This window comes from Euzebya sp. (assembly GCF_964222135.1).
In the GTDB taxonomy this organism is placed as follows: Bacteria; Actinomycetota; Nitriliruptoria; order Euzebyales; family Euzebyaceae; genus Euzebya.
In genome coordinates this window covers 1-54,714 of record NZ_CAXQBR010000107.1, presented here as the reverse complement: position 1 = coordinate 54,714, position 54,714 = coordinate 1, and the positions used below count along the sequence as shown (strand labels likewise).

The 54,714-nt window shown below is 74.0% G+C and carries 60 protein-coding genes and 3 tRNA genes (1 of these 63 only partly in view); 18 read left to right on the top strand and 45 right to left on the bottom strand.

Annotated features, from left to right (window positions below):
- The 9 genes from proC to ACEQ2X_RS23555 all read right to left on the bottom strand — a co-directional run.
- On the bottom strand, positions 1-185 hold the start of the coding sequence (proC, locus tag ACEQ2X_RS23595; protein WP_370328338.1) for a pyrroline-5-carboxylate reductase. 643 nt of this gene lie to the left of the window's left edge; 185 of the gene's 828 nt are visible here — the first part of the coding sequence; its start codon is at positions 183-185; its stop codon lies off the left edge, out of view.
- A gap of 10 nt (positions 186-195) precedes the next feature.
- Positions 196-669, bottom strand: coding sequence for a YbjN domain-containing protein (locus ACEQ2X_RS23590; protein WP_370328337.1), 474 nt, complete (start codon positions 667-669; stop codon positions 196-198).
- Between the two features lie 3 nt (positions 670-672).
- Positions 673-1,986, bottom strand: a complete 1,314-nt coding sequence (locus ACEQ2X_RS23585; protein ID WP_370328336.1) for a glycosyltransferase — start codon at positions 1,984-1,986, stop codon at positions 673-675.
- 274 nt (positions 1,987-2,260) lie between these two features.
- Positions 2,261-2,845 (bottom strand): hypothetical protein, encoded by a 585-nt coding sequence (locus tag ACEQ2X_RS23580; protein ID WP_370328335.1) that lies wholly within the window; start codon positions 2,843-2,845, stop codon positions 2,261-2,263.
- Positions 2,846-2,981: 136 nt separating this feature from the next.
- The gene (locus ACEQ2X_RS23575) at positions 2,982-3,464 is read right to left on the bottom strand and encodes a helix-turn-helix domain-containing protein (protein WP_370328334.1); all 483 of its coding nucleotides are present in this window, start codon (positions 3,462-3,464) and stop codon (positions 2,982-2,984) included.
- Positions 3,465-3,564: 100 nt separating this feature from the next.
- Positions 3,565-4,557, bottom strand: coding sequence for an asparaginase (locus ACEQ2X_RS23570; protein WP_370328333.1), 993 nt, complete (start codon positions 4,555-4,557; stop codon positions 3,565-3,567).
- Positions 4,558-4,560: 3 nt separating this feature from the next.
- A complete protein-coding gene (locus ACEQ2X_RS23565) occupies positions 4,561-5,112 on the bottom strand; it encodes an aerial mycelium formation protein (RefSeq protein WP_370328332.1) in 552 nt (183 codons plus the stop codon).
- A gap of 13 nt (positions 5,113-5,125) precedes the next feature.
- Positions 5,126-6,376, bottom strand: a complete 1,251-nt coding sequence (locus ACEQ2X_RS23560) for a M23 family metallopeptidase (RefSeq protein WP_370328331.1) — start codon at positions 6,374-6,376, stop codon at positions 5,126-5,128.
- A gap of 51 nt (positions 6,377-6,427) precedes the next feature.
- Positions 6,428-6,928, bottom strand: a complete 501-nt coding sequence (locus ACEQ2X_RS23555; protein WP_370328330.1) for an inorganic diphosphatase — start codon at positions 6,926-6,928, stop codon at positions 6,428-6,430.
- A 94-nt stretch (positions 6,929-7,022) separates the two neighbouring features.
- Between ACEQ2X_RS23555 and bcp the strand changes: the two genes are divergently transcribed.
- From bcp to ACEQ2X_RS23540, 3 genes are read left to right on the top strand one after another with little or no spacing between them, the layout of a single operon-like run.
- Positions 7,023-7,496, top strand: coding sequence for a thioredoxin-dependent thiol peroxidase (bcp, locus tag ACEQ2X_RS23550; protein ID WP_370328329.1), 474 nt, complete (start codon positions 7,023-7,025; stop codon positions 7,494-7,496).
- 17 nt (positions 7,497-7,513) lie between these two features.
- Positions 7,514-8,863: a putative bifunctional diguanylate cyclase/phosphodiesterase gene (locus tag ACEQ2X_RS23545; protein ID WP_370328328.1), complete on the top strand. Its 1,350-nt coding sequence runs from the start codon at positions 7,514-7,516 to the stop codon at positions 8,861-8,863.
- A 12-nt stretch (positions 8,864-8,875) separates the two neighbouring features.
- A complete protein-coding gene (locus ACEQ2X_RS23540; RefSeq protein ID WP_370328327.1) occupies positions 8,876-9,766 on the top strand; it encodes a diguanylate cyclase domain-containing protein in 891 nt (296 codons plus the stop codon).
- Positions 9,767-9,779: 13 nt separating this feature from the next.
- On the opposite strand, the gene ACEQ2X_RS23535 is transcribed toward ACEQ2X_RS23540, so the two are convergent.
- Entirely contained in the window at positions 9,780-10,706 is a 927-nt protein-coding gene (locus ACEQ2X_RS23535; RefSeq protein WP_370328326.1) for a folate-binding protein YgfZ, read from the bottom strand.
- A 392-nt stretch (positions 10,707-11,098) separates the two neighbouring features.
- Between ACEQ2X_RS23535 and zwf the strand changes: the two genes are divergently transcribed.
- The 4 genes from zwf to ACEQ2X_RS23515 all read left to right on the top strand — a co-directional run bounded on the left by zwf (position 11,099) and on the right by ACEQ2X_RS23515 (position 14,474).
- Positions 11,099-12,547, top strand: coding sequence for a glucose-6-phosphate dehydrogenase (gene zwf, locus ACEQ2X_RS23530; protein ID WP_370328325.1), 1,449 nt, complete (start codon positions 11,099-11,101; stop codon positions 12,545-12,547).
- Complete coding sequence (pgl, locus tag ACEQ2X_RS23525; RefSeq protein WP_370328324.1) at positions 12,537-13,223, top strand: 6-phosphogluconolactonase; 687 nt, start codon at positions 12,537-12,539, stop codon at positions 13,221-13,223. Before zwf ends, pgl begins: the two co-directional genes overlap by 11 nt.
- Positions 13,220-13,597: a DsrE family protein gene (locus ACEQ2X_RS23520; RefSeq protein ID WP_370328323.1), complete on the top strand. Its 378-nt coding sequence runs from the start codon at positions 13,220-13,222 to the stop codon at positions 13,595-13,597. Before pgl ends, ACEQ2X_RS23520 begins: the two co-directional genes overlap by 4 nt.
- Before the next feature lie 133 nt (positions 13,598-13,730).
- Positions 13,731-14,474, top strand: a complete 744-nt coding sequence (locus tag ACEQ2X_RS23515) for a GAF and ANTAR domain-containing protein (RefSeq protein ID WP_370328322.1) — start codon at positions 13,731-13,733, stop codon at positions 14,472-14,474.
- A 9-nt stretch (positions 14,475-14,483) separates the two neighbouring features.
- Here the strand turns inward: ACEQ2X_RS23515 and ACEQ2X_RS23510 are convergent, their stop codons facing one another.
- From ACEQ2X_RS23510 to ACEQ2X_RS23465, 10 genes are all read right to left on the bottom strand, one after another.
- Positions 14,484-15,170 (bottom strand): hypothetical protein, encoded by a 687-nt coding sequence (locus tag ACEQ2X_RS23510; RefSeq protein WP_370328321.1) that lies wholly within the window; start codon positions 15,168-15,170, stop codon positions 14,484-14,486.
- A gap of 161 nt (positions 15,171-15,331) precedes the next feature.
- A complete protein-coding gene (locus tag ACEQ2X_RS23505) occupies positions 15,332-16,168 on the bottom strand; it encodes an SDR family oxidoreductase (RefSeq protein ID WP_370328320.1) in 837 nt (278 codons plus the stop codon).
- A gap of 66 nt (positions 16,169-16,234) precedes the next feature.
- The gene (locus tag ACEQ2X_RS23500; RefSeq protein ID WP_370328319.1) at positions 16,235-16,696 is read right to left on the bottom strand and encodes a thioredoxin family protein; all 462 of its coding nucleotides are present in this window, start codon (positions 16,694-16,696) and stop codon (positions 16,235-16,237) included.
- A gap of 3 nt (positions 16,697-16,699) precedes the next feature.
- Complete coding sequence (locus tag ACEQ2X_RS23495; RefSeq protein WP_370328318.1) at positions 16,700-17,155, bottom strand: DUF4395 domain-containing protein; 456 nt, start codon at positions 17,153-17,155, stop codon at positions 16,700-16,702.
- Positions 17,152-17,877, bottom strand: a complete 726-nt coding sequence (locus ACEQ2X_RS23490) for a phosphoadenylyl-sulfate reductase (protein ID WP_370328317.1) — start codon at positions 17,875-17,877, stop codon at positions 17,152-17,154. The genes ACEQ2X_RS23495 and ACEQ2X_RS23490 overlap by 4 nt, the downstream gene beginning before the upstream one ends.
- Positions 17,874-18,251: a DsrE family protein gene (locus ACEQ2X_RS23485; RefSeq protein ID WP_370328316.1), complete on the bottom strand. Its 378-nt coding sequence runs from the start codon at positions 18,249-18,251 to the stop codon at positions 17,874-17,876. Before ACEQ2X_RS23485 ends, ACEQ2X_RS23490 begins: the two co-directional genes overlap by 4 nt.
- On the bottom strand, positions 18,251-18,604 hold the full coding sequence (locus ACEQ2X_RS23480) for a hypothetical protein (protein ID WP_370328315.1): 354 nt from the start codon (positions 18,602-18,604) through the stop codon (positions 18,251-18,253). The genes ACEQ2X_RS23485 and ACEQ2X_RS23480 overlap by 1 nt, the downstream gene beginning before the upstream one ends.
- A 2-nt stretch (positions 18,605-18,606) precedes the next feature.
- Positions 18,607-18,915 (bottom strand): hypothetical protein, encoded by a 309-nt coding sequence (locus tag ACEQ2X_RS23475; protein ID WP_370328314.1) that lies wholly within the window; start codon positions 18,913-18,915, stop codon positions 18,607-18,609.
- Positions 18,916-18,917: 2 nt separating this feature from the next.
- The gene (locus ACEQ2X_RS23470; RefSeq protein ID WP_370328313.1) at positions 18,918-19,892 is read right to left on the bottom strand and encodes a helix-turn-helix domain-containing protein; all 975 of its coding nucleotides are present in this window, start codon (positions 19,890-19,892) and stop codon (positions 18,918-18,920) included.
- Positions 19,893-19,973: 81 nt separating this feature from the next.
- Positions 19,974-20,243 (bottom strand): MoaD/ThiS family protein, encoded by a 270-nt coding sequence (locus ACEQ2X_RS23465; protein ID WP_370328312.1) that lies wholly within the window; start codon positions 20,241-20,243, stop codon positions 19,974-19,976.
- 125 nt (positions 20,244-20,368) lie between these two features.
- Between ACEQ2X_RS23465 and ACEQ2X_RS23460 the strand changes: the two genes are divergently transcribed.
- Positions 20,369-21,052 (top strand): winged-helix domain-containing protein, encoded by a 684-nt coding sequence (locus ACEQ2X_RS23460; RefSeq protein WP_370328311.1) that lies wholly within the window; start codon positions 20,369-20,371, stop codon positions 21,050-21,052.
- Positions 21,053-21,123: 71 nt separating this feature from the next.
- The gene (locus ACEQ2X_RS23455; RefSeq protein ID WP_370328310.1) at positions 21,124-21,753 is read left to right on the top strand and encodes a hypothetical protein; all 630 of its coding nucleotides are present in this window, start codon (positions 21,124-21,126) and stop codon (positions 21,751-21,753) included.
- A 16-nt stretch (positions 21,754-21,769) separates the two neighbouring features.
- Here ACEQ2X_RS23455 and mshD read toward each other — a convergent pair whose 3' ends face one another.
- Positions 21,770-22,762, bottom strand: a complete 993-nt coding sequence (mshD, locus tag ACEQ2X_RS23450) for a mycothiol synthase (protein WP_370328309.1) — start codon at positions 22,760-22,762, stop codon at positions 21,770-21,772.
- Between the two features lie 139 nt (positions 22,763-22,901).
- On the opposite strand from mshD, the gene ACEQ2X_RS23445 reads away from it, so the two are divergent.
- The 3 genes from ACEQ2X_RS23445 to ACEQ2X_RS23435 all read left to right on the top strand — a co-directional run bounded on the left by ACEQ2X_RS23445 (position 22,902) and on the right by ACEQ2X_RS23435 (position 23,248).
- A tRNA-Lys gene (locus tag ACEQ2X_RS23445) sits at positions 22,902-22,973 on the top strand.
- Between the two features lie 68 nt (positions 22,974-23,041).
- Positions 23,042-23,116 (top strand) — tRNA-Asp (locus tag ACEQ2X_RS23440).
- Between the two features lie 56 nt (positions 23,117-23,172).
- A tRNA-Phe gene (locus ACEQ2X_RS23435) sits at positions 23,173-23,248 on the top strand.
- Positions 23,249-23,328: 80 nt separating this feature from the next.
- On the opposite strand, the gene ACEQ2X_RS23430 is transcribed toward ACEQ2X_RS23435, so the two are convergent.
- The 4 genes from ACEQ2X_RS23430 to ACEQ2X_RS23415 form a co-directional block, all read right to left on the bottom strand.
- Complete coding sequence (locus ACEQ2X_RS23430) at positions 23,329-24,516, bottom strand: Fic family protein (protein WP_370328308.1); 1,188 nt, start codon at positions 24,514-24,516, stop codon at positions 23,329-23,331.
- Between the two features lie 284 nt (positions 24,517-24,800).
- Positions 24,801-24,998, bottom strand: coding sequence for a hypothetical protein (locus tag ACEQ2X_RS23425; protein WP_370328307.1), 198 nt, complete (start codon positions 24,996-24,998; stop codon positions 24,801-24,803).
- 63 nt (positions 24,999-25,061) lie between these two features.
- On the bottom strand, positions 25,062-27,272 hold the full coding sequence (locus ACEQ2X_RS23420) for a SpoIIE family protein phosphatase (RefSeq protein WP_370328306.1): 2,211 nt from the start codon (positions 27,270-27,272) through the stop codon (positions 25,062-25,064).
- A 51-nt stretch (positions 27,273-27,323) separates the two neighbouring features.
- Entirely contained in the window at positions 27,324-30,671 is a 3,348-nt protein-coding gene (locus ACEQ2X_RS23415; protein WP_370328305.1) for an EAL domain-containing protein, read from the bottom strand.
- A 196-nt stretch (positions 30,672-30,867) separates the two neighbouring features.
- On the opposite strand from ACEQ2X_RS23415, the gene ACEQ2X_RS23410 reads away from it, so the two are divergent.
- On the top strand, positions 30,868-31,467 hold the full coding sequence (locus tag ACEQ2X_RS23410; RefSeq protein ID WP_370328304.1) for an FAD-binding oxidoreductase: 600 nt from the start codon (positions 30,868-30,870) through the stop codon (positions 31,465-31,467).
- Between the two features lie 64 nt (positions 31,468-31,531).
- A complete protein-coding gene (locus tag ACEQ2X_RS23405; RefSeq protein ID WP_370328303.1) occupies positions 31,532-31,840 on the top strand; it encodes a BBE domain-containing protein in 309 nt (102 codons plus the stop codon).
- 138 nt (positions 31,841-31,978) lie between these two features.
- On the opposite strand, the gene ACEQ2X_RS23400 is transcribed toward ACEQ2X_RS23405, so the two are convergent.
- Positions 31,979-32,386 (bottom strand): four-helix bundle copper-binding protein, encoded by a 408-nt coding sequence (locus tag ACEQ2X_RS23400; RefSeq protein ID WP_370328302.1) that lies wholly within the window; start codon positions 32,384-32,386, stop codon positions 31,979-31,981.
- A 135-nt stretch (positions 32,387-32,521) separates the two neighbouring features.
- Here ACEQ2X_RS23400 and ACEQ2X_RS23395 point away from each other — a divergent pair, with 135 nt between their 5' ends.
- Complete coding sequence (locus ACEQ2X_RS23395) at positions 32,522-33,622, top strand: putative manganese transporter (RefSeq protein ID WP_370328301.1); 1,101 nt, start codon at positions 32,522-32,524, stop codon at positions 33,620-33,622.
- 4 nt (positions 33,623-33,626) lie between these two features.
- On the opposite strand, the gene ACEQ2X_RS23390 is transcribed toward ACEQ2X_RS23395, so the two are convergent.
- Genes ACEQ2X_RS23390 through ACEQ2X_RS23355 form a run of 8 tightly spaced genes read right to left on the bottom strand, consistent with a single transcriptional unit; the run spans position 33,627 to position 39,742 of the window.
- Positions 33,627-34,814: an HD-GYP domain-containing protein gene (locus ACEQ2X_RS23390; protein WP_370328300.1), complete on the bottom strand. Its 1,188-nt coding sequence runs from the start codon at positions 34,812-34,814 to the stop codon at positions 33,627-33,629.
- Complete coding sequence (gene mscL, locus ACEQ2X_RS23385) at positions 34,807-35,232, bottom strand: large conductance mechanosensitive channel protein MscL (protein WP_370328299.1); 426 nt, start codon at positions 35,230-35,232, stop codon at positions 34,807-34,809. The genes ACEQ2X_RS23390 and mscL overlap by 8 nt, the downstream gene beginning before the upstream one ends.
- A gap of 23 nt (positions 35,233-35,255) precedes the next feature.
- Positions 35,256-36,125 (bottom strand): amidohydrolase family protein, encoded by an 870-nt coding sequence (locus tag ACEQ2X_RS23380; protein WP_370328362.1) that lies wholly within the window; start codon positions 36,123-36,125, stop codon positions 35,256-35,258.
- Positions 36,126-36,147: 22 nt separating this feature from the next.
- The gene (locus tag ACEQ2X_RS23375; protein WP_370328298.1) at positions 36,148-36,450 is read right to left on the bottom strand and encodes a dihydrodiol dehydrogenase; all 303 of its coding nucleotides are present in this window, start codon (positions 36,448-36,450) and stop codon (positions 36,148-36,150) included.
- Positions 36,451-37,017: a 3-phenylpropionate/cinnamic acid dioxygenase subunit beta gene (locus ACEQ2X_RS23370; RefSeq protein WP_370328297.1), complete on the bottom strand. Its 567-nt coding sequence runs from the start codon at positions 37,015-37,017 to the stop codon at positions 36,451-36,453. It abuts the gene before it with no gap.
- Entirely contained in the window at positions 37,014-38,327 is a 1,314-nt protein-coding gene (locus ACEQ2X_RS23365) for a Rieske 2Fe-2S domain-containing protein (protein ID WP_370328296.1), read from the bottom strand. The genes ACEQ2X_RS23370 and ACEQ2X_RS23365 overlap by 4 nt, the downstream gene beginning before the upstream one ends.
- A 32-nt stretch (positions 38,328-38,359) precedes the next feature.
- Positions 38,360-38,812 (bottom strand): MaoC family dehydratase, encoded by a 453-nt coding sequence (locus ACEQ2X_RS23360; RefSeq protein ID WP_370328295.1) that lies wholly within the window; start codon positions 38,810-38,812, stop codon positions 38,360-38,362.
- Positions 38,813-38,836: 24 nt separating this feature from the next.
- Complete coding sequence (locus ACEQ2X_RS23355; protein WP_370328294.1) at positions 38,837-39,742, bottom strand: SDR family oxidoreductase; 906 nt, start codon at positions 39,740-39,742, stop codon at positions 38,837-38,839.
- Between the two features lie 200 nt (positions 39,743-39,942).
- On the opposite strand from ACEQ2X_RS23355, the gene ACEQ2X_RS23350 reads away from it, so the two are divergent.
- Together ACEQ2X_RS23350 and ACEQ2X_RS23345 are read left to right on the top strand one after the other, a co-directional pair.
- Positions 39,943-40,776: a PaaX family transcriptional regulator C-terminal domain-containing protein gene (locus tag ACEQ2X_RS23350; RefSeq protein WP_370328293.1), complete on the top strand. Its 834-nt coding sequence runs from the start codon at positions 39,943-39,945 to the stop codon at positions 40,774-40,776.
- Positions 40,777-40,856: 80 nt separating this feature from the next.
- Entirely contained in the window at positions 40,857-42,038 is a 1,182-nt protein-coding gene (locus tag ACEQ2X_RS23345) for a cytochrome P450 (protein ID WP_370328292.1), read from the top strand.
- Positions 42,039-42,054: 16 nt separating this feature from the next.
- On the opposite strand, the gene ACEQ2X_RS23340 is transcribed toward ACEQ2X_RS23345, so the two are convergent.
- Genes ACEQ2X_RS23340 through ACEQ2X_RS23315 form a run of 6 tightly spaced genes read right to left on the bottom strand, consistent with a single transcriptional unit; the run spans position 42,055 to position 46,522 of the window.
- Positions 42,055-42,534 carry a MarR family winged helix-turn-helix transcriptional regulator gene (locus tag ACEQ2X_RS23340; RefSeq protein WP_370328291.1) on the bottom strand — a complete coding sequence of 160 codons (480 nt, stop codon included), beginning with the start codon at positions 42,532-42,534 and terminating at the stop codon, positions 42,055-42,057.
- A gap of 36 nt (positions 42,535-42,570) precedes the next feature.
- Complete coding sequence (locus ACEQ2X_RS23335) at positions 42,571-43,434, bottom strand: TIGR03560 family F420-dependent LLM class oxidoreductase (protein ID WP_370328290.1); 864 nt, start codon at positions 43,432-43,434, stop codon at positions 42,571-42,573.
- Between the two features lie 7 nt (positions 43,435-43,441).
- A complete protein-coding gene (locus tag ACEQ2X_RS23330) occupies positions 43,442-43,918 on the bottom strand; it encodes a nuclear transport factor 2 family protein (RefSeq protein ID WP_370328289.1) in 477 nt (158 codons plus the stop codon).
- Positions 43,919-43,935: 17 nt separating this feature from the next.
- Positions 43,936-44,805: a TIGR03560 family F420-dependent LLM class oxidoreductase gene (locus tag ACEQ2X_RS23325; RefSeq protein ID WP_370328288.1), complete on the bottom strand. Its 870-nt coding sequence runs from the start codon at positions 44,803-44,805 to the stop codon at positions 43,936-43,938.
- Positions 44,802-45,308, bottom strand: coding sequence for a nuclear transport factor 2 family protein (locus ACEQ2X_RS23320; RefSeq protein WP_370328287.1), 507 nt, complete (start codon positions 45,306-45,308; stop codon positions 44,802-44,804). Before ACEQ2X_RS23320 ends, ACEQ2X_RS23325 begins: the two co-directional genes overlap by 4 nt.
- Positions 45,309-45,364: 56 nt before the next feature.
- Positions 45,365-46,522 carry an ABC transporter substrate-binding protein gene (locus ACEQ2X_RS23315; protein WP_370328286.1) on the bottom strand — a complete coding sequence of 386 codons (1,158 nt, stop codon included), beginning with the start codon at positions 46,520-46,522 and terminating at the stop codon, positions 45,365-45,367.
- Positions 46,523-46,537: 15 nt separating this feature from the next.
- Here ACEQ2X_RS23315 and ACEQ2X_RS23310 point away from each other — a divergent pair, with 15 nt between their 5' ends.
- Positions 46,538-46,681, top strand: a complete 144-nt coding sequence (locus ACEQ2X_RS23310; RefSeq protein ID WP_372530588.1) for a hypothetical protein — start codon at positions 46,538-46,540, stop codon at positions 46,679-46,681.
- A gap of 26 nt (positions 46,682-46,707) precedes the next feature.
- On the opposite strand, the gene ACEQ2X_RS23305 is transcribed toward ACEQ2X_RS23310, so the two are convergent.
- The 5 genes from ACEQ2X_RS23305 to ACEQ2X_RS23285 all read right to left on the bottom strand — a co-directional run.
- Complete coding sequence (locus ACEQ2X_RS23305) at positions 46,708-47,886, bottom strand: ABC transporter ATP-binding protein (RefSeq protein WP_370328285.1); 1,179 nt, start codon at positions 47,884-47,886, stop codon at positions 46,708-46,710.
- 44 nt (positions 47,887-47,930) lie between these two features.
- A complete protein-coding gene (locus tag ACEQ2X_RS23300; RefSeq protein ID WP_370328284.1) occupies positions 47,931-49,718 on the bottom strand; it encodes an ABC transporter permease in 1,788 nt (595 codons plus the stop codon).
- Entirely contained in the window at positions 49,715-50,929 is a 1,215-nt protein-coding gene (locus ACEQ2X_RS23295; protein WP_370328283.1) for a cytochrome P450, read from the bottom strand. The genes ACEQ2X_RS23300 and ACEQ2X_RS23295 overlap by 4 nt, the downstream gene beginning before the upstream one ends.
- A 52-nt stretch (positions 50,930-50,981) precedes the next feature.
- Positions 50,982-52,256 (bottom strand): MFS transporter, encoded by a 1,275-nt coding sequence (locus ACEQ2X_RS23290; RefSeq protein ID WP_370328282.1) that lies wholly within the window; start codon positions 52,254-52,256, stop codon positions 50,982-50,984.
- The coding region (locus ACEQ2X_RS23285; RefSeq protein ID WP_370328281.1) for a 2-hydroxyacyl-CoA dehydratase family protein at positions 52,249-54,714 on the bottom strand (2,466 nt) is incomplete at its 5' end. The genes ACEQ2X_RS23285 and ACEQ2X_RS23290, both read right to left, overlap by 8 nt.

Genomic DNA, 54,714 nt, shown 5'->3' with positions numbered 1-54,714 from the left:
GAGTCGGTCGACACCTCGATGCCGAGCCGCTCGGTCAGCGCCGCGGCGCGGTCGTCGTGGCGCACGGTGCCGCGGATCTGGTCTGGCTTGGCCGCCCCGCTGCGAAGCAGCCCGGACAGCAGCGCCTCGCCGAGGCGCCCCAGGCCGAGGATGCCGATGCGCCCCTCGATGACATCGTCGCTCACGCTGACCCTCCTAGGTGATCGGGTTCCGGCCGAGCCCGACCCTCTCACGCCACGCCTGCTCCCGCTCGATGTAGGCGGTGAAGCCGAGGCGGAGCGCGGCGTTGTAGGTCTCGTCCGCGGTGGTCAGCAGGGCCCCCGCGATCCGGTCGACCTCCTCGACGGTGACAGCCGCCACCGGGACCACGCCGACCAGGACGATGTCGCCGGAGTCGTACACGCAGAAGCGGAGGACGTAGCTGCGCTGGTTGCGCGCGAGCAGCAGCCCGTACAGCCGCTCGGCGTTCTCGTCGGGCGCCCGCATGAAGTGCGATTCGACGATCAGCGTGCGGTCCCCCACGCTCAGGTACATCCCGATCGTGCGCTTGTTCTCCCCCGCGAGCACGGTCACCCAGGCGTCGTCGCCGACCTGCTCGACCTCGAGGCCCTCCTGGGCCTCCAGCCACCGCCGCACCGCGTCGGCGGCCTGTGCGCGCTCGGTCGCCATCGCCTAGGCGCAGGCCCCGCGCGCCACGGGGGCGCGGTCGGCCCCGTGCGCTGCCGACCGCCCGCGGGCGAGGACGTCGTCGTAGACCTCGAGGGTCTTGTCGACCGTCGCCTGCCAGGTGAACGACCGAGCTCGGCGCTGGCCGCGCGCAGCAGCAGCGGCGGCCAGGTCGGGGTCGGACAGGTAGGGCCGCACCGCCCCGGCGAACGCCTTCGGGTCGTGGTCGGCGACGAGCGTGCCGCCGCCCTCGACCCCCTCGACCCGGCCGAGCACGTGCCGGAGCCCCCCGACGTCCGTGGCCACCACCGGCGTCCCGCAGGCCTGGGCCTCCAGGGCGACGAGGCCGAAGCTCTCGGAGTGGCTCGGCATCAGCACCACGTCGGCGGCGCGGTACAGCGCCGCCAGGTCCTCGTGACCGCGTGGGCTGAGGAACCCGACCCGGTCTGCGACCCCGAGCTCCGCGGCCAGCGCCAGCAGCCCGGGCGGGTCGACGACGCCGTGGCCGTTCCCGCTCGGCCCGCCCACCAGCACCAGCCGGAGCGGCGGGTCGTCCGGGGCGGCGTCCCTCGTGAGGGCCGCGAGCGTCCGCACCGCGGTGTCGGGTCCCTTCAGCGGCTGCAGCCGCCCGACGAACAGGAGGACCTTCGCGTCCCGCTCGGGGTTGAGCAGGTCAGGCGCCCACGCCCGGTCGGCGCGGGGGTTGAACACCGACAGGTCGACGCCCGGCTCGACGACGTGCACGTCGACCGCACCCATCTCGCGGCGCAGGAACGCGCTCTCGTGCGGGGTCGGGGCGATGATCGCGTCGGCGTCGGTCGCGATGCGGCTCTCCGCCGCCAGCCGCAGCGGCGGCTCGGGGGTGTCGCCGGGTGCCAGCGATGCGTTCTTCTGGCGGGCCAGGGTGTGGAAGGTCTGCACCAGCGGCGTGCCGAGCTTGCGCCGCGCCCGGGCACCGACCCACCCGCTCATCCAGTAGTGGCCGTGGAACACGTCGACCTGCGCGGCGGCCGGGTGGGCGGCGAGGCCCAGGTAGAAGGCGCAGAGGTGGCTCGCGAGCGCCGACTTGGGGGCGCTCGCCGGCCCCGCATCGATGTGGTGCACCCGCAGGCCGTCGGCGACCGTGACGGTCGCGGGCACGTCCGCCGAGGGTCGGCGCGTGAAGACGTCGACGGCGATGCCGCGGTCCGCGAGACCGCGGGCGGTGTGGTCGACGTAGACGTTCAACCCCCCGGCGTCACCGGTGCCGGCCTGCGCCAGGGGTGAGGTGTGCACCGCGATGAGCCCGACGCGCCGGGTGCTCCCCTGGGTGGTGGTCATCGTGTCCTGGGTGTCCTCGTCGGGTGGCACGCGGGGCGTGCGGCGGGTCGTGACCCGGCCAGGGTAGTCGCCGGGGGCACGCGACCCACCCTCCCCCCACCCGCGCGCGGCCGAACGCCCCGGAACGCGACCCCGACGCCCTGGACGCGACAGAGCCCCCGCGGGGGCGGGGGCTCTGGAGGGGCTGGCGTGGACCACGTCCTCTGCCACGGGGCATCGGGCGGAGGGGGTCGCGGGGACGCCGCCCCGGTGGCGGTCGACCAAGCGGAGTCGATCAGGCGGAGCGGCGCACACCGATGCGCCGGACGGCGCCCTCAGCGGCCTCCTGGCCCTGCTCGACGGCCTTGCGGATGCTGGTGACCGCGCCCTTGACCTGGCTGCGGGCGGTCTCGGTCTGGTCGAGGGCCCGCTTGGTCTGCGGTGCGTTGGCGATGGAGTCGATGAGCTTGCGTCCGCGCGCGGCGTAGACGTCGAGCTCCTTGCGGGCGGCTTCGTAGCCGTGGGTCCACTCGGCCTGCAGCTTCGTGGGGGCGTCCTTCACCAGCGCCTGCGCGCGGATGGGGGCCTCCTTGACGAAGGCCTGCGCGCGCTCGGCGCGGGCCTTGCGCTGCGCCTCGAGGCGCTTGGGGAGGGTCCGGGCGGTCTCGACCGCCAGGTCGCCGGCGCCGATGGTGGCGTACGCCGAGTTGGTGACGAGCGCGCGGACGTCGAACTCGTGGCGACCGGCGGTGGACGGTGCGGTCGACGTCGTGGTGGGCGCCTTGCGGGCGGTGGTCACCTTCTTCGCGCTGGTCTTGGCAGTGCTGGTCTTGCGAGCGCTGGTCTTGCGAGCGGTGGTCGTGGTCTTCGTGGTGGCCATGGCTGGTCTCCTCGTGGTCGCGGGGGTGGGGGGTCTGGATGGCTGGTCTTGGATGGTCAGGGGGCAGGCGGACCGCTGGAGGGCGGAGCACGGTACGACGCCCACCCCCTGACCAGGTCTGGGGGTCTGCGGGGATCTATCCGGTGGCGGCGGGGCCGCCCTCCGGGTCCGGCGTGGCCGGCAGCGCGGGCTCGCCGATGAACGATCGGTAGATCTCGAGCAGCGCCCGCCGCTGGCGCTCGGTCAGGTCCGGATCCGCCATGATCGCGGTGGTGACGTCGGTCTCCCGCTCCTCGAGGAAGCCGGCCTTCACGTACAGCGTCTCGGCGCTGATCCGGAGGGCCTTCGCGATGGACTGCAGGATCTCGGCGGAGGGCTTGCGCAGCCCGCGCTCGATCTGGGACAGGTACGGGTTGGAGACGCCGGCGCGCTTGGCCAGGTTCCGGCCCGACAGCCGCGCGTGCTCCCGCTGCTCGCGGATGAACGCGCCCAGCTCGCGGACGCGCCGGTCCGCCTCGGTCGTGGCATCCCGCACCGTCGACTCGGCGGCACCCGTCACGTCGGAGACGGTGTGGCTCGCCGCGTGCAGCACCTTCTTCGCATCCACCACGGCGGTCACCTCCTCCCCTGACGCTTCTGCTTGCCTCGTTGACATCTATGCTAACAGCTGCAAGCACTGTTTGCAAGAGCAAGCACCGGCGGCGTGCACCGCCCGGCGGCTACGCCAGGCCGAACGCCTCAGTGGTGACGGCCGCCACGTCGGGCGTGGCGACCACCTCGCCCTGCGGCCGTCCACCGCCGAGCACGGGCGTCCGCAGGACCTCGGTCGGCACGACGGCCCCGAGGGCGTGGCACACCGCCGCGGCGAGGGGCCCGGCCGCGCGCTCCGCGCCGTCCAGCACCTTGACCGCGATGCCGAGCGGTCCGTGAGCCGGGTGGGTGAACCCGCAGGCCATGATCCCCTCCGCTCCCCGCTTGGCGACGACACGGGTGTCGCTCAGCATCATGGCGGTGTCAGCCGTCCCCTCCCCGCCGATCAGGTGCGGGTGGGCCGTCATCGCCGCCCGCACCGCGCGGAGGTCGTCGTCACGTCCCTCCTCCAGCCGGGCGAACCCGCGCGCCAGGCCGCTGAGCGAGCACCGCCACGCCGGTGCGCCGCACCCGTCGACGCCCGGGCCGACCAACGCCTCGCCGATGACCTGCCCGACCCGCGCGGCGATCCGCTGCTGCAGATCGCTGTCTGGGTCGAGGTAGCTGCCCGCCGGTTCCCCCGCCGCCGTGTGCGCCCACAGGAAGGCGGCGTGCTTGCCGGAGCAGTTGTGGGACAGCGTGGTCGGCGCGTCGAGGTCCGAGCGGACCGCGGCGTCCTCGGGCCACGCGGCCGGGCAGCGGAGCGCCGACTCGTCCAGGCCGGCCTCCGCCAGCAGCCCGGCCGCCTCGACCTGGTGGTCGTCGGCGCCCCTGTGGCTGGCGCAGGCGATGGCCAGCTGCCGGACGTCCGGCGTCGCCCCGTGCTCGCCCAGCTGCGCCCGGACGGCGAGGGCCTGCAGGGGCTTGAGCGCAGAGCGGGGGTAGACGACCGAACCGCCGTCGCCGAGGACCTCGACCGGGGGGCCGTCGGCGGGGGCGACCACGACGTGCGCGGAGTGCACCGACTCGACGACGCCGCCGCGGGTCACGATCACGGCCGGCCGGCCCGCGGATGCCGGCACCGGCTAGCGCTGACCCGGTGGGACGACCTCGTCGATCGAGGCGACGCCGTCGCGGTAGCGGACGACGAGCTCCTCCTGCAGCCGATCCAGGTGGTCGAGGACCGTCCGCCGCAGCGACGAGATCGACGACTCCTCGTCGGTCAGGCGCGTCACGACCGCGGCGAGCTCCTCGTCGTCGAGATCGGGGAGGCGGCTGAGCGGCACGTCGTCCAGGACGGTGTCGCCGGGGCGCCGACCCGTCGGCCCGGATGGCGTGAAGATCTGGGCGTCGCCCACCGAGCGGACCGGCCCCCCGCGGGGCTGGTCGGCGAGGATCTCGCCGAGCGTCGTCACGAGCGAATCCGACCCGCCGCCGTCGCGCCGCTCGAGCTCGGCCTTCACCACGTCGAGCTGGCCGTGCAGCAGCCGTCGGGCGTAGCTGAGGCGGGCCTCCTCCTCGCGGCACTCGTCGCGCATCGCGCGGATGTCGCCGACCGCCCGGTCCGCGAGGCCCTCCAGGTAGGTGTCGCTCGTGACGCGGTCGATGCGTCGGCGGTGCGGGGTCTCGTCGGCCATGGCGGCCCGGAGTCTACCGGCAGAGGGCGGCGGCCAGCGGGTAGGGGTTGACGGGTCCGCCGTCGGCGGGGTGGAACTGCCAGTGCAGGTGGGGCGGGGTGGCGATCGCGTTGCCGCTGTTGCCGTTGGCGCCGATCAGCTGCCCCGCCTGCACGCTCTGGCCGTCGACGACGTACGCCGCCGAGAGGTGCGCGTGGTAGTAGCGGTTGCCGAGGGCGTCGACCGTGTCGATCGACAGGCCCCCGAGCGCGTTGTTGAAGACGCGCCGGACGTAGCCGTCGGCGGCCGCGTAGATCGGTGCGCCGTAGGCGGCGAACATGTCCACGCCCTTGTGGCTGCGCCCGCCCGACCGCGGGAACCCCCAGGAGTCGATGAACCCGTTGGGCTGCCCCAGCGGGCACGCCATCTCCTGGGTCCCGCCGTTGATCGTCGCGATCACGGTGCCGGCGGCGGTCGTCCCGCCGACGACGCCCACGCCGGCTGCGGACAGGGCCGCCTCCGCGGCCAGGCGGGCCTCCGCGTCCGCCTCGGCGTCGGCCAGGGCGTCCTCGGCCGCCGCGACCTCGGCCTGGGCCTGCTCGAGCGCCTGGGTGAACGTCGCGCTCAGGTCCTCCACGTCCCGCATCGACGCCGCCGTGCCGCCGGCGATGTCGCGCTGGTTGCCGATGTCGGCCAGCACCTCCCGGCCGGCTTGGGCGACCGACCGGACCGTGGCGGACCGGTTCGCGGCCACCCGCTCCATCACGGCGCTCGCGTGGAGGGCGCTGCCGACGTCGGGCGACAGGAGGAACGCGCCCGAGACGCGGACGAGGTCCAGGCCGGGTTGCATGTAGGCGGCACGGACCTGCTCGGCGTGCGCCGCCTGGGCCTCCCGGACGGCCTCCTCCGCGTCGGCGACCCGGTCGTCCGCGCCGGCGAGCTCGTCAGCCAGCCGCTCGGCGTGGCCGCGGGCGGTCTCGAAGGTGGCCGCCAGGTCGTCCAGGCGGCGCGAGGCCTCCGCGGCCCGCGCGTGGGCGGCGTCCAACGTGGACCGCGCCGCCTGCACGTCGGGGTCCGATTCGACCTGGACGGCGAGCTCGGGGGTCCCGGCCGGGTCGGTGTCCGGACCGCCGGTGGCCGCGGGCACCGCGGCGGGGTGGGCGAGCAGCACGAGGGCGCTGGCGACCACGGCGGTCACCAGCGGTCGACGCCGGTGGGGGAAGGTGCGCAGCTCGGACGCTCGGGGGTCGGTCGGGGACGGGGGCGGGTTCTGATCGACCGCCACATCATGCGCCTGAGCTGTCGCTCCGTCACGGACCGCCTGCAGCGCGTGCGCTCAGGGCATCCGGGGCTTGGGGTCGAGCGACGCGAACCGGGCGCGGTCCTGGGCGATCTGGTCGAGCGCGGCGTCCCGGCTGCGGAAGCCGTCGACGGTGACGGCCTTGCCCTCGAGGTCCTTGTACACGCTGAAGAAGTGCTGGACCTCCTTCAGGACGTGGCCCGGCAGGTCGTGGAGGTCGTGGACCTCCGCCCAGCGGGGGTCGGCGTCGGCCACGGTGATGATCTTCGCGTCCCAGCCCTTGTCGTCGGTCATGTCGAACACGCCGACCACGCGGGCGGTGATCGTGCACCCGGGGAACGTCGGGTCGCCGAGCAGCACCAGCGCGTCGAGGGGGTCGTCGTCGCCGGACCAGGTGTCGGGGATGAAGCCGTAGTCGCCCGGGTAGTGCACCGCGGAGTAGAGCATCCGGTCCAGGCGGAACGCGCCCGTCTCGTGGTCCCACTCGTACTTGTTGCGGGACCCCTTGGGGATCTCGACGTACACCTCGACGGTCACGTTGGCCTCCACCTCGACGCTCTGAGAGCCTGACGCCGGTGGAGCCTACGGCGGCTCCCCGCGACCTGCCCGCTGCAGAGGAAGGGACACCGACGTGCACATCGAGGTGGGCGACACCGCCCCCGACTTCACCCTGCCCGACGCCGAGGGCCGCGAGGTCACCCTGTCCGACCTCCGCGGCCAGCCGGTGCTCGTCTACTTCTACCCGAAGGACGAGACCCCGGGCTGCACCACCCAGGCGGAGGGGATCCGGGACGCCTGGGACGACTTCACCGAGCGGGGCGTCGCGGTCCTCGGGATCTCCCCCGACGACCAGGCGTCCCACGCGGCGTTCTGCGCCAACCACGACCTGCCCCACACCCTCCTCTCCGACGTCGACCACGCGGTCATGGAGACCTACGGCGCGTGGGGCGAGAAGACCCTGTACGGCCGCACCTCCGTCGGGGTGATCCGCTCGAGCGTGCTCATCGCCGCCGACGGGACGGTCGCCAAGGTGTGGAAGCGCGCGCAGGCGAAGACCCACGCCGCGCAGGCGCTGAAGGCCATCGACCAGATGCGGGGCAGCTGACCGCTACGCTCGGCGGCGTGGAGGCGGATCCCGTCGGGGACGATCAGCGCGTCGCGCAGGACCTGCAGCAGCGCCGCGCGGCCGCGAGCGCGTGGCTGGAGGACGTCACCGGGGGCATGCCGACCCGGCTGCCGTTCCTCGACCAGGCCCACGGCCTCTTCCAGCGGGGCGGCGGCAACCCGGCGGTCCTGGTCGTCGAGCTCGACGGCCTCCGCGACGTCCAGACCGTGCTCGGCGACGAGCACGCCCAGACCGTCGTCGCCGAGGTGGGACGCCGGTTGCGCGAGGCGGTCGGCGACTGGCCGGTCGGCACCCTCGGCGAGGAGCGCTTCTGCGTCGCCATGATGGCCAGGCCGTTCATGCCCGCCCACCACCTCGGCCGGACGCTGCGCGCCGCGATCGCCCGGCCGATGGACGTCGACGGGGTCGGCCTCCGCCTCTCGTCGTCGGTCGGGGTGGCCCAGGGCGAGCCGGACGCCGCCGTGCTGCTCCGGCGGGCCATCAGCGCGGCCACCGACGCCTCGCGGCACAGCACCGGCCTCGAGCTGCACCAGACCGAGGACCCCGGGACCGTCCGCCGCCGGCTGATGGTCGCCGCCGCCCTGTCCGAGGCGCTCGAGGACCCGGCGGGCCACACGCTGCGAGCGGCGTTCCAGCCGATCGTCGACCCCGACGGGACGATGGTGAAGGCCGAGGCGCTGGTCCGCTGGGACGACCCGCGGATGGGGGTGGTGTCGCCGGCGGAGTTCGTGCCCCTGGCCGAGCAGACCGGCCTGGTCGACCCGATGCTCGACATCGTGCTCGGCCAGGCGCTCGCCGCGTGCCGTCGGTGGCAGGACGCCGGCCTGCACGCCGGGGTCGCGGTCAACCTGTCGGCGGTGAACCTGCGCCAGCCGCTGCTCGTCTCGGAGCTGACCGCCGCGCTCGAGCAGAGCGGCCTCGACGCCCGTCACGTCACCCTCGAGGTGACCGAGACCGCGGTCATCGATGACGGGCGCAACGCGATCCGGATCCTCAGCGACCTCCGCGCCGCCGGCTTCGACATCGCCCTCGACGACTTCGGCGTCGGCTACTCCTCCCTCGCCCGCCTGCGGGACCTGCCGGTCTCGACGGTGAAGCTCGACCAGACCTTCGCCCGGACGCTGACGACCGACCGGCGGACCGGGGCGATCGTGAAGGCGACCGTCGACGTGTGCCGCGTCCTCGACATGGTGGTCGTCGCCGAGGGCATCGAGACCCCCGAGCAGGCGGCGGTCGCGACGGGGATCGGCGTCGACCTCATGCAGGGGTACCTGTTCTCCGACGCGCTGGTGCTCGAGGACCTGCTCGCCGGCGACTGGCACCTGCCGCGCGCGTCCCGTCGGTAGGTCGCTGGACCGGTGAGCGCCGCGCCCGACCTCCCCGGCTGGCTGGTCGACGGCCTGCTCGAGCGGCTGCTGACCGACGCGCCCCTCCCGCTCGGGGTCCTCGACCTCGACCTCCGCCACCTGGCCGTCAACCACGCGCTCGCGAGCCTGTACCGCCAGGACCCGGCGGCGGTCGCGGGGCGCACGCCGTCCGAGGTGCTCGGCGACCTCGGCCGCCAGGTCGAGGACCGCTGCCGCGGGGTCCTGCTCCGCGCCCGTGCGTCGGTCGGCCACGTGGTCAGCGGGCGCCCGCGCCTCGCCCCGCCCGCCACGCCGGACGTGCACTGGCAGGTCGATCTGACGCCGCTGCCGCGGGGGTCGGCGGGGATCGGCGCGATCCTCCTCACGGCGACCGACGTGACCGCCCGGACCCGCGCGATGCGGACCCTGAACGACCAGCGGCGCGAGCTCGCGCACCAAGCCGGCCACGACGCGCTGACCGGTCTGGCCAACCGCGCCCACCTGCACGAGGCGCTGGCTGCCGACGTGGCGGCGGGGCGGCCGGTGGTGGTCCACCTGATCGACCTGGACGGCTTCAAGCACATCAACGACGGCCACGGGCACGCCGCCGGCGACCACGTCCTCGCGGTCGTCGGCCGGCGGCTGGCCGCCGCGGTCCGGCCCGCGGACCTGGCGTGCCGCTACGGCGGGGACGAGTTCGTGGTCCGGACGGTGGCAGGCGCTGCCGACGGCCTGGCCGAGCGGCTGGTCGCCACGATCGCCCAGCCGATCGAGTGGGAGGGACGGGAGCTGGCGATCGGCGCGTCGATCGGGGTCGCGGCGCTCGGGCCCGACGACGACGTCGACGCGCTGCTCGGCCGGGCCGACATGGCGATGTACGCGGACAAGCGGACCCGCCCCTGACCCCCCCGGGTGCTCAGGCCCCGGGTTGGGGGAGCCCCTCGCCGACCCGCCGGACGACCGCGACCGGGGCGCCGTCGGCGGTCCGGACCTCCGTGGGCAGGTCGCCGTCGACCAGCCCGAGCAGGGCGAGCGCGATCGACCCGCCCTCCGGGCGGTCGGCGGCGCTGGTGACCTCACCGGGTCGACGGCCCTCGCCGAGGGTGGTGCCCGGTTCCAGCGCCACGTCGCTCGTGACGACCGCGAGCGCCCGGCGCGGACGGCCCAGGTTGTGGATCTTCGCGATCGACTCCTGGCCGGGGTAGCAGCCCTTCCGCAGGTGCACGTGGGTCGGCAGCAACCCGAGCTCCTGGGTCCGACGGCCGGCCGTGACCTCCGACCCCCACCCGGGCACGCCCGCGGTGATCCGCCAGCGCTCGAAGTCCTCCTGGTCGGCTGCGGGCAGGTCGAGCTCGCGGACCCGCTCGACCACCCACGACTCCGGTCCGAGCAGGTCGACGCCGCCGTCGGCGGTGCGCACGACCATCCCCGGTCCGTGCGGCGCCGCGGTCATCGGCTGGCTGCGGGCGCCCGGCGCGTCGACGGGTTCCGGGCCCCGCAGGCTCGCGACGACCCACTCCCCGGTCAGGTCGGCGACCTCCACCTGCATCATGAAGCGGAACCGGTCCAGGCGATCGGCGGTGTCGGCCGCCACCTCGCGCGGCACGACCAGGAGGACGGCCTCGGCGTGGACGACCGCGGTGCCCATCGCCAGCGGATCGCCCTTCGCGTCCAGGTGGAGGAAGTCGGCGACCGTCCCCGGGGTGGCGTCCTCGAGGTGCTGGCTGAGGAGGGAGTGCAGGTAGGTGAGCCGGTCCGGTCCGGTCACCCGGACCACACCGTCGGTGCGGACGTGGACGGCGGTCTGGTCGAGCAGGGGCGTGGGTGACGGCGTGGGTGACATCGCATCCCACGGTACGTGGGGGGTCCATCTCCCGAGCGACCCCGCGGTCGGGGGCGCTACACTGCCCGCACGACTGAAAGGAGGTGGTCCGAGCACAATGAGTTCCAGTCATTGCGTGACCGTCGAGGTGATGCGCCGCTAGGCGTCCTCGGTCCTTCTGCATCCAGGACCGACGACAAGGTCGCCTGATGCGAATCCACGCCCATCACCCGCCCTAGGTCGCGGGACGTGGTCACACCCGCCGAACTCGGCCCCCACGGGCCGACGGCACCAGACCGAACGGTGTGGATGCACGAGTTGAAGCAACACACGCCGCCCGGATCGCCTTGGTCCGGGCGGCGTCTCGTTCCCCGCTCTACGCTGCCGTCGTGGTCGACCGAGGAGGTGGCGCGGTGCAGCTGGTACCTGACGACGCGGTGATCGTCGTGTTCGGCGGCAACGGCGACCTGGCGCGCCGCAAGCTGCTGCCGGCCTTCTGGGACCTCCACCTCGCCGGGCTGATGCCCGAGCGCTGGGTCGTGATCGGGACGTCCCGGTCGGACATGCCCGACGAGCAGTACGGCGACCTGGCCCGGGCCGGCATCGAGGAGTTCGGCCGCGGCGTCGACGACGAGGACGCCTTCGCCGAGTTCGCCAGCCACCTGCGCTACCGCGGCGGCGGCTTCGGCCCCGACGACCCCAGCCGGGTCCGGGACGCGGTGGCGGAGGCGGAGGCCGAGATCGGCGGCGAGCCGACGCGGCTGTTCTACCTCGCCGTCCCGCCGGCCACGTTCGGGCCGATCACCGAGGGCATCGGCACCTGCGGCCTGGACCAGCGCGCCCGCGTCGTGTTCGAGAAGCCGTTCGGCACCGACCCGGACTCCTTCGCCGCCCTGGACGAGACCGTCCGCTCGGTCCTCGCCGAGGAGCAGATCTACCGGATCGACCACTTCCTCGGGAAGGAGGCGCTGCAGAACGTCCTGGCGCTGCGCTTCGCCAACGGGATGTTCGAGCCGGTGTGGAACCGCCAGCACATCGACCACATCCAGATCGACGTGCCCGAGACGATCGGCATCGGGTCCCGCGCGGCGTTCTACGAGGAGACCGGCGCCATGCGGGACATGGTCGTCAGCCACCTCTTCCAGGTCCTCAGCGTCATCGCGCTCGAGCCGCCGGTGTCCCTCGACTCCGACCCGCTCATGGACGAGAAGCGCAAGGTGTTCGAGTCGATGGCGCCTGTCAGCCCCGACGACGTCGTCTACGGCCAGTACCGCTCGTACCGGTCGTCCGAGGGCGTGGCGCCGGACTCCGACACCGAGACCTTCGCCGCCATGAAGGTCGAGATCGACAACTGGCGCTGGTCCGGCGTCCCCATCTACCTGCGGACCGGCAAGGCGATGGCGGAGAAGCGCCAGACCGTCACGCTCGCGTTCAAGCGGCCGCCCCGGCAGATGTTCGTCGGCCGCGGCGTCGACGAGCGGTCCCGCGACCACCTGACCCTCGAGATGGCCGGCGACCAGGGGTTCGCGATCTCGTTCCTCGCCAAGCGGCCGGGACCCCGCCTCGAGCTCGGACCTGCCTCGATGCGCTTCAGCTACGAGGAGTCGTTCTTCTCCCGCGACGGCGGCGACCCCGTCAGCCGCATCGACGCCTACGAGCGCCTGCTCCACGACGCCCTGCTCGGCGACCGCACCCTCTTCACCCGGGCCGACGGCATCGGGCGCACCTGGGAGCTCGTCGAACCGATCCTGCGCCACCGCCCCGAGGTGCACCTGTACCACGACGGCTCGTGGGGCCCCGACGCCGCGGACGCGCTCATCGCCCCCCGCGGCTGGCACCTCCCGGAGGACCATGCCCACTGAGCTCGCTCACGACGACGCCCCCGAGCTGGAGGTGCACCCCGACGCCGCGGCGGTCACCGCACGCGTCTGCGACCTGGTGGTTGGGTGGCTCCGGTCCGCGCTCGACGCGCGCGGCTCCGCCGTGCTCGCCCTGAGCGGGGGCTCGACGCCGGTGCCGCTGTACATCGCCCTGGCCGGGGCGGACGTCGACTGGCCGCGCGTCCACGTGGTCCAGGTCGACGAGCGCCTGGCCCCCGCCGGCGACCCCGCCCGCAACTGGACGGCCATCGCGACCTCGCTGGTCGACCCCACCGGCGCCACGGGCCACCCGATGCCCGTCGAGGCCGCGGACCCCATCGGCGCCGCCGGCGCCTACGCCACCCGGATCGCCGCGCTGGGCGGCCTCGACGTCGCCCACCTGGGGCTCGGCGACGACGGCCACACCGCATCGCTGGTCCCGGGCGACCCCGTCGTCGACTCGACCGCCCGCATCGACCTCTCGGGCGTCTACCGGGGCCACCAGCGGATGACGATGACCGCCCCGGCGATCAACGCGGCCCGGTGGGTCGTGTGGCAGGTGTCCGGGCCGGGCAAGTCCGCGGCGTTGCAGGCCCTCCTGGACGGGCACCCACCCCTCCCCGCCCATCGCATCCGCCGCGACGCGGTCGTCGTCGCCGACGCCGAGGCGGCCCGGTGACGGCGCCGGAGGGCCGGCGGTCGCTGGTGGTGAAGGCCACCCACGCCGCCGACGACCCCGAGCGGGCGAACCTCGCCTGCAACGTCGCCTCGGTCGCGGTGGCGAGCGGGCTCGACGTGCACCTGTTCCTGGCCGTCGAGGGGGTCAGGCTGGCGGTGCCGGGCGTCGCGGAGGGCATCGCGGTGCCGGAGGCGCCGCCGCTGGTGGACCTGCTGTCCGCGGTGTACGCGGCCGGGACGGTGACGGTCTGCACGCCGTGCGCGACCCGTCGCGGGATCGGCCCCGGCGACCTCCGCGACGGCACCGCGATGGGCGGGTCGGCCGGGTTCGTGGAGCTGGCGACGCGCCCGGGCGCGACCGCGCTGGTCTACTGAGCCCTCCACGTGCGGTTGGCGCCGCACACGGACCGACTCCGAGCCGGTTCCGGATCGGGTCCTGCGGGTACACTGCCTCGCCCACGGGGGCGGATGCGCGGGTCGCGGAACGGTTGGGAGGCTCTCGAGACGGATGGTTGACGAGCTCATCGAGCGGGCGGACGTGGGTGTCCAGCCGCTCCTCGCGGTCCTCACGCGGTTCGTCCGCGCGCTGCACGGCGACGAGCCCACCGCGGCCGCGCTCGTGGACCTGTGCCAGGACGTGTCGGCGGTCATCGGTGCGGAGGGCGCCGGCGTGATGATCGCCGACGACGGCGGGGCGCTCCGCGTCGTCGCGGCCTCCGACGAGCGGTTCCGGAGGATCGAGGCCGCGCAGATCGAGGCCGGCGAGGGGCCCTGCATCCACGCCTACTCGACCGCGTCGCCGGTCGTGGCCGACGACGCGGAGGTGGCTGCGAGGTTCCCCGCGTTCGCCCAGCACCTCGGCGTCGTGCCGTTCCGCATGGTCCACGCCGTGCCGCTCCACGCCGACGGTCACACCTTCGGGTCGCTGAACTACTTCTGGGCCGCGCCGGCGGCGCTGGGCGTCGAGCAGCGGGAGGTCGCGACGCTGATGGCCGACCTGGCGGCCGCGTACCTCATGATCGTCCACGACCTCGAGGTGTCCTCGTCGATGGTGACCAACCTCCAGCGCGCGCTGAGCTCGCGGGCGGTCATCGAGCAGGCCAAGGGGGGGCTGGCGATGCTCGAGGGCATCACGCCGGCGGGCGCGTTCGACGCGATCCGCCGGTACGCGCGCGCACACCGGCGACCGGTCGCCGAGGTCGCGGAGGACCTGATCGAGGGGCGGCTGCCGGTCGGCGACGTCCTCGGCTGAGGCGCGTCCTCAGACCAGCACGGGGTCCGAGGCGGTCATCATCCCGGTGCGGGCCGGCCACGCCGAGCTGCGCCCGTCCACGCAGGCCAGGTGGTCCATGAGGCGGAGGCGGGCCCGCTGCAGCGCGGTGACGCCGGCGGCCGGGACCGATGGCCGCCTGGCCGCCAGCCAGTCGGCGGTCACGCGCTGCCCGGGCATCAGGTAGCGGTACACGGGGACCTGCTCGCCCGGACGCTCGAGCGCCTGGTCCACGGCGCGCCCGAGGAGGTCGTGGTCGTCGTGGGTGCCCGCACCCGTGGCCGGGGCGATCACGAGGTCGTGGCCGATGGCGAGGGACCGGAGGTCGGCGATCAACTCGGCCTCTGCGGGTCGGTCCCGTCGACCGCGGTGCACCGCCTCGACCGGCCCCGCCAGGTGGCCGTGGACGTCCTCCAGGGCGGCCCAGCGCCGCGGGTCGCTCGGCGCGACGTCCTCGTACTGGCTGACGACCGTGATGCGCCACCCCGCCGAGGAGAGGGCGTGCAGGCCCACCCCGAAGCCGACCGCGGCATCACCGGGGTGAGCGGCCAGCACCAGCGCGGACCGGGGCGGGAGACCCCACTCGAGGGGCGGGGGACCGGGCAGGACACCGAAGACCTCGTCGACGGTCGGGGCAGCGGAGATGACGGTCCGGTGGCCGTTCGTGGCGTCGAGCATGACGCGCCTCCAAGCGATGGCGTTCGGCCCCGGACGTGGCGTGGGAGGGAGGCGGGGTTCGGGCCGGTCGCAGGTGGCGCCGGAGGGCCAGGGGCGGATGCCCCGTCACCTCCACACTCGCCGAGCCCGGGCCGGTCCGCAAGGTCCAACCGGCCCGACGGTCAGAGGATCGGCTTGCCGCCGGTCACCGCGAGGCGGGCACCCGAGACGTAGCTGGCCTGGTCGTCGGCCAGCAGGACGTAGGCGGGCGCCACCTCCGCGGGCTGCCCCGGACGGCCGAGCGGCACGTCCTCGCCGAAGGTCTCGACCTGCTCGGCCGGCATCGTCGAGGGGATCAGCGGCGTCCAGATCGGCCCTGGCGCCACGCTGTTCACGCGGATGCCGCGCTCGGCCAGCATCTGGGCGAAGCTGGCCGCCAGGTTGGCGATCGCCGCCTTGGTGGCGGCGTAGGGGGCGAGGGTGGGTCGCGGCATGTCGGAGTTCACCGACGTGCTCGCGATGATCGACGAGCCGGACGGCATGTGGGGGACGGCGGCCTTGCACAGGTGGAACATCGCGGAGAGGTTCACGGCCAGGGTGTGGTCCCACTCCTCGTCCGGGATATCCTCGAGGGATTCCCGGGTCATCTGGTACGCCGCGTTCGGGACGAGGACGTCGACGCGCCCGAACTCCTCGACGGCGCGGTCGACGATCGCGCGGCAGTGCGCCGGATCGGCCAGGTCCCCGTCGACCAGCACGGCCCTGCGGCCGGCCTCCTCCACCCAGCGCGCGGTGTCCCGGGCGTCCTCGTGCTCGTCGAGGTAGCTGATCAGGACGTCGGCGCCCTCGCGCGCGAAGGCGATGGCCACGGCCTTCCCGATGCCGCTGTCCCCGCCGGTGATCACCGCGGCCTTGCCCTCGAGCCGGCCGGACCCCCGGTAGCTCTCCTCCCCGTGGTCCGGTCGCGGGGTCATCGCGGTCTCGGTGCCGGGGGGTCGTTGGGTCTGGGGCCCGGGCATGGCGTGCTCCTGTGGTCGGGGACCCCCCTGCCCTTCCCGCGTCCGCCGCCGGTGCGAACCGGCCGATCAGGCGCGCTGCGCGACCTGGCTGGCGGTGCCGCGCGCACGCGCGACCAGCTCGGCCAGGGCGGTCGCGTCGGGCACTCCTGAGACGCGCCCCCACAGCGTCCCGTCGGCCCCGACCACGAGGGTGGTCGGTGCGCGCAGAACGCGATGGCGCCGTGCGAGGTCGACGGCATCGGCGACGTCGAGCGCCACCACCGACACGTCGGCGTGCTCGGTCGCGACCTCGTCGAGGACCGCACGCGCGGTGGCGCAGGCGGCACAGGACGGCGCGGTGAGCTCCACCAGCACCAGCGGCGTGGTCGGCTGCACGACCGCGACGACGTCGGCCGCCTCGCCGGGGGGCCTCGCGCCCGACGACGCCGTGGCGCGGGTCGGGCGCACGCGGCCGTCCCACGCCGTGCGGGCAGCTGCGAGGACCGTGGCCAGCGCGACCACGGCGACGAGGACGAGGAGCCGGTCCACGGGCTACCGGGTCACCAGGCGGACGCCGACCGCGTGGACCTCGCAGGCGACGCAGATGCCGGTCGCGGCGAGCAGGCCGGACAGCCCGACCACGACGAGGACCAGGCCCCACCCGACCGCCGTCGCGCCGGCGAGGAGCGCGACCAGGCCGGCACCGCTGACGAGCAGCCCCATCAGCTGGGCGAAGCGGGGCCCCGTCGCCGGTTCGGTCGCCGGCGGCGGTCCGAGGTCGAGGCGGCGCACCGCGAGGCGGAACAGGGCCCCGTAGGGGGACCAGCGCAGCCCCGCCAGTGCCGAGACGGCGAAGACCGCGACCTGGACGGCCACGAGGGCGGGCGCGTCGAGCAGGAACGCGGTCGACAGGACCACGGCCGTGATCGCAGCGGAGGCCCTCGGGCCGCGCACGTCGATCTCGGCGTCGCTCCGGTCGGTGGGAGTGGGTGTGTGGTCCGTGCTCACCGCTCAGGTCCTTCGAGGTGGATGCCGCACTCGGTCTTCGACTGCCCCGCCCAGCGGCCGGAGCGGGGGTCCTCCCCGGGCGCCACCGCGCGGGTGCACGGGGCGCAGCCGATCGAGGAGAAGCCGCGCTCGGCCAGGGGGTGGGGCGGCAGGCCGTGCAGCCGGCGGTGGCCGGCGACGTCGGCGGCGGTCCAGGTGGCCAGCGGCGCCACCTTGAGCAGCACCCGGCCGCCCGTGGTGGCCGTCGTCACGATCGGCGTGCCGGCCCGCTCGGCGGTCTGGGACCGGCGGACCCCCGTCGCCCACCCGTCGTAGCCGGCCAGCGCGTCGTCGAGCGGCGCGACCTTCCGCAGCGCGCAGCAGGCGTCGGGGTCGCGCAGGTACAGCCCCGCGCCGTGCTCGCGGGCCTGCTGCTCGACGGTCAGCGCGGGGGTGACGTCGATGACGGCGCGGAGGCCCAGCAGGTCCGCGAGCTGGTGGCGGTAGGCCAGTGACTCGGCGAAGTGGAAGCCGGTCTCGAGGAACAGCACCGGGATGTCCGGGTCCACCTCGGCGACCAGGCTGAGCAGGACCGCGGCGTCCGCCCCGAAGCTCGAGGTGATGCAGAACCGGGGGATGGCGGTCGCGGCCCAGCGCAGGACGTCGGTCGCCGGCGCGCCCTCGAGCTCGATCGCGGCGGCGCGCACGTCGGCATCGGTCGGCAGCTCGAGCGCGGTGCTCACCACGTCAGCACCCCTTGGGCGTCGGCGATCCGGTCGGTGATGTCCGCGTCGTCGACGACCTGGACGCCGGGCAGCAGCTCGTCGGGTCCGATGCCGTGCCGGGCGAGGGCGTCGTCGTGGACGAGCACCTCGATGCCGCTCTCGAGCAGCGCCCGCAGGTCGTGGGACGGGGCGGCGGGTGGGAACGCCGCGCCGGCGATCGTCCGCGGCGGCACCTCGGCCGCCGCCACCGCCAGGCGGACCGCGTCAGTGAGCAGGACGACGGTCAGGTCGACGTCCTGGGTGACCGCGTATGCGTTGGCCTCGAGGGACGGCTCGGACCCGCGGGGCGCCCCGGGGGCGTGGCGGATCAGGCTGACGAGCCTGCGGGGCATCAGGCGCACACCCCCACGCTGAGCACCAGGTCCGCCTCGCGGACGATGCCCCAGAGGTCGTGGTGGTCGCCGGCGATCACACCCCGCACCTGGTCGCGCGCGACGCCGAGGGCTTCGGCGGCCGGGTCCTCCACGATCCAGGTGAGGGGTCCGCCGTGCACCCCGGCGCGGATCAGCCCCTCGACCGCGGCGGCGACCGGGTGGCTGCCCGCGGAGAGCACCGCTGCCTCGTCGTGGGCGAAGACGCGGACCGCGACGCCGCGCTCGACGAGGCGTTCCACCAGGCCCAGCGCCGTCGTGGTCTGCTCGGTGGCGCCGGACTGGTTCAGGATGAGGGCGACGGTGCGGATCACGGTCAGAGCCAGATCGTCTTGTCGGTGGCGTCGACGAGGAGGTCGCCGACCGCGGCCAGGTCCGTGGGGCTGATGCCGTCGGCGATCGCGGTCGTCGGCAGCCCGCGACGCCGCAGCGCCGCGGTGTCGACCAGGACCGTCGCGCCCGCGTCGATCGCGGCCGTGACCCGCCCGTGGGAGGGGTGCGACGGCCGGGCGAGATCCGCCGCGCGGTCGAGCAGGACGGCCGTCACGTCCTCGCGCGCCGCGAGGCGGCCGGCCAGGACGAGCGGCCAGCAGTCCCCCGCGGACAGCAGGACGGTGGTGGCCACGCCTACGCCGCCTTCTCGATCAGCAGGCGGATGGCCGGACGGCCGCTCGCGTCCTGCGCGCGCTCGACCGCGACCAGCGCGTGGCCGGCTCGGTCCGCCCAGCGGGCGAACGCAGCCGGTGACCCCGGTCCCTCCGCCAGGACCTCGAGCACGTCGCCGGGCCGGAGGTCCGTGATGGCGCGCATCGCCTCGACCACGCCGGAGTCGCGGGACTTGCCGCGGGCGTCCAGGGTGGCGGCGGCGACGATCGTCGACCGGGGTGCGCGGCCACCGGTGGCGGTCAGGCGCCAGACCCGGCCGTGTCGGCTGCCGCTCGAGGTCTCGGTCAGGTCCGCGGCGACCCCGCTGCCCTCGCAGGCACCTGCCAGCAGGCCGCGCTCCAACGCCTCGGCCAGGGCGGGGTCGAGCCGCTCGACCAGCGCGACGGAGGGGGACAACCCGGTCACCTCCGCCCAGTCGCTGCCCGCCCGGCTGACCTTCACGTCCGGTGCGTACGTGCGCAGGGCACGTGCCGCGCGCTGGGCGGCATCCCCCAGCGCACGGCCGGGTGGCGGGTCGCCGGGGAGCGCGGCGACGAGGCGCCGCCCCTCCTCCTTCGCGCCGTCGTGGGCGCGTGTCACGAGCGGCGGGTTGCCGGGGCGGTCGAGCAGCGTCACCAGCAGCCGCACCATGAGCGCGGCCGCCGCCCCGCCCGCCGGCTGCGCCGCGCCGTCCAGGGCCGCGTGCTCGTCGAGCTCCGGGCGCGCCCGGTACACCCGCGCGGGTCGTCCACCCCCGGGGTGCTTGCGCTGCCCGACGGTCAGCAGGCCGGCGTCGGCGAGGACCCCGAGGTGGGTGCGCGCGACGTTCGGGTGCAGGTCGAAGGTGTCGGCGACGTCGCGGACCGTCAGGGCGCCGTCGATCTGGCGCAGGTGGTCGTAGATCCCCGCGCGGGTCGTCGACCCGAGCGCGCGGCTGATGCTGACGGGCCCTGACATGCGCCCTGTTCTACCCATGGGGAGATCCCACCGGATGGTGGAAACGGTGTCAACCCCATCACCCGGTGGTGGGTAACCGTGTCAACCGGTGGCGCCGCCTGCGAACGGGGGCAGCAGCGCCACCTCCGCCCCGGCCGGGATCGTCACGTCCTCGTCGCGGTCGACGGGTGTCCCGGCGACCATGACCGCGGCGATCCGCGAGCGCTCGGCGAAGCGCGGCCCGAAGCGGTCGGCCAGGTCGCCGAGCAGGACGTCGAGGCGCACCGGTGCGTCCACCTCCACCGCGGCGGTGTCCGCGGCATCCCGCAGCGCCGCGAACAGCACCACCGTGGCGCGTCGCCCCTCGGCCATGTCTCCCTGCCCTCCTGTGCCGTCCGCCGGTCTTCGACTACGTCGGCGGGTTCGCCGCTTGCTAGCGTCTCGCACGGTACTGCGCCGCGGGCTCGCGGGCGCGCCCACCGACGCGAGGAGTTGACGTGCACCTGCTGGTCCTGCTGGGCAGCTCCGGCGGGCCGCACGCCCTGCTGCCGGCCCTCGAGTTCCTCGACCACACCGTGACCACCGCCGCGCTGGTGCCCGAATCGCTCGACACCGCCGCGGACGCCGAGGTCGTCGTGGTCGACGCGACCACGAACCTGGCCGCGGCCTCCCACACCTGCCGGGCGGCCGCCACCGCAGAGGCCATGCGGCCGATCCTGGTGGTCGTCGACGAGGGCGGGTTGGCAGCGCTCAAGACGACGTGGGGCTTCGACGACATCGTCCTGCCGCGGGCGGGCCCCGCGGAGCTCGAGACCCGGATCCGCCTGCTCGGCGAGCGCGTGCAGGCGGCTGGCGGCGGCAGCGTCTCGCGGGTCGGCGACCTGACGATCGACGAGACCACCTACGTGGTGCGGCTGAAGGGCGAGCCCCTCGACCTGACCTTCCGCGAGTTCGAGCTGCTGAAGTACCTGGCGGCGAACCCCGGGCGGGTCTTCACCCGCTCCCAGCTCCTCAGCGAGGTGTGGGGCTACGACTACTACGGCGGCACCCGCACCGTCGACGTCCACGTGCGGCGGCTCCGCGCGAAGCTCGGCAGCGAGTACGACGCGATGATCGGCACCGTGCGGGGGGTGGGCTACAAGCTCGACCCTCAAGGAGCGGGCGGCGCTGCCGATACCTAGGGGGTCGTCGTCGGCCCGGTCGGGTCGGCTGGAGCAGACCAACCCGGGTCACGGGGGAAGGGGACACGTCGATGCGCGCTGCGGCCGCCGATCTCGAGGAGCACCTCCAAGCCGAGGACGGGGTGGTCGAGGTCGCGAAGGTCCTCGCCCACCTCGACTTCCCCTGGGCCGTCCTGCCCGCGGGGCCTCGCCGGTGGGCGCCGAGCGACCTGTCGGTCGAGGTGGACGGCGATCGCCTGTCCGCGGTCCGGATGACCTACCGCACCGTCGGCGACCGGGTGGTGGTCGTGGCGGGCTGCCGCGCCGGCGTCGACGTGGACGACCTTGCCGAGCGCCTCTCGACCCCGCTGATGTGGACCCACCTGCGGCGCCTGCGCCGCGAGCTCCCGCCGGCGGCCATCCTGGCGGCTCTGCGCGGCGAGCCGGAGTGGGAGTCGGGCATCGGCGCGGGGTGGCGCTTCGGCGTCGCCGGCGTGGGCGAGCGGCCGGTCCGGCTGGCGCACCGCCGCCACGATGCCGGTGACGTGCTCGTCGCCGTCCACGGCGTCGCCCGCGAGGAGGTCGACACGCTGGTCGCGAGCCTCGAGGCGGTCGAGCCGGGCAGCGAGCTGACCGAGGACCTCGGCGTGCGCCACCGCCGTGCGCTGGCCCAGCGCTGGTGGGACGCCCCCCGGGCCCCCTGGACGCCGGACGAGGACTGACCCCGATCGGGCCAGGTCAGTCCGCCGGGCGGAGCAGCGTCCGACCGCCCGTGGCCGCAGACGCCACGTCGTCGACGTAGCACACCTCGGAGTACACGACCTCGAAGCCCTCGGAGGTGTACAGGGCCACCGGTCCCTCCTCGGCCCGGTCGACGTACAGCACGATCGACTCCGACCTGGTCGCGAGGTGCCGCATCCCCACCCGGAGCAGGTGGCGCCCGAGCCCGATGCCGCGGCCCCGGGGGTGGACGGCCAGCACGTAGACCTCGCCCAGCGGGCCGTGGGGCCGGTGGTCCTCCGCGTCGTGGGTGTGCCACTTGGTCCAGTGGAACCCGAGGGGCTCGCCCTCCCCGCCGTCGGCGGTCCGCCGGAAGGCCATGAACAAGCCGTCGGGGTCGAACCACGGCAGGTCGCGGCGGGAGGCGAACTCGTCGTGGTCCCAGCCGCCGTTCTCCGGGTGGCCCTCGAACGCCGCGTTGTTGACCTCGAGGAACGCCGCCTCGTCACGCCGTCCCCGGTAGGGGCGGACGAGGACGCCCTCAGGGCCCGACCGCGGCGGGGGGATCGGCGTCGCCGGGCGGCGCATGAACGCGAGCTCGCGCTGGATCGCGAACCCCATGCCGGCCGCGAGCGTGTCGTGGGGGTCCTCGACGCGGTGGACCCAGAGGAACATCCGGCCCCCGCCGGCGCGCGCGACGGTGCTGCGGGTGGCGTCGAGCAGGCTCGCCTGGATGCCCTGGTCGCGGTGGTGGGGGTGGACCACGACCTCGACGGCGACCCGCGGGTCCCGACCGATGGGGTTCCAGCGCAGGTGGGCGTAGCCGATCAGCCGGTGGTCGTCGGTGTAGGCGAGGATCCCGTCCCAGTCGGACGCACCGACCCGCAGGTGGGCCATCTTGTGCTCGCCGATGGGGGCGTGGCCCTCGATCCCGGTGGTCACGTCGAGCAGGCTGGTGATCTCCGCCAGGGCGGTCCGGTCGAGGTCCTGGCGCAGGTGGAGGTGGTGCACGGGCGACAGGGTAGGTGGCGGTGCGGGACGCGTTGGCATGGCGTTGGCGACACCGCGGGGGGCTGCGCTACACTCTCCGTTCCGCCGTCCGGAGCAGCGCTCTGCGGTTGACGGACCAGCCGGCAGGTAGCCTGCCCACGGGCCGTTAGCTCAACGGGTAGAGCTCCGGACTTTTAATCCGGCGGAGCGGGTTCGAGCCCCGCACGGCTCTCGGGCCAGCTCGAGAGAACCAAGTGCATAGACGCGGTCCACCGGGCAAGATGGCGGACCGCACACCGAGGACCTGTGGAGCAGCTAGGAGTGCTCGTCACCCTGTCAAGGTGAAGGCCGCGGGTTCAAATCCCGTCAGGTCCGCTGCGCCCCGCACATCGCGGGGCGCTGCCACATCTGCCCCCGGCCCGGGCAGACCCGGTCAGGTAGCTCAGTTGGCAGAGCGATCGACTGAAAATCGATAGGTCGGCGGTTCGACCCCGCCCCTGACCACCACAGAAGAGCAGGTCAGACGCCGATCGACCGGCCCTCCTCCGACCCGGCGGTCAACGTCGGTCGACAGCGAGTACTGCTGGCTACTCGATGATCCGAAGGACCGGGATGCAGGCGAAGACCCGCCCGTAGTTCCGGCCGGTCAACTCCGTCAGGACACCCGCGTCCACCAAGCGCTTGATGGCATTGTTGGCGGTTGGGTAGGCCACTCCGTGTTGGCCAGCGGCCTGTGTCGGGCTCACAACGGGGTAGCCGATCAGGGACTCCGCGATCTGAACCGCTGTCCCGCGAACGTTCTGGTCCCTCAGCTCATGGACGATCCGCTCGCGGGTATCGAGGAGAGCCTTGATCCGTCCCAGGGCGTCGTCAGCCGACTTCGTGAGCACCTCCGCGAAGAACTCGATCCAAGGCTCGAAGTCGCCTGTCTCAGACACCCGGCGTAGGTGGTCCGTGTACTCGTCTCGTCGCGGCTCGAGGTAGGGGGAGATGTACAAGATGGGCACCTGCAACACGCCTTCCGCGAGTAGGTGCAGGGCGATGAGCAGTCGGCCGATGCGACCGTTGCCATCGTGGAAGGGATGCAGGGTCTCGAACTGGTAGTGACCAACGATCACGCGCACCAGGAGGGGGATGTCATGGTCTTCGGTGGGTGAGAGCTGCCCGTGAATCCAGCGCTCCCAATCTCGGATGCCCTGCTCCAAGGGCTCGCCAGGAGGTGGTGGCACGAATCGGGACTGATGGATGCGGGCCTCCTTCGGGTCGATCCACACCTGCTCCCGTCGCGGGGCGCCCGCTTGATAGCTGTCACCCCTGGTCCCCGCGACCAGCATCTTCTGGAGTTGGCTGAGCAGGTTGATCCCGATGGGGCGCTCGCGGATCAAGTCCAGCGCGTGCTCGGTGGCCCGGACGTAGTTGCGCACCTCGCGTACATCGCCAGCAAGCGCCTCGTCTGAGAGGAGGTCGGCCTCGAAGACGTCCTGCACCCCTGCGTAGGTGCCCTCCAGCGCTGAGGTGCTGACGGCTTCGCGCCTGATGACCGGCCGTACCAGGAGAAGCGGGTTGGGAAGCAGGCGAGCCATGCCGTCCAGGCGACCAAGGGCCAACGTGGCTTCGTTGATGGCGGTGAAGGTCGCCTGACTCAGCGGAATGGTGGCTGGCAGAGGGTGGGGTACGTACGCGAAGTGGTCGTAGTACTGGTCGTCCCGCCGGTCATGCACATGTACCGGGACCAGCTGGCCGATCGGCGAGTTCTTGAAGCGCTCGATGTCCAAGGCTTTTAACGCTAGCAGCCTTCAGCGTTAAATTTACAGCCCCGTATTTAACGCCACCGAATACTCTGAAGCTCACAATGAACGGAGTTCGGCCTGCGCGTTAGTTTCCGGGCTCGGAATTAACGGCTTGACACGTTGCCGCATCCGGTGGGGAAGGCTCCCCCACGGGACGTGCACCTCTTGTCGCGCCTCATGGACCGCTGCCCCGCCTGCTCACGGCCGTTCAAGGCCAGCGTTGACCTACGCCAGGAACCTCCCACGGGTCGGGCGTCCTGCCCGTGGTGTCACGCCGCGGTCACGTTGACCGTCTGATCTCGACGCGGGTAGCCCAACTCGTCCATGAGGGACGTCACCTCATCCTCCTCGATCACACGGCCGTCTAGGGCGGTCAGACGCTCGGCCAGCGGTTCGGGCGGGTGGTCGCAGATGATCTTGAACGCGAGCGACCGGGCCTCCTCCCACACCTGGCTCGGGCACAGCACGGCGCGACTGAAGATCGATAGGTCGGCGGTTCGACCCCGCCCCTGACCACCAGGCGGATCCGCTCAGCGGCGGTGCAGCGCCAGGAGCGCGAGGTCATCGCGCAGCCGGCCGCCGTCCTGGCGGCGCACGGCGCGCTCGATCGCGGCGATCATCCGGTGCGGGTCGCCGGGCGCGCTGGCCGCCGCCGCCGCGACGCCCGCGACGCCGAGCATGGCGCCGCCGTGGCGTGCCTCGGTGGCGCCGTCGGTCACCAGCACGAGGGTCTGCCCGGGGGCGAGCTCGACGCGCTGCACGTCGATGACCACGTCCGGGACGGCGCCGAGCAGCGTCCCGCGCACCTCGACCACCTCGGCGCCGTCGGGCCCGACGACCATCGGGTCGGGGTGCCCGCCGCTGGCGAGCTCCACGGTGACGCCGCCGTCGGTCAGGTCGACGAACCCCAGCGTGACGGTGCAGAAGCGCTCGTCGTCGTCCGCGGCGGCGGCCTCGAGGAGCGCCTCGTTCAGCCGCAGGAGGATCTCGGAGATCGACAGCGGGGTGGCCGTCAGCGCCCGCAAGGTGTGGCGCACCAGGCCGGTGACGGCGGCCGCCTCGGGGCCGCTCCCGCAGACGTCGCCGATCGCCAGCGCCCAGTGCGTCTCGTCGCAGCGCCAGACGTCGTAGAAGTCCCCTCCCACCTCCATCGCGTGGGTGAGGGGGTGGTAGGCCGCAGCGACGTCCAGCCCCGGGATGCTCGGCAGGCGGGCCGGCAGCAGGGTCGCCTGCAGCCGCTCGGAGATCTCCTGGCGCTGGCGGTACAGCTCCGCCCGGTGCAGGGCCTGCGCGGTCTGGGCCGCCATCGCGGTGACGAAGCTGCGCTCCTCGTCGTCGAAGAGCCGGGCCTCGGCGAAGCTGAACCGCAGGGCGCCCAGGCGGCGGTCGCCCAGCGACACCGGCACCGCGCACATGGCCACGGTGGCCGGCTCGAAGCCGATCAGGTCGGGGAAGCGAGCGTTCCGCTCGGCCACGGTCTCGAGCCACACCGGCTCGCCAGTGCGCATCGCCTCCGCTGCGGGCAGCTGCGCATCGGGGTGCTCGTCCCGCAGGCGACCCATGACGTCAGGGGTGTGCCCCACCGCGCCCGGCACCCCCAGGGTCTCCGAGTCCGTCGCCAGCAGGATGACCCCGCCCGACGCGCCGAGGGCCGTGACCCCCTCGTCGAGGACCGCTCGCGCGACCGCCTCGGGGGTGAGCGCCGCCGACAGGGCCACCGCGAGCGACTGGAGCCTGGCGCCCTGGTCGGCGAGCCGGTGCGCGGTCGCGACGACCTCGATCTCGCGGAGCAGGTGCTCGGCGAACCGGCGGGGCCGCCGGGGCGTCGGGTCGTCGAGGGCCTCCAGGCAGGCGATGTACTCGGTGACGTACCAGCGGTGGAACACCCGGTGCTGGGGCGGGGACTCGAGGGTGAGCAGCCGTGCGGCGCGGCAGAACGCGTTGGCCTGGTCGAGCGCGTCGAGGTAGGCCCTGCCCGCCGCCACCGTCCCGGGGACGTCGTCCGGGACGTCGAGGACCACCCCGACCTCCTCATGGGCGCCAGCAGCCGCCTGCACCGCGAGGCGCTTGAGGGTCTTGCGCGGCTCGGCGAAGCCGTGCACCACGACGTCGATGAGACGGCTGACCGGTTCCGGCACCTCGTCGCCCATCCCGCTGTCAGACCCGCCGGCGATCAGCGTGAACTCACGGACCAGGCCGTCGACGTGCGCCTTCGCGTCGAGCAGCAGCCGGGTCGGGACCGTCCCGAGGTCGATCGCCTGGACCTGCGGACGAGCTGGGAGGTCCAGCTCGTCGTCGGACCACATGGCCAGCAGCGACGCCTCGTCGAGGGGACCAGCGGACGGCTCGTCCGCGGCCGGTCCGGTGCGGAGCTCCGCCCAGACGGCCTTGCCGTCCGGCAGCGCGTCGACCCCCCAGCGGGCAGCGAGGGACTCGACGAGCTGCAGGCCCCGCCCCGTCATGGCGTTCCCGGCCGGCCCGGTCCGCACCGGTGGGGCGGTGCTCGAGTCCCGCACCTCCACCCGGGCGCCGTCCGGGTGGTCCACCACCGCGAGCCTGGCCACCCCGCCGGTGTGCAGGAACACGTTGGTGACCAGCTCGCTGACGATGATCTGCGCATCGGTGATGACGTCGGGGAGCGCGAGCCGACGGAGCTGCTCGGCCACGAACCCGCGCGCCTGGCTGAGCATCGCCGGGCCGTCGAGCACCAGGACCTCAGCGCCCATCTGGTCGCTCGCCACCGCGTCGGATCACCACCTCGTCCTGCCGTCTGTGTGACACAAGAGGCTATCTCACGCCTCGGAGGGGACGTCTGCGACCGGTGCCGGGACGACGATCCGGACCGTCGTCCCGCCCGGTCCGCTCCCGACCGTCATGCGGCCGCCGAGCAGCTGCGCGCGGTAGCGGACCGAGTCCAGGCCGTATGACCCCGGCGGGCTCGTCGGGGGGCACCCGCCCGGTCCCCGGTCGACGACCTGCAGCAGACCTTGGCGCCGACCGAGCACCAGTGCCACGTTGGACAGCGCGCCCCCGGCGTGCGCCGACACGTTCGCGAGCAGCTGGCGGCCCATCCGGTAGAGGGTGTTGACGTGGGGCTCGAAGGCGCCTGCCGACTCCGGCTCGATCGACGTGTCGACCGTGGCGGCGGGGTCGACGGTGCGGGCCAGATCGGTCAGCGCCGACACCAGCTCGGGGACGGTGCGGACGCCCCGGTGGTCGGCGACCAGGTGGCGCAGCTGCACCGATGCCTCCTCGAGCGCGCTGATGGCCGCCGCCATCGCCGGCGTCGGCGGGTGCTCGCGGGCCAACCCGTCGAGGAGCAGCCGGACGACGGTGAGGCGCTGGATCGGGCCCTGGTCGAGCCGTCCGGCCAGCTCGGCGTACGCGTGCTCCTGGCGAGCGAGCACGTGCGCCTCCGCCCTCGCGGCGCGGCTGGTCATCATCGCCCGCAGGACCGCCTCCTGGGTCGCCACCCGGACGTCCTGCAGCCGGTCCCTCCGGGCCTCCAGGGATTCGGCGGTGTCGGCGAGGACCGTCACGACCACGCGCGAGTCGCCGCTGTCGTCGGCCAGGACCACCAGCGCGTGCGCGTCGGCCTGGGCGACGCCGAGGTCCTCGAGCGGGCCGCCGCCCGGCCGGATGGTGATCGACTCGTCCTCGTCCAACGCGATCGCGCACCCCCGCGACGGGGCGGTGAGCGGTGTGGACGAGCCGATGAGCACCCAGCGGCCCTCGCGGAGCACCAGCACGCCGGCGGGGGCGCCGTCGAACGCCGCGCTGACGACCCGTGCCAGCGGCGGCGCCGGCGCGTCGGACAGCGCGGGCGGCGTGGGCGGGAGGGGTCGCCAGGCGTCGGGGGCCGGCCCGAGGGGCGCGGCGGTCACCTCCAGCGCCTCCTCGAGCGGCAGGGCCCGGGCGTACAGCCAGCCCTGTGCGTGCTCGCACCCGCGCTCGAGGAGCCAGTTCCGCTGGATCACGGTCTCCACGCCCTCGGCGACCACGTCGAGGTCGAGCTCCCGGGCCAGCTCGAGGATCTTCCGGGCCACGACCGTCCCGTCGCCGGGCAGCCGCTTGACGAAGCCCCGGTCGAGCTTCAGGCGGTCGACGGGGAGGCGGTGGAGGTACTCGAGGGAGGAGTAGCCGGTCCCGAAGTCGTCGATCGCGATGCGGACCCCGAGCGCCTTCAGCTGCAGCAGCGCCGCACCAGCCGTCGCCGGGTCCTCCATCAGCGACGACTCGGTGATCTCGAGGGTCAGCAGCGGCGCGCTGAAGCCCGTCTCGCGCAGCGCGGCGTCCACCACGTCGGCGAAGCCGGGCGACTGCAGCTGGTGCATCGACACGTTCACCGACAACGACAGCGAGTGGCCGAGCTCGTGCTCCCACCGCGACCCGACGCGGCACACCTCCTCGATCGCCCACCGCCCGAGCTCGTGGATCGTGCCCGCCTGCTCTGCCCAGGGGATGAACTGGTCGGGTGGCACGACCCCCCGGTCGGGGTGCGTCCAGCGCATGAGCGCCTCGAAGCCGGTGACCTCTCCGCCGCCGATCGCGACGATCGGCTGCAACTCGATGCGGATCTGCCCGCGTCCGAGGGCGTGGGCCAGGTCGTCGCGCAGCTCCCGGATGCGGATCTCCCGGTCGAGGAGCTCGGTGCCGCCCACGACGATCTGCGCGCCCCCCCTCGCCTTCGCGGTCCGGGCGGCCCCCTCGGCCGTCAGCCACACGCGCTCGCCGTCCTCGACGTCGCCGCCGGCACGGGCGGCCACGCCGATGCTGCAGGTGAGGGACACCGCCGTCCGACCCCCGGTGTGCCCCGTCACGGCGGCGTCGACCGCCGGCACGGACACGTCGAGGGGGGTCCGGCAGCGCGCCGCGATCGCCTCGGCGACCTCGACCGCCTCGGCCTCCCCGCGGGGGCAGATCACGACGAACTCGTCGGAGGAGGGGCGACCGAGGGTGCAGTCGGCCGGGATGGCTGCCCGCAGGGACCGCGTGACCGCGATCAGGACGGCGTCCCCGACCACCCGACCGTGGCGGTGGTTGACCTCCTGGAACCGGTCGATGTCGGCGACGACGATGCCCAGCGGTGAGGCGCTCCTCGCACGGGCAGCCAGGGCGTCCACGATGCCGGCGCGGGTCAGGGCGCCGGTCAGCCCGTCCACGACGCGGTGCCGGTCCTGGCCGACGACGCGCTCGAGGGCCGTCCCGACCCGACGCAGGTAGGTGATCTGCGCGGACGACAGGTCGGTGTCGGCGTCGGTGAACAGCTCGAGCGCGCCGAGGAGCTCGCCGTCCAGCGCGAGCGGCACCGCGCAGCCGGTCCGCACCACCGGCGGGCGCCCACCCCGCGGCGCGAAGGCGGGGTCGCGGTGCAGGTGGCGGCGCACGACCGGGTCGGTCGCCGTGGTGCCGTCAGGTCGAAGGATCGGTGGCTCGGCAGCCGGGAGCGCGGCGGCCGTGGCCGCGACGAGCTGGTCGAAGCGGTCATCGTCCAGCCGGCTCCACACACCGGACGAGCGGAGCGCTCCGGGGTGGTCGGCGACCACCAGGTGGGCGGCGGGCCAGCCGAGCCCCGTCGCGATCGCGGTCAGCAACCGCTGGAAGCGGACGTGGGGGTCCGCGCCGGGCGCCGCGGCTGCCAGGCGCTCGACGGCGTGGAGGGCCTGCGCCATGCGGCCGGAGGCCGCGCGCTCCTGCGGCGGGCCCGGGGTGTCCAGGTGGGTGGCGGCCTGCGCCGCCAGGGCGGCGAGCGCGTCGCGTTGGGTCTCGGCGAGCTCCGCGCCGGCGGGGTCGATGAGCAGCAGGGCACCGAGGGGGCGGCCGTCGCGCCCGCGGAGGGGTGAGCCGAGCGCTGAGCCGGTCCCCGAGCCGACCCCCGACCGCTCGGGACCAGCCCGTGCGGGACCGGGCGGGTCCGCGAGCACCACCACGCGCGAAGATCCCTCCGCCGCCTCGACCGCGAGGCGGGCGGTCAGGTCGAGCCACGCGGCGTCGTCGGGCGCGTCGCCGTGGGCGGCGACGACCCCCACGCCGTCGGCATCGAGCACGATCGCGCCCGCACGGGCCCGGGTCACGTCGACGGCGACCCGGACGACCTCGCGCAGCGCGGGATCAGCCGGCTCGCCCGCTAGTCCGCGCACCGCTGCCACCGCCTCGACCCCCTCCTGCCGATCCCTCACATGTGCCCGTCCGCGTCGGCGCCGACCCCGATCCGCCCAAACCTAGCGGAGCGTGGTCGTGCCCTCATCCCCGGTGAGGGCGGCTGCGCCCGAGAGACCCTTGACCTGAAGTGCGCTTCAAGTCCTACGCCGCCTGCGCGGTCGCGTCATCACCCCCGTGGACGCCGCCTACGACGAGACCCGCGCGCTGTTCTACACCGGCTTCGACCGCCACCCGGCCGCGATCGTCCGCCCCCTCGACGCCCGCGACGTCGCCGCCGCCGTCCTCTGGGCGCGGTCGGTCGGCCTCGACCTCGCCGTGCGAGCCGGCGGCCACGGCCCCGCCGGCCACGCGGTGCCCGACGACGCGGTGGTGATCGACCTGCGGGACATGACCGGCCTCGACATCGACCTCGACACCCGCACCGCCTGGGCGGACGCCGGTCTGACCACCGGCCGGTACACCGCCGCGGTGGGCGCCCACGGGCTCGCGACCGGGTTCGGCGACACCGGATCGGTCGGCGTGGCCGGCCTGACCCTCGTCGGCGGCATGGGCTACCTGGTGCGCGCCCACGGGCTGGCGATCGACCAGCTCCTCGCCGCCGAGGTGGTCACCCGGCTCCGGTTCCGGCTCCACGAGGTCGGCACCGTCACCGGCGGCATGCTCCTGCTGCCCGGGACGCCGGATTCGAGGGGCCTGGCGGTCCCGAGGCGGTCCACGAGTCGTCGCGGACCCTGTTCCTCGACTCGGTGGGTGCACGGGAGGCAGAGGCGTTGATCGACCACGTCAGCCGGTCGACGGCCGACATGGCCATGGCCCACGTGCGCGTCCTCGGCGCGCGATGGCCCGGGTACCCGAGGACGCCACCGCCTTCGCCCACCGCGACCGCCGGGTGCTGCTCGCCCTCGACGCGGTGTACGGCGACGCCGCGCGCCGTCCGGAGCACGAGGCGTGGGTCGACGCCGCCGTCGCCGCGGTGGACCAGGGCGTCCCCGGCGCGTACGCCGGCTTCCTCGGCCACGGCGAGCGGGACGGCGCCCGCCGCGCCTACCCCGGGGCGACGTGGGACCGGCTCGCGGCGATCAAGCGGCGCTACGACCCAGACGACACCTTCCACCACACCCACCACGTGCCGCCGGCAGAGGGCTGACCACCACACATCGACCATCACCCCCGGTGACCCTCCACGCCGTCGGTTATCGGGGCAGGTCAGCGCGTCCGCGCCGCACGGATCGACCACCGTCGTGGTGTCCGCGACGCTCGTCAGTGGTCGATCCGTGGGGGAGGGCTACCCGATCGCGGCGAGGAGGTCGCGGCAGGCCTGCTCGCAGCGGCGGCACGCCTCGGCGCAGGTCGCGCAGTGGTCCATCCCGTGCTCGCCGTGCACCTCGCACTCCTCGGCGCAGGCGGCGCACGCGGCGATGCAGGCCTCGAGCACCGCGCGGGTCACGTCGGCGTCGAACGCGGTCTGGCGGGACAGCACGCGGCCCGTGGTCGCGCACACGTCGGCGCAGTCGAGGTCGAGGCGGATGCACCTGACCTGGCTCGCCACGTCCTCCTCGGACAGGCACGCGTCGGCGCAGGCGGTGCACGCCTGGGCGCAGTCGTAGGCGGCATCGATCGCCGCCGTGAGCGCCTGGACGTCGACGGGGTGCTCGCCGGGGTGCTGCTCGGCCATCGTGCGGGCGTAGGACATGCGGGTGCCTCCTCGGGGTGGGACGGGTCTCCACCCCCCACCTGTCCGGCACTCCCCGGGGGTCAAACCCGCCGGGGCGCCCTAGGATCCGGGCGTGCGGTCCGCGGGGGCCGCGGCCCGGCGATCGGAGGCGACGTGCACGACCTCGTCATCGTCCCGATCGCCGACGCGTTCATGCAGGTGGGCGTCGCCGTGGCCCTGACCCTGGCGGCGTTCGGGTGGCTCCAGCACCGCCACGGCCGGGCGCTGCTGCGCTTCCTGGCCACCCGGTGGCGCAGCGCGCCGCTGTTCGGGGCGCTGCTCGGCGTCGTGCCGGGGTGCGGCGGCGCGATCGCGGTCATGCCGCTGTACGCCCGGGGGACGGTGTCCTTCGGCACGGTCGTCGCGGCACTCGTCGCCACCATGGGCGACGCGTCCTTCGTCATCCTGGCCCTCGACCTGCGCACCGGGCTGCTCATCCACGGCATCCTGCTCGTCGCGGGCATCGCGACCGGCTACGCCACCGACCTGGCGGGCATCGCCCCGCGCAGCCGGCCCGCGGCAGTCGCGGGAGCCTCGGTCGGCGCCGCCGAGGCGTTCCCGCCGCAGCGGCGTGCCGCCGCCCTCGCCGTCCCCGCGTCCGAGCTCGTCCGCACCTGGTCCTTCTGGGTGCTGGCGGCGGCCGCGACCCTGGTCGCCGTCCCGGTCACCGCCCAGGTCACCTCCGGCGAGGCGCTGGCCCGGTCGCTCGGCGGCCTCGACCCCTACCTGGCCCTCGGGGTGACGGGGACGGCGTGCGCGGTGGCGGTGCACCTCACGGGTCGGCGGCACCGGTGCGCTGCGGCGACGTGCACCCCCGGCGTGCACGCGGACGGGCTGGCGGGCGTCCTGCGCCACGCCGCCCGGGAGACCTGCATGGTGACGACCTGGGTGGCCGTGGCCTACGTCGTGACCGCGCTGGTCATCGACCTGGGCGGGGTCGACCCGACGGCGCTCGCCGGCGCGGGCGGTCTGCTCGGGGTCGCCGTCGGCGCCGCGGTCGGCCTGATCCCCGGGTGCGCACCCCAGGTCCTGCTGACGGGCCTCCACGCGACCGGCGCGGTGCCGTTCCCCACGCTGCTGGCCAACGCCGCCAGCCAGGACGGCGACGCCCTCTTCTGGATGCTGTTCACCGACCGGCGGGCCGCGATCGTCGCGACGGCGATCACCACCGTGCCGGGCCTGGCGCTCGGGACCGTCTGGGTGCTGGCCGGCTGACCGGTCAGCGGCCCTCGACCGCGGCCGCGCCGAGGTCCTCGCCGCCCGTGCCGTCATGGGCGTCCGCGCCGACGTGGTCGGCCATCGCCGGGTGGGCGTCGGCCAGGTCGGGCACAGCCGCGTCGGGCGGGAGCGCCGCACCGTCCGGCAGCTGGTGGACGTCGGGCAGGTCGGCGGCGACCACGTCGGCGTCCCAGCCGCCCGCGCCTCCGACGTCGAACGCCATCGCGGCGGGCGGCAGGACCCACGCCAGGGGGAGGACGATGCGTCGCAGCTGGCGCAGCGGCAGCGCGAGGAAGGCGCGGACGACCTCGGGGTCGAACTGGCTGCCGCTGCACGCCGCGAGCTCCTCGCGGGCCGCCTGGACGCCCACGCGGGGCCGGTAGCGCCGCACGCCGGTCATGACCTCCACCGCGTCGGCGACCGCGACGATCCGCGCGGCCGGCGTGATCGCCTCGCCCGCCAACCCGCGGGGGTAGCCGCTTCCGTCCCACCGCTCGTGGTGCTGGGCGATGCCGTCGATGGCGTCGCCGAGGACCGGGCGGAGCGGCTCGGCCAGTCGGCCGCCCTCATCGGGGTGCCGGCGGACCAGGGCCCACTCGTCCTCGTCGAGGCGGTCGGGCTTGTTCAGCACCCCGGCCGGCACCGCCACCTTCCCGACGTCGTGCAGCAGCGCGACCCACCGCAGCCGCTCGAACGCGGCTCCCCGGATGCCCATCTCGGTGGCGAGGAGGTCGACGAAGGCCCGGACGCGCTCGGAGTGGCCCCGGCTGCCCCGGTCGTGCGCCGTCAGCCGGGTGAGCAGCGCGAGGGCGGTCGCGACGTGCGCCGCATCCGGCGGGCGGTCCCCGCCGGCGGCGGCGAGGCGCTCGAGAGCCCGGCGGCCGGACCCGCCCAGCAGCGCGGTGCGGAACCGCGACGGCACCGGATCCTCGAACGTCGCCGACAGCGACAGCAGGGCGGCGAGGGGCAGCAGCCGACGGGCGACCCGCTCGGTGCCGAGGACCGCGAGCGTGGCGCCCGCCATCGCTCCGGCGAGCCGCACCCACGCGGCTGCGCCGACGTCGCGCAGCAGTGCGGCCACGCCGATCCCGACGACCGCGCCGACGACGACCGGCAGGGCGATCCACGCGAGGCGTGCGAACGCGGCCGCCAGCGGCCGGGCCCGCCAGCGGCGCCCGCCGTCAGGCATCGACCCCCTCGGCGGCAGGTCCGACGGGGTCCTGGGGCGCCGCGCAGAACGCGCAGCGGCGGGCCGCCGCGGGGATGGTCGACAGGCACTCCGCGCAGCGGACCGTCGCGGCGTCCCCGCTGCGGGCGCGGGCGGCCCGCAGCCGGTTCATCGGCCGGACGACGACGAGGAACACGGCGGTGGCGATCAGCAGGAAGCCGATGAGGTCGTTCAGGAACCGGCCGTAGAGGAACGTCCCCCCGCCGACGGTGAGCGACAGCTGGCTGAAGTCCACCTCGCCCGGGATGGTGACCAGCGGCGTCAGCAGGTTGGCGACGAACGAGTTGATCACCCCGGCGAACGCCACCCCGACGACCACGCCGACGGCGAGGTCGACGACCGACCCCCGCATGATGAAGTCCCGCAGCTCTCGCCCCATGGACCCGTCACCCTACAGCCCGGTCAGGCCAGGCCGAGCAGCCTGGCGGCGTTGCCCTTGAGCACCTTCTCGCGGACGTCGTCGGGGAAGTCGAGGCGCTCGAAGTCGGCGAGCCACCGGTCCGGGGTGATCATCGGGAAGTCCGAGCCGAACAGCACCTTGTCCTGCAGCCGCGTGCGGGCCTGCTGGACCAGCTGGGGCGGGAAGTACTTCGGGGACCAGCCCGACAGGTCGATGTGCACCCGCGGCTTGTGCGTGGCGACGCTGATCGCCTCGTCCTGCCAGGGGACCGAGGGGTGGGCCATGATGATGTCCAGGTCCCCGAAGTCCGCGGCGACGTCGTCCAGGTGGATCGGGTTGGAGTACTTCAGGCGGATCCCGGCCCCTCCCCGGGCGCCCGCACCGATGCCGGTCTGGCCGGTGTGGAACAGCGCGATCCGACCGTGGGACTGGATCGCGTCGTACACCGGGTAGGCCATCGGGTCATCGGGGAAGAAGCCCTGGACGCTCGGGTGGAACTTGAACCCCTTGACGTCGTGGACCTCGACCAGGCGGTGGACCTCGGCGACGGCCGCCTGCCCGAGGTGGGGGTCGACGCTCGCGAAGGGGATCAGCACGTCGTCGTGCTCGGCGGCCGCGGCGGCGATCTCGTCGTTGGGGATCGGCTCGACCCCCAGGTTGGTGCGGGCGTCGACGGTGAAGACGACCGCTGCCATGGACCGCTCGCGGTAGTGGGTCGCCATCTCCGGGATCGTCGGCCGGCCGATCCCGGCCCGGCCGAAGTAGCGGTCGGCGGCGGCCTCGAGGTCCGGTGACAGCGATCCCCTGCCGGTCTCGGCGGACACCTCCACGTGGGTGTGGACGTCGATGGCGGTGATGGCGTCGAGGTCGATGGGCACGGCTGCTCCTGTCCTGCTAGTCGTCGTCGAACGTGACGTGCTGGCGGTCCGCGACGAGGTCGCTGAGGGCGCGGGGTTCGACGTCCTCAGGGCCGTAGGGGTCCTCGAGCATCCGGCTGAACGTGTCGGCGGTCTGCCAGGTGAGGGACTCGAGCTCGAGCGGGTCCAGGAGGATCGACGTGCCGAGCTTGGTCGAGTGCACCTCCAGCCGCTCGCCGTTGCGGGTCCGGACCTTGCGGACCCGCGCGGTGGTGAACTCGTTGGCGACGGTGACCCAGTCGCTCTCGGGCGTGGCGTCGGGCGTCGGCTCGCCGACCATCTAGAGGAACCAGCTCATGTGGAGGACCGGGATCACGGTGTTGTCCAGCACCGCGACGCGGCGGGCCAGCTGCCAGCCGAGCGGCGTGTCGGGCGCCTCGACCAGCACGTCGTGCCGCTCGGCGGACAGCACGTGGTACTCCGGCCGGTCCCAGCGGGTGTGGTACAGCAGCACGTTCGAGCGGACCGCGACAGCCCCCGCCCCCTCGCCCTCGCCTGCGTCGTCCACCCGCACGTTGCCGATCAGGTGCCGGACGCGGGTCGGGGGCTCCTCGGCCCACGCGAAGCCCGTCTCGATGCGGTCGACGCGCATCTCGAGGCTGGCCCGGTTCTCGTCCATGTGGAAGCTGTCGGTGCGGACCCCGGTGACGCGCCCGGAGTCCTCGGTGACCTCCTTGTGGATGCGGATCGGCACCTGGTAGATCACGTCGTCGGTCAGCAGCGCCAGCCAGTCGCGGAGCCGCCAGGTGTCGAGCAGCTCGGCCTCGGCGGTCAGGAACGCGCTGACCCGGTGGTGTCGGAGCACCTCGGCGACCCCCACGTCGGTGGCGGTGTCGAGCCCGGTCATGCCGTCATCATCTCCAGCCAGCGGCTGTAGAAGTTGCGCAGGTTCGCGTCGGTGAAGTTCGCCGGCTGGGCGACGCCCGGACCGGGCCAGGACTCGTCGACCTCGAGGTCCATGCCCATCTGGTAGTTCACCCGGTGGGCGCCGCCGGTGAAGGTCCCGGCGTTGCGGGCGATGTGGGTCCAGATCTCCGCGTCGTCCTGCTCGAAGGTGCCGGAGATCCCGAAGCTCCGCAGGTACGACCACTGCGACAGCTGGGCGAACTCCTCGGTCGCGTCGGCCTCGACCAGGAAGTGGCTGGTGATCTCGATGCGCCCCGGGCCGACGGGGTTCCAGGTCCGCCAGGTCATCATCGGCACCGACCCCTCGTAGTGGTGGTCGGGCCGGCGGATCGGGTTGTGGATCGACAGGTTCGGGAAGACGGTCGTCAGCCCGATGCGGGTCTCGTGGGCGACCTCGAACTGCGCCTTGGTCGGCATCGAGGTCTTCGCCCGCTCGATCATCTCCGCCGGGTAGCCCCAGAACGGCGGCAGCTCCGCGCCGGGGGGCGCGCCGATCATCATCGCGCCGTGGCCCTTGCCCGGGACGTGGATCTGCTCGCCGTACATCGCGTACTTGGGATCCCGCGGCGCCTGGCCGAGCTCGACCATCGACCGGTGCGTCATCAGCGTGTGGTAGCTGTCGCCGATGAAGTTCTCCCCGGCGATCTTCCAGTCGACGTCGACGACCCAGCGCTGGGGAGCGCCGACCACCTCCAGGCCCGCCGGGCTGCGGGTCGTGAACAGGTCGAGGTACCAGGCGATGTCGCCCAGCCACTCGTCGAGGGGTTCGACGTCGGCCGACAGGCAGCCGAAGATCATCCCGTTGTAGGTGTCGACCTGGGCCAGGCGCACCAGGCCGAGGCTGGCCTTGTCGAGGGTGTCGCCGTAGGCCTGCTTCTCCACCGGCACGCCGACGAGTCGGCCGTCGTTGCGGTAGGTCCAGCCGTGGTACGGGCAGCGGAAGTGCGCGGCGTTGCCCATCTCCGACCGGCACACCTGCATGCCGCGGTGCTGGCACTGGTTGTGCAGGGCCTGGATCTCACCGCCCTCGGACCGGACGACGATGAGCGGGACGTCGAGGATGTAGCGCAGGACGTAGTCGCCCTCGTCGGCCACCTCGCTCTCGTGGGCCAGGTAGATCCACGACCGCGCGAAGACCTTCTCGCGCTCGAGGGCGAAGATCCCCGGGTCGTTGAAGATCGCGGCCGGTGCCATCCCCTGGGGGTGGAGCTCGGCCATCTCGGCCAGGATCGCGTCGGCGCTGGTGCTCATGGTCCCTCCGACCGTCGAGCGTCCTGCACGGCTCAGTAGCGCAGTGCCAAGAACGTACCCACCAACGCCGGCTTGTCGCTCCCCTCGATCTCGACGGTCATCTCGGCGCGGATCAGGACGCCGTCGCCCTTCCGCTCGGTGCCCACGACCTTCCCCGCCGCGCGGATGCGGCTGCCGGAGGGGACCGGGGCGGTCAGGCGCAGGCGGTCCATGCCGTAGTTGACGCCCATGCCGGAGTCGGGGATCTCGAGGAGCTCGGACAGCATCTCCGGCAGCAGCGACGCGGTGAGGAACCCGTGGGCGATCGTCTGGCCGAACGGGCCGTCGGCGGCCTTCTCCGCGTCGACGTGGATCCACTGGTGGTCACGGGTCGCGTCGGCGAAGGTGTCGATCATCGCCTGGTCGACGGTGATCCACGGACTGGTGCCCAGGTCGATCTCGTCGGTCGCGTCGGCCAGCTCGGCCAGGGTCAGTGCGGTCGGCATGGCGGCTCCTGTGGGGTCGGGGGATCAGCTGGTGGTGGTGACGCGCTCGATGACCGCGCCGGTCTCCTCGCCGGCGCCCCCCGGGTACTCCCGGCCGCCGGCGACATCGGTGATCTCCGCCCAGCGGTCGGCGATCCCCTCGGGCGTCGGGATGTCGTCGAAGACCACGCCGGGGCCCTCGACGATGGCGACGCGGGAGACGTAGCCGCCACCGACGCTGAAGACCCGGCCGGTGTCCTCGCACGCCTCGCTGGCGAGGTAGGCGACGAGGGGCGACACGTAGGTGGGGTCGACCGCCGCGAGCAGCTCGGCGGGCATGATCTCCTCGGTCATCCGCGACGCGGCCAGCGGCGCGATGACGTTGGCGCGGATCCCGTACTTGGCTCCCTCGTGGGCGATCGTCTGGGTGAAGCCGACCAGCCCCATCTTGGCGGCTGAGTAGTTGGCCTGCCCGAAGTTGCCGAACAGCCCGGCTGCCGAGGTGGTGTTGACGATCCGGCCGTAGCCCTGCTCACGCAGGTGCGGCCACGCCGCCTTGGTGACGTACATGCCGCCCAGCAGGTGGACCTCGACGACCGGCACGATCTCCTCGGCGGTCATCTTCGCGAACGAGCGGTCGCGCAGGAACCCGGCGTTGTTGATGACGACGTCGACCCGGCCGTAGCTGTCGAGCGCGGTCTGGACGATCGCGTCCGCGCCGTCGACGTCGGCGACCGAGTCGTGGTTGGCGACGGCCTCCCCGCCGGCGTCGACGATCTCGGCGACCACGGCGTCGGCGGCGGCGGTCTCCGCCCCCTCGCCCGACCGGGTGACCCCCAGGTCGTTGACGCCGACCTTCGCGCCGCGCTGGGCGAGCAGCAGCGCGTGGCTGCGGCCCAGGCCGCCCCCCGCCCCGGTCACGATCGCCACCCGGCCGTCGAGATCCACCATCCCTCGCCCTCCATCATGTGCCGTCTGCGCGACGGTCGTCGAGATTCGGCCTCACGTTCTACCACACCTCGGGCGACCTCATGCGGCATTTCCTTGACGATCGACGCGTGGAAGCCGATCATTCCGACGCCGGGTGCCCGTCCCGCCCGCCCTCGCCCGTCCGCGCCCACAGGGAGGCCGTTCACGTGACCCAGCGGGTGGTGCCACCGCGACAGTACGCGACCGAGGGGCTGCGCCCGCAGACGCTCCTGTTCACCTTCCTCGGCCACCACGTCCTCGCCGCCGGGTGCCTCGATCCCGTCGCGACGAGCACGCTGATCGAGGTCCTCGACCGCCTCGGCGTGTCCGCCCAGGCCGCCCGGTCGACCCTCACCCGCATGGTCAGCCGCGGGTACCTCGAGCGCCACCGCGCGGGCCGGCGGGCCTACTTCGGGATGAGCCCCAAGCTCGTGAAGGTCCTGGGGGAGGGTGAGCACCGCCTGTTCAGCGCGCCGGTCCGCGACCTGCCGGACGACCGCTGGACGCTCCTCAGCTTCTCCATCCCCGAGGACCAGCGCGGCGACCGCCACAGCCTGCGGACCGCGCTCGGCTGGAACGGCTTCGGCCTGCTGCGCAACGGGCTGTGGATCGCGCCGGGGGAGGTCGACGTCACCGGCGTGCTGGCCGACCTCGACCTGACCGACTTCGTCGAGGTCTTCGTGGCCCAGCCGGTGCCCCCGACCGACCTCGCCCGCGTGGTGGCCGAGGCGTGGGACCTCGACGCGGTCGCCGCGGCGTACGACGCCTTCCTCGCCCGCTGGTCCGACGGGATCCCCGACGACGTCGCGGGGTCCCTCGCGGGGCAGGTGCGGCTCCTGACCGAGTGGCGCCAGCTGCTGGTCGACGATCCCCAGCTGCCCCGGGCCCACCTGCCCGTCGACTGGCCCTCCGAGCGGGCCTACGACCTGTTCCGCGCGGTCCTCGGTGATCTGCAGGCGGCCGCTCGGGTGGAGCTGGACGAGATCCTCGACGTCCTGGAGGACGCGCCCGTCTGACGATCGCGCCCGCCAACGTTGTGCAACCTGTTGACGGTCGACATCCATCAGCCATATGTTGGGCGGCGGAGGTGCAGCTGATGCCCACGTCGGACTTCGACGTCCACGACCCCGCGTTCGTCACCGATCCCCACCGGACGTTCGACGACCTGCGCGAGCGGTGCCCGGTCGCCTGGACCGACGACCTCGGCGGCTTCTGGATGCTCACGCGCCACGCCGACATCGCGCGGGTGACCACCGACACCAGGACGTGGGTCTCGAGCGTGCAGAACGCCGTCCCGAAGCTGCCGAACACCGGTCGCCGGGGGCCCCTCCACTTCGACCCGCCCGAGCACACCGCCTACCGGCGCGCCCTCAACCCGGTGTTCGCCGCCGACCGCGTCGCCGAGGTCCGCCCCGCCATTGACGCGATGGTCCACGACCTCACCGGCCCGTTCGTGGCCGCAGGCGGCGGGGACGTCGTCGCCGCGGTCATCCGCCACGTCCCGATCCGCGCGCTGTGCCTGCTGCTCGGCATCCCGCCGGACCTGGCCGACGACCTCCTCGACGCGACGGTCCGGTTCGTCGCGAGCGTCCACGACGTCGACCCCGAGGAGACGAAGGCGCAGAGCTACCGGATCTACGACCGGTCCCGTGAGATCCTGCGAGACCGCGCCAGGCGACCCCTCGACGACGACGGCCTGAGCGCGATGCTGTCGATCGAGCTCGACGGGCGACCGCTCGATGAGGAGATGGCCGTCGGGACCCTCCGCCAGGTCGTGGTCGCCGCCCACGTCGGTCCCGTCCTGGGCCTCGCCGGCATCGTGATGCACCTGGGTGAGGATCGCGCGCTGCAGGACCGGCTCCGCGCCGACCCCGCCCTGCGGGGGCCGGCGGTCGAGGAGCTGCTCCGCCTGCACGCGCCGAACACCGGGTTCACCAGGACCCCCACCTGCCCGGTCGAGCTGCACGGGCGGGTGATCGAGGTCGACCAGCCCGTCGCGGTCAACTACGCGGCGGCGAGCCGGGACCCCGATGTCTTCACCGACCCCGACGCCGTCGACCTCGATCGCGGCGACGTGGGCATGGCCTTCGGCCACGGGATCCACAAGTGCATCGGCCAGCACCTCGCCCGCGCCCAGCTCCACGCGGTCGTCGACGAGCTGCTCGACACGACCGACGCCTTCGCGCTGACCGTCCCCCGCGACGAGTTGGGGTTCACCCAGCTCCCCGAGCACGGCCCGCTCGAGGTCCCGCTGGCGATCGAGCCCCGCACGGGCTGATCGCGGAGGGCGGCGCTCAGTCGACCAGGTCGCGCAGGACCACCGTCCCGCTGGGCGCGGCGGGGCTGTCGGCCAGCCGGTCGAGCACCGGCAGCGCCTCGGCGAGCGCCCGGCGGTCCTCGGCGGGAAGACGTCGCAGCTCGGCGACGAGGACGGCCGTCCGCCGGGCCCGCTGGTCGTCGATCAGGCGCTGCCCGGCCGTCGTGATCGCCACCTGGGTCGCGCGCGCGTCTGCGGGGTCCCGTCGCCGGCTGACCAGCGACTGGCCCTCCAGACGGGTGATCAGCCGGGAGATCGTCGCCGGCGTCACGTCCTCGAGCTCGGCCAGCCGACCGGTCCGCAGCGGCCCGTCGTCCTCGAGGCGGCACAGCGCGGACAGCTCGGACGGCGTCAGCTCGTCACCGCCGTAGTACCGGACGCGCCGGTAGAGCCGCGGCAGCAGCCGCCGCAGCTCGACGGCGATCGCGGTCTCCTGGTCCTCCCCCACGTCAGCCATGGTCGGCGATCCTAGTCGACCCGGTCAGCGCCCCCGTCAGCTGCGCAGCTCCGGGAGGATGCGGGTGAGCAACGCCTCGATCCGCGGCAGCGGGTCCGGCGGCGGGACGATCACGACGAACTCGGTGAAGCCGACGCCGTGCAGCTCGCCGATCCGTCGACGGCAGGTGTCGACGTCCGCGAGGGCGTCGAGGTGCACCTGCGCGGAGCGGCGGACGTCGGCCGGGTCGCGTCCGGCGGCCTCGCACAGCTCGTCGAGCAGGTGCTGCTTCCGCGCGTAGTCCGCGACGGACCCGCGGCCGATCGCGGTCCACACGTCGGCGTGGTCGGCGACCAGGGGGAGGGTGCGCCGCTCGCCCTCCCCGCCGATCCAGATCGGCGGGTGGGGGCGTTGCACCGGCGCCGGTGCCGACACCGCGCCGGACAGGCGGTACCAGGTGCCGTCGAGGTCCGCGCGCTCCTCGGACCACAGCGCCTTCATGTAGGTGATCGCCTCGCGGAGCCGATCGACGCGCTCCGGCGGCTCGGGCAGGTCGAGGCCGAACATGGCGTGCTCGGGCGGGTCGTGGGACGCGCCGAGGCCGAGCTCGAGCCGGCCGTCCGACAGGTGGTCGACGGTGACGGCCATCTTGTGGACGACGAGGGGGTGCCGGTAGGTGTTGCCGGTCACCATGACGCCGATGCGGGCCCGCGAGGTCACCTCGGCCATCGCCGCGAGCAGCGTCCACGCCTCGTAGCTCGGCGACGTGGCCTCGTCCTCGACGAGGATGGCGCGGAAGTGGTCGTAGACCCACAGGTTGTCGATGCCGCCCTGGTCGGCGGTCTGCCAGGCCTGGCGGAGCTCGGCGACGGTGCAGGCGTGCTGCCAGACGTCGAGGCCGACGCGGATGGCCGATCCCATGGCGTCGTCAGCCCGCGGGGGTCAGCTCGACGGGGGCCTTCTCCCCCTCCCACGCCCGCAGCCGCCGGCTGGCGAAGCGCCAGCCCTCCTGGGTCCGGCTGACCGCGTCGACGGCGTAGCCGGTCCAGACGACCTGGGTGTTGCCCCGCCCGCCCATGGGCAGGCGGTGGACCCGGGTGACGTAGGAGCGGGCCACGGCGCCTCCGGAGTCCGGGGTGATGACCGTGCCGGTCACGAGGTGCTGGCCGCGCGGGTAGCTGAGGTCGTCGGCTACGAAGGCGTCCACGAAGCGGCGGATCGCGTCCCGGCCGTGGTGCACCTCCCCCATGTCGAGGGTCGCGTCGTCGGTGAAGGTGCCGACGAACGCGTCGGCGTCGCCGGTGTCGAGCGCCCAGGCGGCCGCCGCGATCAGCTCGGCGATGGCGAGGCGGTCCGCGGCGCTGAGCTCGGTGGTCGGGTCGTCGGTCGGGTCGGCGGGGTCCATGTCGTCCTCCGGTCGGGTCAGGCCGCGGCGAAGCCGAAGCGGGGCAGCAGGGTGGTGAGGGCCAGCTCGACCCGTGGGAGCGGGTCGGGGGGCGGGATGATGACGACGAACTCGGTGAAGCCGAGCGCCACCAGGTCCTCCATGCGGCGGGTGGTCGCGTCCACGTCCTCGGGGGCGTCGAGGTGCACCTGGACGGTGCGGCGGATGGCCGCGGGGTCGCGCCCGACCGCGTCGCAGTGCTCGTCGAGGACCCGGAGCTTGCGGGCCAGGTCGTCGAGGGTCTCGATGCCGATCGCGTTCCACACGTCGGCGTGCTCGGCGACGATCCGCAGTGTGACCTTCTCGCCGCCGCCGCCGAGCCAGATCGGCGGGTGGGGCTGCTGGAGGGGGGTCGGGTTGCCGATCGCGCCGGTCAAGCGGTAGTGCTCGCCCTCGAAGTCGACCACCTCGCCGGTCCACAGCCGCCGGATCACCTCGAGGGCCTCCCGCCAGCGCGCCAGCCGCTGCGGGGCCGGCGGGAAGTCGAGCCCGAGCATCGCGTGCTCCTTGTCCGCGTCACCCGCTCCCAGCCCGAACTCGAGGCGGCCGCCGGACAGGTGGTCGACGGTCACGGCCATCTTGGCGAGGATGCCCGGGTGGCGGATCGTGTTGCCGGTCACCATGACCCCGATCCGCGCCCGCTGCGTGACCGCGGCCATCGCGGCGAGGCAGGTCCACGCCTCGAAGATCGGTTCCATGCCCTCCGAGCGCATCGGCAGGGACTTGAAGTGGTCGCACAGCCACAGGTTGTGGATCCCCGCGGCGTCGGCCATCTCCCAGCCGGTGCGGAGCTCGTCGATCGAGCTGCGCTGCTGCCAGACGTCGAGCCCGAAGCGCAGGTCGGTCATCGCAGCGAGACGCCGTGGTGGTGCAGGCGATCGACGTACGGCGGGGCCGCGTCGGACTTGACCTGGTCCGGTGGGGTGCCGAACAGCTCCCACGCCTGGTGGATCCGCTTGCGCCAGAAGCCCCAGCGCCCGTCGACCTTCCGCACGTCGTCGGTGTAGTAGCCCTGCCAGATCGGTTGGGAGTTCCGGGTCTTCGGGATCTGGTACATGCGGACGACGTAGACGTTGCAGGTGGCCGCGTCGGGTCCGTCGGCCTGCATCTTCCACTGGGTGTAGAAGTGCTGGCTGCCCGGGAACGCCGAGTCGCCGAGGAACAGCGACAGCCAGGCGCGGAACGCCTCCTCCCCCTCGGTGGCGCCGTGGCTGTCGAGCAGCTGGCCGCCCGGGACGTAGCACTCGACGAACGCGTCGAGGTCCGCTGAGTCCATCGCCCAGGCGTAGCGGGCGTACAGGTCCATGATGTCGAGTCGGTCCTCGGGGGTGAGGCCGGTGATGGATGCCACGTCGGGTCCGATCCGTGTCTCGCGGGTGGGGAAGGCGTGGGTGAGGGGACCGAGCCCTAGGAGAGGGCCGCGAAGATCGCCTCGGCCTGGGACAGGGACTCCGCGCGGTCCACCTGGGTGTACTCGGCCGGCAGCTCGTCGGCGTCGTAGGGGCCGACCGGACCGTCCCCCTCGTTGAGGATCGCGTTGCCCTGCTCGCTCAGGACGAAGTGGGCGAACAGCTGGGCGGCCGCCGGGTTGCTCGCCCCGGCGGCGAGCCCGATGACCACCTCTGCGCCGGTCGTCAGGTCCGGCACGTGCACGTCGATCGGGGCGCCCTCCGCCTGCAGCGGGATGATGGCGGCGGGGGTGTTCGGGACGCCGATCGCGTACTCGCCGGCGCCGACCGCCTGGGCGGCGGGCACCGTGCCGGCGGCGAGGCTGCCGTCGGTCTGGGCCCGGAGCTGCTCGAGGTACTCGATCCCGTACTCGGTGGCGAGCAGGTGGAACAGGTCGACGTTGGCCGGGGAGTTCTCCGGGTCGACCAGCTGGATCTGGCCCTGCCAGCGCGGGTCGAGCAGGTCCTGCCAGGTCTCCGGCGCCTCGTCGGCCGGCACCAGGTCGGTGTTCGTCGTGAACCCGAAAAGCGCGATCTGGGCGACCGCCGTGCCGGGTCGCAAGAAGTCCTCGGGGTACCCCTCGGGGATCACCACGTCGGGCAGGGGTTCGAGGACGCCCTGGTCCTGGGAGTCGGTGATGAACGGCGAGTTCGACACCATGATCATGTCGGCGGCGGGCTGGCCCGACTCCGCCTCCGCGGAGAACCGCGTCTGCAGGTCCGCCGACGTGAGTCGGACGAAGGAGGCGGTGATGCCGTACTCCTCGGCGAACGCGTCGGCCAGGGCCTGCGCCACGGGCTCGGGGGGCACGGAGTAGAAGAGCAGCTCACCCTCGGCCTGGGCGTCGGCGATCAGCGCGTCGAGGTCCCCCGACGACGCGTCCGCCGTCTCCGAGACCTCCTCCGAGGCCTCCGCGGTCGCGGCGCTCGTGGCGTCGGCCGTGGGCTCGTCGGCAGGCTCCTCGGTGGGCTCGTCGGCGGTGTCAGCGGTGTCGGCGGTCGCCTCGGCGGCGTCCGCCTCGGGCTCGTCGGCGTCGTCGGCACCGCTGCACGCGGCGAGGGCGAGCACGAGGACGAGGGAGGTGAGGAGTGCGATCAGACGGCGGGGTGATGGCATGGCGAGGCCCTCTCGATGAGCGCGCTGGCGCGCGACGCGATGGTGGGCGCGGTGGGGTCCACCGCGCTCGACCGGTGGCGCCGGCCGGCTCAGACCGGCGTCGAGATGACCCTATACCTCGGCAGAACGACGATCAAGAAAAACAATTGCATGTGCTAACCATCTTGGCTCCGCCGCCCGCAGCCTCACCCGGCGGGGAGCACCCGGACGTCGGCGGGGAGCACGCAGATCTCCGCGTCGTCGCCGGCCTCGAGGTCGTCGTCGCGCGCGGTCCAGGTGCGGACCTGGACCGGTTCGCCGCCGCTGCTCGGGACAGCGATCAGGTGCTCGGTGTGGCTCCCCACGAACATCGACGCGCGGACCACCCCCCGCCAGCGGTTCGTGCCCTGGACGACCCCGTCGGGATCCACCGTGCAGCGTTCGGGACGCCACACGGCGGCGACCTCGTGGCCGACCGCGATCCCGTCCGCCCCCGGGACGCCGGTCACCCGCCCGAGTGCGGTCTCGACGACCACATGGCCCCCCTCGGTGGCGGCGACGGTCCCGGTCAGCTCGTTCGTGGTGCCGATGAACCCCGCGACGTAGCGGGTCGCCGGCCGGTGGTAGATCTCCCGCGGCGCGCCGTACTGGGCCACCCGGCCGCGGTCGAGCACGGCGATCCGGTCGGCCAGCTCCATCGCCTCGACCTGGTCGTGGGTGACGAAGATCGCGCTGAAGCCCAGCTCGGCCTGCATGCTGACCAGCTCGAGGCGCAACTGCTCGCGCACCTTCGCGTCGACGTTGGACAGCGGCTCGTCGAACAGGATCAGGTCGTCGCCGGCGACCAGCGCGCGGGCGAGCGCGACGCGCTGCTGCTGCCCGCCGCTCATCTGGTTGGGGTACTGCGCGTCGAGGTCGCCGATGCCGACCAGGTCGAGGACCCGGTGGACCCGCTCGGCCACCTCGGCCTTCTTGATCTTCACGTCCCGCCGGCTCTGGAGCGGGTAGGCCACGTTGCCGAAGGCCGTCATGTGGGGCCACAGGGCGTAGCTCTGGAAGATCATCGACAGCCGCCGGCGCTCGGGCGGCACCTCGACGCCGCGCTCGGAGTCGAACGCGGTCGCCCCGTTCACGTCGATGCGCCCGGCGTCCGGTCGCTCGAGCCCGGCGATCGCCCGCAGCAGCGTGGTCTTGCCGCAGCCGCTCGGCCCGAGCAGCACGACCAGCTCGCCGGGTGCGACGTCGAGGCTGACGCCGTCGATCGCCCGCACCGGCGTCCCGTCGGCGCGGTGGAAGGTCTTGTGGAGGTCGCGGACGGCGACGACGGGGTCCTCGGCGCCCGCCTCGGTGGCCGAGGCACGCGAGCGGGTGTCGGTGGAGGTCACGGTGCGGCTCCCGGGGTCGGGGGGGCGGGGCGGGGGGTCTGCGGTCACACGCCACCGACCTTCGCGTCGATCCCCAGGCGGGCCTTGCGGCGCGTGAAGGTGAGGACCCCGATCAGGACGGTGGTGGTGATCAGGACGAGGGCGGTCGACAGGGCGGCGAGGCCGGCGTAGGAGCCGTTGCTGAAGACCTCGAGCAGCCGGAAGCCGACGACGGGGTTGCGGGTGCCGGCCAGCAGCGCCGAGGCGGTCAGGTCCCCCACCATGCGGATGAACAGCATGGCCCAGCCGGCGACCAGCCCGGGCATCATCAAGGGCAGCTCGACCTTCCGGAACGTGCGGCCGCGGCCCGCGCCGGAGATCGCCGACGCCTCGCTGAGCTCGTGGCCGACCTGCCCGGCGGCGGCGTCGGCCGCGACGCTCCCCTGGGGCATGTACAGCGCCAGGTAGCCGAGCAGGAGCAGGGCCAGGGTGCCACCGAGGTCGAAGGGGGGCCCGGAGAACACCAGCAGGATCCCGACGGCGACCACGACGTGGGAGATCGCGGCCGGGAGCTTGATCGCCGAGTCGATCAGCCGCGCCACGGGGCCCTTCGCGCGCGCGACCCGCAGCGCGACGACCGCTGCGGCGACGATGCCGACGGTGCCCCCGACGACCCCGAGCAGGAGGCTGTTGGTCAGCGCCCGCCGGGTGGTGCGGTCCTCGATGAGGGTCTGGGTGAACGCGTCGGTGCTGAGGGAGCCCCAGTCGATGTCGGCGGTCCAGAACCCGTTCAGCGACACCAGCAGCAGCGCGACGATCGGCAGCACGGCGGCGATCAGGACGTAGACGAGCATGAAGGCCCGCGCGACGGGGCGCCACGGCCCGAGCTCGATGCGGCGGGCGCGGTTGCCCTTGCCACCGACCCGCGCGTGCCGGCCCCGCTTCAGGATCCGCGCCTGCAGCCAGTAGATGGTGCCGAGGACCAGCACCACGAGCACCGACAGGCCGACGGCCGTCGACGTCTCGGGCGGGAAGGTGAACGTCAGCAGGCGCACGATGCGGACGCTGAGGACCTCGATGCGCGCCGGCGTGCCGACGATCGCGGGGAGGGAGTAGATGCCGAGGCCGGTCCAGGCGATCAGCAGGACGGCCGCACCCATGCTGGGGGCGAGTGCGGGGAGGGTGATCCGGCGGAAGGTCCGGGCCAGCCCGGCGCCGCTCATCCGCGACTGCTCCTCGAGGCTCGGATCCAGGCTGCGCAGGCCGGCCGACACCAGCAGGAACGCGAAGGGCACCTGGTAGACGACGTAGATCGCGATCAGCCCGTACCAGGAGTGGATGTCGAAGGGGCCCTCGGTCAGCGTGATGCCGACCAGGCCGAGCACGTCGCGGATCCAGTCGTTCAACAATCCCGCCCGCGGCGACAGCAGCAGGACCCACCCGACCGCGCCGGCGACGGGGGGCAGCAGGAACGGCAGCAGCGGGAGGGCGTCGGTGGCGAAGCCCATGCGGGCGTCGGTCCGCTCGTTCAGCCAGGCGAGGGCCGATCCGAGCAGCAGGGCGATCGCGCTCGACGGGACGACGACCGCGAGCGTCGATCCGATCAGCCCGCCGAGGTCCTCCGCGCCGAGGGTGTCGGCGACCGGCTGCAGGGTCACCTCGCCGTCGACGACGAACAGGCCGCCGATGACCCGGATGAGCGGGACGATCGCGAGCACCGCCAGGGCGCCCATGACGACGGCGGCGAGGACGCCGAAGGGGGTGGGCCGTCCGAGGCGCACGAGCCGCCGTCGGGTGGCCGCGGTGCCGGGCTCGGCGACCGCGCGGGCGGTCTCGTCGGCGATCTGGGTCATCGGACGGCCTCCGCCCCGGTGACGCGCAGGGGCACGCGGAGCGTGCCCCACTCCGGCCACCGGGTCATGCGGATGTCGCCGTCGAGCTCGATCCGCTCGGTCCGGGCCAGCAGCTCGTGCAGGACGGTCGTGAGCATCAACCGCGCCAGGCCCTCGCCGGCGCAGCGGTGGGGGCCCATGCCGAAGGCCAGGTGGCGGTCGATGTTCGGTCGACCCAGCACGAAGGTGTGGGGGTCGTCGAAGACGGCCTCGTCCCGGTTGGCGGAGGCGTAGACCAGCGCGATCGGCTCGTCCGCGGGGATGCGCTGGCCGCCGATCTCGACGTCGGTCACCGCGGTCCGGGCGAACCCGCGGTAGGGCGTCAGCAGGCGCAGGTACTCCTCCACCGCGGCGGGGACCAGGGACAGGTCGGCGCGCAGCTGGTCCTGGAGGTCCGGGTGCTGGCACAGGTGCACCGCCATCGACCCGATGAAGATCGACGGGGCGATCATCCCGACGACGATCATCTGCCGGATGGTCCCGAGCACCAGGTCCTCGGGCAGCGGCTCGCCGTGGTGGCGCTTGGCCAGCAGCGCGCTGGTGAGGTCGTCCTCGACGTCCATCGGCTCCGCCTTGCGCGCGTCGATGATCGCACGGGCGATCTCGTACAGCTCGAGGCTGGTCGTCTTGACCTGCTCGTCGTCCGCGGACTGCAGGGCCATGTCGTAGCGGGCGGTGATCTCGCGGATCTGCACCGACATGGCCTCGGGGACGTTGAAGAAGTCCGCGAACAGGTGGCCGGGGTAGCGGTGCGCGAAGTCGGCGCAGATGTCCCCGCCGCCGGCGTCGACGAAGGGCTGGAGCAGGTCGACGGTCACGCGGCGCACCCACGGCTCCATCGCCGCGACCTTGTCGCGGGTGAAGAACCGGTTGATGACCTGGCGGTACGGGGTGTGCTCGGGCGGGTCGAGGTGGAGGGGTGGGCGCCGGCCGGTGAACGCCACCTTCGGGACGACGTTCTGCACCGACGTCACGTAGGTCCGGTGGTCGCTCAGGACCTCGACCACGTCCGCGTGGCGGGTCAGCGCCCAGAAGCCGTCGAAGACCTGGGAGTGCGCGACCGGGCAGCGCTGGCGCAGGTCGGCCATCACCTCGTGCGCGCTCTCGAACGTCTCCGGTTCTCGGGGGTCGAAGTCGCTCGGCAGCTGCGCGGCGACGCGCTCGTTGCTCATGTGGCCCTCCATGTGCGCCGTGCGCGCACGTTATGTTCATTCGTGACGACCGTCAAGAGGATGTGCAACCTTGTTGCTCGCGGGGACGGGTGGGGCCGACCACGCGCGCCGCGACCACCAGGGCGGCGGCGGCCAGGCCGAAGCCGACCGCCCCGAGGGCCATCCCCGACCGCGCGCCGGCGACGTCGGTCAGCCACCCGACCAGCAGCGACCCGAGCGGCGTCGTGCCGACCGTCCCGAGGACCACCAGGCTCATCATCTGCCCCAGCACCACGGGGTCCGCGGCGCGCTGCACGATCCGCTGGCTGTTGGTCTGGTACAGCGCGAGCAGGATGCCGAAGGCGGGCGAGGCCCAGAGGAACGCGGTCAGGGTCGGTGCGACGGCCAGCGCGATCAGCGACGCTGCCAGCAGCGCGCAGACCACCGCCAGCCCGCGCCGGGTGTCGCGCAGCACGGCCGCCGAGGCGACGCCCCCGATGACCGCGCCGACCGCGTTGAGGGAGTGGGCGATCCCCACGGCGGTGGCGTCCCCGCCGAAGGTCAGCTGCACCATCGCCGGCACGGTCACCGCGAAGTTCATGCCCAGCAGGCCCACGACGGCGTTCAGGACCAGCACCTCCCGCAGCGGCGGGCGGGCCCAGGCGTGGCGGAACCCCTCCGCGAGCGACACCATCCGCCGGCCGGTCGCGGGGTCCCCGGCGGGTGCGGATCTGGTGGGGCGGATGGCGATCGCCGTCGCGATGACGACCAGGTAGCTGGCGCCGTTGGCCATGAAGCAGACGGCCGGGCCGGCGGTGGCGTAGAGCAGCCCGCCGAGCGCCGGGCCGGCCAGGCGGCCGGCGGCGGAGGTCGTGCCGTGCAGCCCGATCGCGCTCGGCAGCGCGTCGGCGTCGACCAGCCTCGGCAGGAACGCGAGGGCGGCGGGGCGCTCGAGGGCCTGGCAGGTCCCGAGCGCGAACGTGACCGCGATCACCGCCGCCGGCGGGACCGGGCCCAGGGCCAGGGCGATGCCGAGCCCGGCGGCCAGCACCCCCGCCACCACCGCGTTGCCGATGATGAAGCGGCGCAGGTCGACCCGGTCGAGCAGCGTCCCCGCGCCGACGCCGAGCAGCAGCGCGGGGAGGAACTGGACGGCGGTGATGCCGCCCAGCGCGCCGGCGCTGCCGGTCAGGTCCAGCACGAGTAGGCCGAGGGCGAGGGTCTGCAACCAGGTGCCGACGGTGCTGAGCAGCTGGCCGACGAAGAACCGGCGGAAGTCCGGGGAGCGGGCGGCGTCGACCGAGGACGTGAGCCGGTCCGCCCACCCGCTGCCGGGTGCGTCAGCCACCGGACAGCAGCCGGTCGCAGAAGTCGGCCAGGAGCCCGTCGACGTCGACGCCGGCGTCCCGGGTCCGGTCGGTGTTGTCGATCGGCAGGCGCAGGACGGGGATCCCCGCCGCCTCGAGGGCCCGCAGCACGAAGGGGTCGGCGTCGGCGATCGCGACCGCGCCGTCACAGCCGTGGGACACCGCCTCGCGGACGTGCCAGGCACCGGCCCACGTCGGCATGCGCAGCTCGTCGCCGACCGGCGCGAACCGGGCGGCCAGGGCGCGGAGCGGGTCGCGGCCGCCATCGAGGGTGCGGAGGTACCCGTCGGCGGCGAGGCCGAGGTACATCGACCACACGAAGACCGCGCCGTGGCTGTCCTCGAGCTGCTGGTAGAAGCCCATGTCGCTCCACAGGCCCCGCCCGACCCAGGCCAGCCGCAGGCGCTCGCCGGCGCACGCGGCCTGCCCGGCCCGGGCCCTCGCTGCGACCGCCTCCTCGAGCGCCAGCGCCGCGTCCCGCGCCCACGTCGTCCCGCGGTGCCACTGGGGGATCATCGTCGCCGGCATCGTGTCGGCGATCCCGACCGGGGCCGGGCGCGTGCGGGCGATCAGGTCCCGGGTGCGGCGGTAGGCGGCCTCCTGGGCGTTGACCAGCGCCATCACCTCGACGAAGCGGTCGTGGTCGAAGCGTCGACCGGTCAGGTGCTCGAGCGCCGTGATGATCTCCCGGATCTCGGCGACGAGCAGGTCCAGGCGGACGTCTTCGAGGACCTCGTCCCACCGCTCGGGCAGGTCGTCCCACCAGCTGACCGGCAGATCGGTCCAGCGGCAGTCGGCGGTGCGCTCCACCTGCAGCGCGGTCGCGCCGGCCTCGGTGGCCCAGGAGGCGGTCAGCCCCGTCGACGCGTCACCGCCGGTGGTCGTCCCGATGACGGCTGCGGGCGGGAGCCCGCCCCACGGCGGCGCGTCGACGTCGGGACCGAGGGCGGACGCCAGCGCCATGGTCGAGTAGGCCTGGATGCCGGCGGGGTACCCGCGCCGGCGGAGTGCGTCGAGGTGGGCGGCGGTCTGCTGCTTCGCGCCGACCATCGACGCCCACCACTGGTTGACGACGTAGGGGACGTCGAGGGTGCGGAGCAGCTCCTGGGGGAAGTCCGCGTCGACGACCGCGATCGGCTCGCCGTCGGCCGCGCGGGCGGCCAGGGCGGCGCACCACCGCCGCTGGTGGTCGCCGACGTCGCCGCGGAGGTCGAGGTCCTTGCGGGCCCGACGTCCACCGGCCGGTGCCGCGGCGGGTGTGACGGCGCGGGAGGCCGCTGGTCGCCGGCGCGGTGCGGGGGTCCCGTCGGCGATGAACCCGGCGATCCGGTCGGCCCACCCCTCCACCGCGTCCTCGTCCGGGCCGACGCGCACCTCGAGGAGGGGCACGCCGACGTCGTGGAGGGCCCTTCGCAGCGCGGGGAGCGCCCACGGGGCGGCCTCGTCGGTCTCGACGAGGTGGGCGACGACGCGCTCGATCCCCCGTGCCCGGCACCGCTCGGCGACCGCCGCGGCCACCGCGTCGGGGGGCAGCGGCCCGTCGGCGTGGAGCCGGTCGGCGAGGGCGTCCAGGTCCCCTCCGGGGTCGCCGCCCACCCGGTCCCAGGTGGTGGCCTCGGGGTGCACCTCGGCGGCCACGTGGCCGCCGGACCGCTCGAGGAGGCCGAGCAGCGCGCCCGTCGGCGGGGCCGACCCGCACACCAGCACCCGGGTCGGGCCGGTCGGCGCGACGGTGCCCTCGGCCTCGGCGGCGAACGCCTCGACCAGTTCGACGTGGGCGGCCGCGGGGAGCTGCCAGGCGGCGCGGCGGGCAACGTCGAGCGCGGTCCCCGCCAGCGTCGGGGCCGACCGGCCGCGCTGGGCGTCGAGGGCGGCGAGCGCCCGCCGCTGGCGGTCGGCAAGGCCGATCGCGGCGGCCAGCGCGTCAGCGTCGACGCGGGCGCCCACCACCTCCGCCAGCCAGCCGGCCAGGTCCGCGACCCGCCGGCGGACGTAGTCGCGGGAGGCGGCGGTCGGCCGGTGCACGGTGTCGAGGAGCGCGACGGGGGGCAGCGCCCACCCGGTCCGGGCCAGCTCGCGGAGGATCGCGAACAGCTGCGGCAGCTCCGCGGCATCCCGGCCGATCACGACCGGGACGTCGGTCGGCGCCGCGAGGACGCCCTCCAGCAGCCGGAGTCCGGACCAGCTGAGGGTCACGTCGGGCAGGTCGGCGTCGACCCGCGGGGGCGGCGCCGACGGGGCGGGGGCCAGGGGGCGGGGGGGGGGGCCGAGCGCCGCGCGCCGCGGTCGCGGGCCCCGCCGGCCGCCGTGGAGGCCCGTGGGCGGCTCGCCCGCCCCGGACCCGACAGGGGGGGCCGCGGCGGCGGCCGCCAGCGCCGCGAGCGCCGGCGGGTCGTCCGCCGTCATGCGGTGGGGTCCGGCTGCCCGCCGTCGGCCCCC

Excerpts from the sequence above, each read along its gene's own strand:
- ACEQ2X_RS23590 (WP_370328337.1), bottom strand. The coding sequence starts at position 669 with ATGGCGACCGAGCGCGCACAGGCCGCCGACGCGGTGCGGCGGTGGCTG.
- ACEQ2X_RS23585 (WP_370328336.1), bottom strand. The coding sequence starts at position 1,986 with ATGACCACCACCCAGGGGAGCACCCGGCGCGTCGGGCTCATCGCGGTG.
- ACEQ2X_RS23580 (WP_370328335.1), bottom strand. The coding sequence starts at position 2,845 with ATGGCCACCACGAAGACCACGACCACCGCTCGCAAGACCAGCGCTCGC.
- ACEQ2X_RS23565 (WP_370328332.1), bottom strand. The coding sequence starts at position 5,112 with ATGGCCGACGAGACCCCGCACCGCCGACGCATCGACCGCGTCACGAGC.
- ACEQ2X_RS23535 (WP_370328326.1), bottom strand. The coding sequence starts at position 10,706 with ATGTCACCCACGCCGTCACCCACGCCCCTGCTCGACCAGACCGCCGTC.
- pgl (WP_370328324.1), top strand. The coding sequence starts at position 12,537 with ATGCCCACTGAGCTCGCTCACGACGACGCCCCCGAGCTGGAGGTGCAC.
- ACEQ2X_RS23515 (WP_370328322.1), top strand. The coding sequence starts at position 13,731 with ATGGTTGACGAGCTCATCGAGCGGGCGGACGTGGGTGTCCAGCCGCTC.
- ACEQ2X_RS23510 (WP_370328321.1), bottom strand. The coding sequence starts at position 15,170 with ATGCTCGACGCCACGAACGGCCACCGGACCGTCATCTCCGCTGCCCCG.
- ACEQ2X_RS23505 (WP_370328320.1), bottom strand. The coding sequence starts at position 16,168 with ATGCCCGGGCCCCAGACCCAACGACCCCCCGGCACCGAGACCGCGATG.
- ACEQ2X_RS23485 (WP_370328316.1), bottom strand. The coding sequence starts at position 18,251 with ATGCCCCGCAGGCTCGTCAGCCTGATCCGCCACGCCCCCGGGGCGCCC.
- ACEQ2X_RS23470 (WP_370328313.1), bottom strand. The coding sequence starts at position 19,892 with ATGTCAGGGCCCGTCAGCATCAGCCGCGCGCTCGGGTCGACGACCCGC.
- ACEQ2X_RS23465 (WP_370328312.1), bottom strand. The coding sequence starts at position 20,243 with ATGGCCGAGGGGCGACGCGCCACGGTGGTGCTGTTCGCGGCGCTGCGG.
- ACEQ2X_RS23455 (WP_370328310.1), top strand. The coding sequence starts at position 21,124 with ATGCGCGCTGCGGCCGCCGATCTCGAGGAGCACCTCCAAGCCGAGGAC.
- ACEQ2X_RS23405 (WP_370328303.1), top strand. The coding sequence starts at position 31,532 with ATGGCCCGGGTACCCGAGGACGCCACCGCCTTCGCCCACCGCGACCGC.
- ACEQ2X_RS23400 (WP_370328302.1), bottom strand. The coding sequence starts at position 32,386 with ATGTCCTACGCCCGCACGATGGCCGAGCAGCACCCCGGCGAGCACCCC.
- ACEQ2X_RS23390 (WP_370328300.1), bottom strand. The coding sequence starts at position 34,814 with ATGCCTGACGGCGGGCGCCGCTGGCGGGCCCGGCCGCTGGCGGCCGCG.
- mscL (WP_370328299.1), bottom strand. The coding sequence starts at position 35,232 with ATGGGGCGAGAGCTGCGGGACTTCATCATGCGGGGGTCGGTCGTCGAC.
- ACEQ2X_RS23375 (WP_370328298.1), bottom strand. The coding sequence starts at position 36,450 with ATGGTCGGCGAGCCGACGCCCGACGCCACGCCCGAGAGCGACTGGGTC.
- ACEQ2X_RS23370 (WP_370328297.1), bottom strand. The coding sequence starts at position 37,017 with ATGACCGGGCTCGACACCGCCACCGACGTGGGGGTCGCCGAGGTGCTC.
- ACEQ2X_RS23365 (WP_370328296.1), bottom strand. The coding sequence starts at position 38,327 with ATGAGCACCAGCGCCGACGCGATCCTGGCCGAGATGGCCGAGCTCCAC.
- ACEQ2X_RS23360 (WP_370328295.1), bottom strand. The coding sequence starts at position 38,812 with ATGCCGACCGCACTGACCCTGGCCGAGCTGGCCGACGCGACCGACGAG.
- ACEQ2X_RS23355 (WP_370328294.1), bottom strand. The coding sequence starts at position 39,742 with ATGGTGGATCTCGACGGCCGGGTGGCGATCGTGACCGGGGCGGGGGGC.
- ACEQ2X_RS23345 (WP_370328292.1), top strand. The coding sequence starts at position 40,857 with ATGCCCACGTCGGACTTCGACGTCCACGACCCCGCGTTCGTCACCGAT.
- ACEQ2X_RS23340 (WP_370328291.1), bottom strand. The coding sequence starts at position 42,534 with ATGGCTGACGTGGGGGAGGACCAGGAGACCGCGATCGCCGTCGAGCTG.
- ACEQ2X_RS23335 (WP_370328290.1), bottom strand. The coding sequence starts at position 43,434 with ATGGGATCGGCCATCCGCGTCGGCCTCGACGTCTGGCAGCACGCCTGC.
- ACEQ2X_RS23330 (WP_370328289.1), bottom strand. The coding sequence starts at position 43,918 with ATGGACCCCGCCGACCCGACCGACGACCCGACCACCGAGCTCAGCGCC.
- ACEQ2X_RS23325 (WP_370328288.1), bottom strand. The coding sequence starts at position 44,805 with ATGACCGACCTGCGCTTCGGGCTCGACGTCTGGCAGCAGCGCAGCTCG.
- ACEQ2X_RS23315 (WP_370328286.1), bottom strand. The coding sequence starts at position 46,522 with ATGCCATCACCCCGCCGTCTGATCGCACTCCTCACCTCCCTCGTCCTC.
- ACEQ2X_RS23310 (WP_372530588.1), top strand. The coding sequence starts at position 46,538 with ATGAGCGCGCTGGCGCGCGACGCGATGGTGGGCGCGGTGGGGTCCACC.
- ACEQ2X_RS23300 (WP_370328284.1), bottom strand. The coding sequence starts at position 49,718 with ATGACCCAGATCGCCGACGAGACCGCCCGCGCGGTCGCCGAGCCCGGC.
- ACEQ2X_RS23295 (WP_370328283.1), bottom strand. The coding sequence starts at position 50,929 with ATGAGCAACGAGCGCGTCGCCGCGCAGCTGCCGAGCGACTTCGACCCC.